We start from the raw sequence: 57671 nt of genomic DNA on the forward strand, positions 1-57671 counted from the left end.
CGATCGGCGAACAGCTTCGCTCGCGCGGTATCGACAAGCCGTGCGTGTCGGTCGTGACGCAGGTAGTTGTCGACGAGGACGATCCGGCGTTCTCCACGCCCACCAAGCCCGTCGGCGCGTTCTACACGAAGGAGGAGGCCGAGGCGCTCCACGCGGAAACCGGCAACACCTACGTCGAGGACGCCGGGCGAGGTTGGCGATGGGTGGTCGCATCGCCAAAGCCGGTCTCGATCGTTGAGGCTCCCGTGATCTCATCGCTCGTCGACGACGGCGCCGTCGTCGTCGCAGCTGGCGGCGGAGGCATCCCCATCGTCGAGGAAAACGGGCACTACCACGGCGTCGCGTCCGTGATCGACAAGGATCGCACCGCCGCGCTCCTCGCCGGGCAACTCGGGGCGGACACCCTACTCATCCTCACCGCGGTCGAGCAGGCCTACGCCGGTTTCAATACGCCCCATCAGGAAGCCATCTCTCACATGACGACGAGCGAGGCTCGAGAGCGCATCGACGCCGGCGAGTTTGCACCCGGTTCGATGCTTCCGAAGATCGAGGCCTGCCTCGAATTCGTCGAGGACAATCCGGGCAAACGCGCGATCATCACGTCCCTTGAAAAAGCGGCCGACGGCCTCAAGGGCCTCACAGGCACGGTCATCCGGAGCGCATAATGAGCAACGTCAAACAAGACCAAGCGCCGCAGGTCGGCGCGCCAAAACGAAAGTTCAAACTGCGGGTTCCGAGCGCATTTACCGTGTTGTTCGTGTTGACGATCATCGCGGCCCTGGCCACCTGGGCCATTCCGGCCGGCCAGTACGCCAAACTGTCATACGACGCGGACAGCTCGAGCCTAGTGCTCACTCCCCCGAAGGGTGACCCTCAGTCGCTCCCGGCCGAGCAAAAATCACTGGAGGATCTAGGCGTTGACCTCGACATCACGCAGTTCACTTCCGGTGCGCTAAACAAGCCGATCTCCGTGCCAGGCTCCTACGAGCGCCTCGAGCAAAACCCCGCCGGATTCACCGACGTTCCAAGCGCGATGGTACGCGGAACCATCGAGGCCGTGGACGTCATGGTCTTCATCTTCGTCCTCGGCGGGCTGATCGGCGTCGTGCGAAAAACGGGAGCCTTCGAGTCCGGCCTCGTGGCACTGACGAAACGGACGAAAGGCCACGAGTTCGCGCTCATCTTCTTCGTCGCAGTGTTCATGTTGGCCGGCGGATCGCTGTGCGGGCTCGAGGAGGAAGCCGTCGCGTTCTACCCGATCCTTGTGCCGATTTTCCTCGCCCTCGGCTACGACTCGATCGTCTCAGTGGGCGCGATCTTCCTGGCGGGTTCGATGGGAACGACTTTCTCTACCGTCAACCCATTCTCCTCCGTCATTGCCTCCAACGCCGCCGGCATCCAATTCACCGAGGGCATTTGGTGGCGTTTCTCCGGCCTGATCGTTGGCGGCGTCGTCGTGGTCTTCTACCTCCACTGGTATTCGAAGAAGGTGAAGGATAATCCGGCCTTCTCCTACACGTGGGAGGATCACGCCGACTTCACCAAGCGGTGGGCGATGAATTCCTCCATGGATGACATCAAGGACTTCAACTGGGAAAAGAAGATCATCTTGGTGCTGTTCGTCTCCGCCTTCGTCATCATGGTCTGGGGCGTCATGGCTGCCGGATGGTGGTTCCCGCAAATGGCCGCCGCATTCCTGGTAATCGCCATCATCATCATGTTGATCGCCGCCTTGGGCAGGGAGAAACTGTCGGAGAGCGCCCTCGTTGACGCCTTCTCCGAGGGCGCTTCCTCACTCGTGGCCGTGTCGCTGATCATCGGCCTCGCCCGCGGCATCAACCTGGTAATGAACGAGGGCCTCATCTCGGACACCATCCTGAACTCGTTGACCACCATGGTGTCCGGCATGTCGGGTCCTCTCTTCATCATCATGCTCATGCTGGTGTTCTTCATCCTCGGCTTCGTGGTCCCGTCGTCGTCGGGCCTGGCGGTGCTCGCCATGCCGATCTTCGCTCCGCTCGCCGACGCCGTCGGCATGCCTCGCTGGATCATCGTCATGGCATACCAGTACGGCCAGTACGCGATGCTCTTCCTCGCCCCGACCGGCCTGGTCATGGCGACGCTGCAGATGCTGAACATGAAGTACTCACATTGGCTACGCTTCGTGTGGCCGATGGTGCTTTTCGTTCTCGGTTTCGGCGGCGTGCTCTGCGCGACGGCGGTCATCGTCTCCAGCTAGGCGATGGACGGGTTCTTCCCAAGCGTGCGGGCAGACGGTGTGTGCGAGCCGTCTGCCCGCGTCCGCCTGCATTGCCTGCCCGCATCCGCCGGGCACGATTGTCGCACGTGCATCCTAGCTTGGGGTGCATTCCTGCTGGTAGAATGTCTTGTCCTTGCTTTCCATCACAGTAGATGAGCCCCGGAATCAAGGGGGATATCGGGTTGATCGTTTTCTTCTACACCATGATCGTGTTCGTGTGTGCACTGTTCATTTCGGCGGTGTCATTCTCGGCTTTTGTCGTCACACGCCAGAAGATGTTTGCGCTCGCAACAGCCGCATTCTTCTGTTATTTCTTCGACGTGACCCTGGTGTTTCGTACCGCCTACGTCCACCCGCATAGCTCTGCGGCCAGCAGCCTCTACTCGATCACATCTCCCGTGGAGTCAGTGCTTTTGGGCGCGGGCGTGTTTGGCTGCCTGTGGGCAATGCAATGCAGGTTCTTGGAACGATCGATGTTGCCTGCAAAGATCGCGGTTGCGCTCTTTGTTCTCGGCTCCGCATTCGCCTACGTCGTCATAGACACCCCACGAGACCGGGAGTTCGTCTTCTTTACCATGCGTTCGCTCGCGATGCTCGCCATGGTTGCATTCGACGCCTGGGTTTTCGTACGTACTTCAGATCCAATGGAACGCAAGCGCCAGCTGACTCACATGCCGCTCGTGCTCTACATGTTTGTCGGGGCGCTGGGCACAATCATATGGAATCTCTACTTCTTGTACCTTCGGCCAGCACTCGAGGTGACGGGCGCGCCGCCCTTCATGCCCGAGCGCAACTTTGTTGAAAACGCGCTTGTCTTGGGGATCGGCTTCTGGTTTGTACGCGTCGCCGTTCGTCGTCTGCAGCTGTTTTACGAAAGCGCCCCGGCTGGGCCCACCCCCGCGCGGGAGAAGTTCCTCGACAACGAGGTCCATCTGTTCGCCACGCGCTTTTCCCTCTCCGAACGCGAGTCGCAGATCCTGACCGAGATCATGCGCGGCAAGAGCTACACCGCCATCGCCTCGCAGCTGTACATCTCGCCGTCGACCGTCAAGGTTCACGTGCACAACATTCTGCAAAAGACCTCCCACAAGGACCGGGACTCGCTCGTTCGTGACTTCTGGCACGGGGTGTAGTCGCGCTGGCCGCCCGACACCGGAACCAGCCGGACGGCCGGGCGGTCAGCCGGTCAGCCGGACGGCCAGGCTCGGCCACCGGACCAACGTGCCCGTCGCCCCGCGGGCGTGCACTTAAGGGCACAGATCCGCCAACCATTTCGCGGGTGAGCAGAGCGTCTTAGACTGGGGGTATTGCTAGACCCCGTCAAAGGAGCAGGTATGAAACTGGCATTTGGATGTGACCCCAACGCTTCCGAGCTGAAGCAGGTCCTTATGGCGAAGGCCACCGAACTCGGCCACGAGGTGACCGACCTCGGATCTGAGGATCCCATTTACGCCAACGTCGCCTTCGACGTCGCCACCGCCGTAGCGGCCGGTGACTACGACCGCGGCGTGCTTGTGTGCGGCACAGGCATCGGCGTGTCGATCGCGGCCAACAAGGTCGAGGGTGCCTACTGCGCGTGCATCCACGACGTCTACCAGGCAGAACGCGCCGTGCTATCGAACAACGCCAACCTCATCGCGATGGGTTCGCAGGTGATCGGCACCAAGCTGGCCGAGAAGCTACTCGAGGAATACCTCAAGTACACCTTCGACCCCAACAGCCGCTCGAAGGACAAGGTCAACCGGATCTGCGAGTTCGAGCGCGGCGAGTAGGAGCCACCAGCGCACCTGACGCCACCGATCACAGCTTGGGGCACTTACCATATCGCGGTAAGTGCCCCAAGTTTCTTTGCGGGCTGCAACGCTGGCGTGGCCGGTTTGCCCTCGTTGGCCCGCCTCATCGGCGGTTTACAGCTAGCAATCTTTCCCGCCAGTTCCCTCGCCCTTCTCCTTCTCTCTCGCCCAAATCACCAGGGCCACGCCCACGGCGAGCACGACGATCCCGTGGACGAGGAGACCACGCGTATCGATGAGGTCCAATATCGCCATCATCGCACCCCCACCAATCAGGATGGATCCTGCCTGTTTGAAAAAAGTAGCGGAACGCACTGCGATCACCCCTTAGTAAGACAAAACCCGCACACTAGAGCTCAGAACATGGCTTGTTAATCACCTTGTACCCAAACGGTGATGTCCACGCTCTCATCTTAATCTCAGCACACTGATTTCCCTTTGGCCCGGTCTTATCCGACAGGTACCAGCCCAAAGCTCCACCAGCCGCACCGCAAAGGGCCCCAGCCGCCGGCCCCCCACCAGCCAGTGTGCACAGGGCGCCCCCAGCCGCAGCCCAACCAACAGATGAGACAAAATTCCAATCGCGAGGAGTCAGGTAGATATAAAGATAGCGCCCGACCCCAACATGGAAAAGAGGTGCCACTGAACCAGAACCATCTTCGGTATCCGAGATAAGAAACAATGGATCAGGACCACTTTCCAATTCGATTAAACTAGGATCCAACCCTTCGGACAAAGACGTCTCCGAGACAAGGATCTCTCTTTCATCTGACGCATCTGCCGCTTGGGCCTGGGCAACGCCCCCCGCTAGAACCATCAGCATAGAGATAGAAATCGCAGTAATCGACCTTCTCATCAGCATATTGAGACCACCTTTCACATATAGCACCTTCGAGCCACTAAGTATGACCCGCACCACAACGGTATCATAAAGTGCGGCGTTTCACACCCGTTTGGGCGCCGCGCCCAGGTAGCCGCCCTAAGCCGCCCTACTCATCCCCGGGTACCACGGCGATCTTGACGCCCAGGCGGTCGTGGAGCGCCTGATAGGCCTCGGCCACCCGCGCGAGAGGGAACGTGTGGGTGACGATCTCGTCCACGTTGATCTTGCCCGCCTCGAGCAGCTTGATCGCACGCCTGACGTCCCGGCGCCGGGCATTCGACCCGCCGGTGACTGCCAGCTCCTTGTAGTGAATGAGGTTGGGCTCCATCTGCGAGCTCGATCCCTTAGGGAAACCCGCAAAGTAGCTGACCCGCCCGCCGTCGGCGGCGAGTTCGAGTGCGTCCTGAGCCAGCTCCTCGGCGCCGATGCACACGATGACGACGTCGGCACCCGCGCCGCCCGTCGCCTGCGCCACCCGCGCGGGCAGTTCGTCCGGCCCCACGCCGATCGCGCCGAGCCGGTCGGCCACCTTGCGTCGCTCCTCACCCCTGTTCGAGACGAACACGTGGCTCGCTCCGCTGGCGAGCGCGAGCTGGGCGTGAATGAGCCCGATGGGCCCGGCGCCAAGCACCGCAACAGTCTCCCCCGCGTTGACCTTGAACTGATCAAGCCCGTTGAGGCAGCACGAGATCGGTTCGGCCAGGCACAGGGCCCGCGGGTCGAGCTCGGCGTCGGTGAGAAAGAGGTTTCCGCGGCGCAACGCTCGCTCGGGCACGATCATGTACTCCTGCAGGCCGCCGTCAATGCCGTACCCGAACAGCTCGAGGTTCAGGCACAGGTGCTCGCGGTCGGCCAGGCAGTTGCGGCAGTATCCGCACGAGACGACGATCGACACCGTCGCCTGCCTGCCCACCTCGAGGCCGGGCATGATGTCGATCGCACCCTCCCCGATGGCGGCAACCCTGCCGGCAAGCTCGTGACCGGGCACGACGCCGGGGCGCACGCCCGTCGTCTTCGCACCGGTGTAGAGGCGGTAGTCGGTGCCGCACAGGGTGTTGGCTTCGATCTTGAGCAGGACTTCGCCTGGCCCGGGGGCGGGCCGATCCTTGGTGACGAGTTCGAGGTCGTGGGGTGCGTTCAGTTGTGCGGCGAGCATATTTCCTCCTTGTGCCGGTGGGGGCGGCGCTGCGCCCCCACCGGGCAAATCTTGTGAAAGGGACTACTTGATGACCTGCGGGACTACCTTCATCAGGATAGCGAAGGAGGTGGCGCCGGGATCCGGCGTTCCCACTGACTTCTCCCCGTGCGTGCGGGCGCGGCCCTTCGTCGCGGCGAAGCGCGCCGTCCCCGCGGCGGCGTCCTCGGCCACCTGCGCGGCCGACTCCCAGGCGTCCACGAGCGCACCACCGGGCGCGTCGAAGGCGGCCGCGAGCGCCTCGGCGAAGGGTTCGGAGGCGTCGACGATTGTCTTGTCTCCCACCTGCGCCCCTCCCATGGTGACGAAGGATCGCACCCCGTCGACGACGGCGGCAAGCAGGCCCGCCTCGTCCGTGGCGGCATCGTCGCTCAGGCCCGCGCCGACCTTGGCAAGCGCCCCGCCCCACAGGGCACCGGCGGTCCCGCCCGCGCCCTCGGACCAGGCGGCGCCCGCCCGCGCGAGCAGGGTGCGGGCCCCGGCCCCGGCGTCGACGGCCTCGCGCGCGGCTTTAGCAGCCGCGCTCGCGCCGAGCACCATGCCCTGCCCGTGGTCGCCGTCGCCTGCCACGGAGTCCATGCGCCCCAGCTCGTGCTCGACCTCGCGCGCCCGCTCCTCGAAGGCCGCCAGCACGCGGGCCACCACCCTGGCCTGCTCGGCCGACTCCGGGGCGCCCGCTTCGATCGCCGCCTGCTCTTCGTCGACGACGACGCGCCGCTCCCCGGCCCGCGCCGCGCCAACGCTACCGACCCGGTAGGCGGGGGTGTCGGCGGGTGCGAGCCAGAGCCGCTCGAGTTCGTCGTCGAGGAACATGAGGGACAGGGAGACGCCGGCCATGTCGAGCGAGGTGACCTGCTCGTCGACCACCGGCCCCACGATCGTCAGCCCGCGCTCCTCGAGCATCCGCTTCACGGCCCCGTAGAAGACGAACATCTCCTCGTACTTCGTGGCGCCCAGGCCGTTGACCAGCACGGCCACGCGCCCGGTGTAGGGGTGGTCGCCCTGCCCGCGCTCGGGTTCCTCCTCAAGCAGCTTGCCGATGATCATGGCCGCGATGTCGTCCGAGCTCATCATCTCGTGTTCGGAGATGCCGGGCTCGCCGTGGATGCCCAGGCCCAGGCCGAAGGTTCCGGGCTCGACCTCGAACAACGGCTCGCTGGCGCCGGGGAAGGTGCAGCCGGTGAACGCTACCCCGAGCGTGCGGGTGCGCGCGTTGGCGCGCGTCGCCACGGCCTCGACGGCGTCGATGTCCATGCCCTCGGCGGCCGCGGCGCCGGTGGTCTTGACCACGAGCAGGTCGCCGGCGATTCCGCGCCGGTCGAGGTGATTGTCGGCAGTGTTGGACGCGATGTCGTCGGAGATGGTGAAGATCCGCACGTCCCTGCCCTCGGCGCGCAACTGCTCGGCGGCGTTGCCGAAATGCAGCACGTCGCCGGCGTAGTTGCCGAACATGATGATGGTGCCCCCGCCGTTGTCGGCGGCGCGGCACACGGAGGTCGCCTGCGACGCCGAGGGTGAGGAGAAGATGTTGCCGCACACGGCGCCGTGCGCCATGCCCTGGCCGACCCAGCCGGCGAACGCGGGGTAGTGGCCCGAACCGCCGCCGACGACGATCGACACCTCACCCTTCGGGGATGCTCCCGTTCGCACGACGCCGCCGTGGACGGGCTGGACGTAGGTCGAGTACGCCGCGGCGAAGCCCGCGACGGCCTCCGCTGGGAACTTTTCCGGATCGTTGACGAGGAACGTCATTGTTCTGTCCTTTCCAAGACGTCTTGGGTAGTGCCCCGCCCGCTTACGGTTGCCCGAACAACTCGGCGAGCTTGGGATAGATCTTCTGCTGGACCTTCGCGATCTGCCCGTAGCGTTCGTGGGCGTCGAGGTCAGGTTCGGTGCGGTCGATGAAGCTGGTCATGGCCTCGGCGGCGGCGGCGACATCGGGGAATGCTCCGATGCCGACCATGGCCATGATGGCCGCGCCCTGGGCGCTGACCTCATTCACGCCGGAGACCACGATCGGCTTGCCGGTGGCGTCGGCGAAGATCTGACGCCACAGCGGGTTGCGCGAGCCGCCGCCGGTGGCGCGCAGCTCGCGGATGGTGCGCCCGGTGGATGCTTCCACCCGGCGGATGTTCTCGGCCAGCTCGATGGCGATTCCCTCCATGAGCGAGCGGTACAGGTGGGCACGGGTGTGGGCCGAGCCGAAGCCGACCATGATCCCGCGCGCGAACGGCTCCCAGTAGGGGGACTGCACGGCGTTCCAATACGGGACGGTAATCAGCCCCTCGGCGCCAAGCGGAACCTTCGCGGCAGCCGCGTCAAGCTCCGGGTCGATCCGCCCCTCAAGGGCCGGGTCACCAAGTTCCTTGCGGAACCAATTGAGCAGCACCGAGCCGGAGTTCTGCACGATCTCCAGCACGTACTGGCCCGGAATCCCGGCCAGCAGCGTGCGGTAGGACGGGTCGAAGGCGAAGGTGGGCGAGTGGATCCCGCACACCACCGACGTGCCAACGTTGACGTAGGCCGTGTCCTGGCAGATCGCGTTCGTGCCGAGCCCGGAGGCCTGCCCGTCCCCGACTCCGGCGACGAGCGCCGCCTCGCCCAGCCCCCATTCGGATGCCAGCTCCGCCCGAATTTTCCCGATCGTCTCGGTGGGCCTGGCGAGCTCGGCCATCTGATCCCGGCGCACGCCCGCGATCTGCAGCAACTGATCGGAGTAGTCCTGGGCTCTGATGTCCATGAGGTTGAGCGTATCCGCCGAACCCGTCGCCGACACCCACCGGCCCACGAGCTTCTTAGCGAGGTAGGCGTGCACGTCGACCACCTTCGCGGCGCGGGCGAGCACGTCAGGCTCGTTTTCCTTCAACCACGCCATCTTGTAGATGGCCGGCGTCGTGTCGGCGGGCTTGCCGGACAGCTCATGGATCTGAGGCGAGCCGTACTTCTTGATCTGCACGCCGGCGCGCGAGTCAAGCCAGAGGATCGCGGGGCGTAGCGCTTCGCCGTCCTCGTCCACGAGCGCGAAGGACTCGCGCTGGTGCGTGATGCAGATGGCACGCACCCGCGCCCTGTCCGTCGCGGACAGGCCCGACACGGCTTCGGTGATCGCCGCGTGCGTCGAGGACCACCACTGGCGCGGGTCGTGCTCGTAGCGGTCCATCCCCGGCGTGAGCAGTTCGATCGGCGCGTGCCCGGCGGCGAGCACCGCGCCCGCCGTATCCACCACCACGGCCTTCGATGCCGAGGTGGAGGAATCGACCGCGATCACAAGGTCACTCATCGCCACTCACCGTCACGACGCCGTCCGCGCCCGCAGCGCCGTCCGCGCCCGCAGCGCCAGCCGCCGCGTCGTCGTCTTGCCCGTAGACGTTCTGGTAGCGCTCGTAGAGCGTGTCGATGTGCTCCTGGGCGATCGGGCGCGGCGTGCCGAGCCCCTCGACGATGGCCACTGTCTTGGCCACCTCCTCCACCATGACCGCGGCCTTGACCGCCGCCGTGGCGTCCTTCCCCACCGTGAACGGGCCGTGGTTGCCCATCAGAACCGCCGGCGAACGCGAGTCGGCCAAGGTCGCCACGATGCCGCGGCCGATCGAGTCGTCGCCGATAATCGCGAACGGCCCCACCGGCACGTCCCCGCCGAACTCGTCGGCCATCATTGTGAGCACGCACGGGATCGGCCGGTGAACCGCGGCGAACGCACACGCGTAGGGCGAGTGCGTGTGGACGACGCCGCCGACCTCGGGCATGTGTCGGTAAACGTAGGCGTGGGCCGCCGTGTCCGACGACGGCGAGAGCGCATCCGCCGTCCCGTCCTCGATCTTCTTCCCGTCGAGCGTGCACACGACCATGTTCTCGGGGGTCAACTCGTCGTATCGCACGCCGGAGGGCTTGATGACGAACAGGTCCGCTCCCGCAACGCGCTGGGAGACGTTGCCCGCCGTCCACACCACCAGGCCGTTGGCCGGCAGCTCGGCGTGAAGGTCGCACACTTCACGCCGAGCTGCCGCCACGGCTTCCTGCACCTGGGTAGAAAGCTCAGATAGCTTCATCATCGCTCCTCAAACGCCCGGGCGCGGATGTCCTTCAGCCGATGCATGATGGGCCTCTCGCCCCGGCCGAAGTAATCGTGAAGCTCGCGGTAGATGCCGTAGAGCTCCTCGTACTTGTTCGACGCCTCCTCGTTGGGCACGTACTTGTGCTCGGTCACGTGGGACATGGCTTTCGCGGCGGCGTAGACGTCGGGGTACACGCCGGCTGCGACGGCCGCGAAGATAGCCGAGCCGAGCGCGCCCGTCTGCTCCGCGTCCGACACGGACACGGGCCGGCGCGTGATGTCGGCCAGCATCTGCATGAAGTGGTGATTCTTCAGCAAACCGCCGGCGGCCACGATCTCCGTGACCGGAACCTCGTGATCTTCAAAGTTGTCAATGATGACGCGGATGCCGAAGATCGTGGCCTCCATGAGCGCCCGGTAGATATCCTCCGGGCGGGTCTGGAGGGTGAGGCCGATGATCGAACCGGACAGGCGCGCGTCCGACAGGATGGAGCGGTTGCCGTTGAACCAGTCCAGCGCGATGAGGCCGTGCTCGCCGATCTCCATCTCGAACGCGCGGTGCATCATGTACTCCAGCACGGAGATGCCCTCGTCGCGGGCGGCCTGCTCGTAGCGTTCTGGCACCGCGTTGTCCTCGAACCAGGCGAAGACGTCGCCCACGGCGGTCTGCCCGCCCTCGATGCCCCACAGGCCGGGGACCGCGCCGCCGGGCACGTTGCCGAACACGCCCGGCACCGGCTTGTAGTCCTCGCTGTTAATGACGTAGCAACCCGAGGTCCCGATGATCGCCGTCATCTGCCCGGGCTTGACGGCATTCGCTCCCGCGACGACCACGTGGGCGTCGATGTTACCCGCCGCCACCGCGATCCCCTCAGGCAACCCGGTCAGCTTGGCGGCCTCGGCGGACAGCCCGCCAACCTTTTCGCCAAGCTGCTTGATCGGCGCGTTCATCTTCTCCTCAAACACCGAGCCGAATCCGGGGGCGAGTGCCTCGCAGAAGGCCCGGCTCGGGTAGTGCCCGTCCGTGAACATGCGCTTGTAGCCCGAATCGGAGGCCGCGAACGACAGCTCGCCGGTCAGCTTCCACGTCACCCAGTCCAGCAGGTTCACGACGACGTCCGCCGCCGCATACACCTGCGGCGCCTTCTCGTACGTCTCCAGGATCTTCGGGAAGAGCATCTCGGAGGACAGGATGCCGCCGTAGCGCTCCAGCCATTCCTCTCCACGCTCCTTGGCCAGCGCGATGATCCGATCGGCCTGGTCCTGCCCGCCGTGGTGCTTCCACAGTTTGACGTAGGCGTGCGGGTTATTCTTAAACTCTTCCTTCTCGCACAGCGGGGTGCCCTGCGCGTCCGTGACGAACACGGTCGCCGAGGTCGCGTCGATACCCACGCCAACGACGTCGTTCGCGTCGATCCCCGCGTCCGCGATTGCGCCCGGAATGGCATCTCGCAACACGTCGATGTAGTCCTGCGGATTTTGCAGTGCGAACTCCGGCGGCAGTTTCTGGCCGTCGCCGGCGTCCAGCGTGCGGTCCATGACCGCGTACTTATACGTGCTCACGGCCGTGCCAACCTGGACCCCGTCCGAGGCACGCACCACGATGGCGCGACCCGAGAGGGTTCCAAAGTCAACACCGACCAGATACTTTTCCGACATGTTTACGCTCCTTTGCGTCTCCTGCGTTTGCCTTGCGTCCGTCTGCGTTTATTCCGCATCCGGGTGCGGGTGGCGCCCCCAGAAGCCCTCGGGGGAGAAGAGCCGCTCCACGACGTCGTCGTAAATCCCCAGGTCCATGAGGATGTCCAGCACCGTGTAGCGCGGGCGGATCATCTGCGCCTTGTAGTGGGTCTCGCGGAAGCGATCCCAGTCGATCTTCAGCATCTCCGGATGGTAGGGCGCGCCGGCGGTCTTCAGCATGTCCCACGCCTGCTGCGCCGGGATGATCTGGGCCTCGCAACGGGCCTTGATCGTGGGCCACTTCTCCTTGAGCAGCGCGATGCGGGCGCGCAGCTCCTCCTCGGAGAGCAGCTTGCCCACCGAATGCTTGACGGCCTCCTCCGCGATCGTGGGGATGAGGGTGGCGCGCACGTTCGCCTCCACCTCCTCCGGGGTCTTGCGTGCGCTAAGGGCGCGCTCGACGTCGAAGTCCTCCTCCGTCAGCTTGAGGAACTCCTCCCAGATCGCAAGCGAGGCCACCGTGCCCACGCCCACCTTGTTGCCGTGGCTGAGCGGCGGCTCCCAATCCAGGCCGTGGCCCTCCATCTCCCACACGTGGGAGAACTGGTGGCCCGCGCCCGACGCCGGGCGGGAGGACTGGTGGGCCTGCATCGCCAGGCCGGACATGAGCTGGCCTTCGCCCAGCTTCGCGATCGCGTCGTGCTCGCAGTCGCGCACCGCCTGCGGGTCGCCCAGGGAATCCATGAGCGGGCCCTGAACCAGGCTCCACACGTAGTCGTCAATCGGCTCGATGCCAAGCTCGTCGGAGAGGATCCAGTCTGCGCCGGCGGGAATCTTCTCGATGAGGTCGCCATAGCCGGTGGCCGTCAGGCGGTAGGGGGCCTCCATCATCGTCTGGATGTCCATCACCAGGCCGGCCGGCGCGGGGCAGGAGCGGGTGATCTTAAAGCCGTCCTTCGAGATCGACGCGCCGAAGGAGCAGAAACCGTCCACCGAGGCCGCCGTACACACGTTGATGTACTCGCGCCCGAGCTCGCCCGAGGCCAGCTTCGCGATGTCGTTGAGGGTGCCCGAACCGATCGACATGACGATCGTGTTCTCGTAGGGACGGATCACCTCACGCAGCTTCGAGACGTTGACATAGTCGCCATACAGGGTCGGGGTGCCAGGGAAAATGTAGGGTTCGTCCGCGAACTCAACCCCGGCGTCGTGAAGCGAAGCCACCACGGTCTCGCCGACGGCGCCGAACGTGTTCTCGTCCGCCACCACCAACACCTTCTGGCCCGGGTAGAGGCGGGCGAACAGCGCGCCGGCCTCCTTGTTGACATCATCACCAAAGATGATGTCCTTCGTTTCGGTGGCAGTCTTCAGTGCCTTGTCAATGAGCTCAGACATTGTCTTTCCCTTCCTTTTTGGCAACAATGACGTTGGTAAGCGTTTGTAAATGTTTCAGTTCCTCATCGGTGACGGCGTCATCGATGATCATGTAGGCAAACTCCGACAGATCCGCGAGGCGGTGAAGCGCCACCCGGCTCAGCTTGGATGCTGTGACAGCGAGGATCGGCGCCTCGGTGCGGGCGAGGACCTCGCGTTTGAACAGGGCGGCGTCAATGAACGGGTGATAGATCGACCCATCCTTGATCGACGCCGCCCCTAGGATCGCCGTCTCGAAGGCGAGCTCGGCCATCTGCCGGTTCGTCGCCGGCCCGAAGAACGCGTCCAGGGTGCGCTCGTAGCGCCCGCCCAGAATCGTCAGCGACTGGTGATCGCCCGCACCAATCTTGCTCGCCGCCGGCAACGCGTTCGTGATGAAAGCCTTCGACTCGGGCACACCCACGTAGTCGAGGGAGAGGTATGCCGTGGACGAATCGTCGACAAAGATCGACGAGTAGCGCGAGGCCACCCGCGCCGCCTCCCGCGCCACGGCCTCCTTGGCCTGCGCTTCCTGATGAAGCCGGAAGACGAACGGCGTCTCCGAAATAGAGGACACCAGCAGGGAGATCGTGCCGCGGTGGCGCGCGATCATCTGGCGCGACTCGAGGGCCGCGAGGTCCCGGTAGAGCGTCATGACGGAGACGCCGAAGCTCTCGGCGAGGTCATCGACGCGCAGCGAGCCGTGGTCGATAATCAGCTCGACAATGCGAGCCTGCCTCTCCTCCTGCGACGCCTTCGCCATGATCGCCCCCGGCCTCAGCGCTGTCCCGCCACGTAGTCAACCACGGAGTGGATGTGATCCTGGTTGACCGCGTACTGCTCGACGTACTTGTCCGCGAAGAACTTGTACTCCTCGTGGCGATTCATGTTCGGTTCGACGCGCTCGCGCTCGTGAACCATGTGGTCCGCGGCGTCCTGCACCGAGTCGTACAGGCCCGCGCCGGCGGCGGCGAGGATGCACGAGCCGAGGGTGACGGCGTCGCCAACCTCCGTCAGCGTGATCGGCACGCCGGTGACGTCCGCGTGCATCTGGGTCCACTCGCGCGACTTGGTCGCACCGCCACAGGCGATGAACTCCTGAACCTCGAAACCGACGTCGCGAAGCTTGCGCAAGGATGCCTCGACGCCGTAGCACACCGCCTCCTGGATGGCCCGGTAGACGTGCTCGCGGGTGTGGGACAGCGACAGGCCGGTGAAGACGCCGCGCGCCTTCGCGTCCGACCACGGGGTGCGGTTGCCCTGGAAGTACTCGTTGATGATGAGGCCGTCGCAGCCGATCGGGATGTCCTTCGAGCGGGTGTTCATCACGTCGTAGGCGCCGATGCCGATCTCGGTGGCCGCCTTCTCAATGTCCTGGCAGAACTGGTCCTTGAACCACTTGAGCACCGATCCCGACGACGTCAGCGACATCTCCACCGTGTACTGTCCAGGCACGACGCCGTCCGTGTAACCGCCGAAGAAGCCCGGACCGGACAGCGGCTCCGTGGTCTGACCGGACATGACGTGGGAGGATCCCGTCACCAGCGACATCTTGCCCGGCTGGAGGGCGTTCAGCCCGATCTGGCCGTGCCAGGCGTCTCCGCCGCCCTGCGCCACCGGGGTGCCCGGGATGAGGCCGAGGGCTTCCGCCGCGCGCTTCGTCAGGCCGCCGATCGGGACGCCGAGATCCACCACCCGCTCCGGGAGCTTGTCGAAGACGTCGCCCGCGCCCGCCTGCTCGTACAGGTCCACCGGCCAGCCTCCGTTATCGCGATCGTAGTAGGCGCGGTGGGCTGCGGTATTGATGTTCTGGGTCCACTGCTCGGTGAGCTGGTAGGTCAGCCAGTCCGGGGCGTCAAGCAGCTTATATGCCCGCTTGTAGACGTCGGGCTCGTTCTCGCGCAGCCAGGCCGCCTTGAACGGGTACCACTCAGCCGTGGGAGGCAGGGTGCCGCCGCCCGTGTAGCGGGTGGCCGGGGAGGTCGAATCCGCCACGCGCGCCGCCTGCTCCGTAGCGCGCACGTCCATCCACATGATCGCGTTGCGGAGGGCCTCGCCGTTCTTATCCATCGGCACCACTGTCATCGTGGTGGCGTCATAGGAGATTCCGGCGATCTCGGGCGGCTCGATGCCGGCTCGGGCCATCACCCGGTGCGTGGAGGCAACCAGCGCCTGCCACCAATCCGCCGGGCTCTGCTCCGCCCAGCCGGGGCGCGGGTGGGTGGTGGTGTAGGGGGTGGCCGCGAAGGCAATCGGCGAGCCGACGGTGTCAAAGATACCGACTCGACACGACTCCGTCCCGAAATCGATGCCCATGAGGTAGGGCCCCAGGGTGTAGCGGTTGACTGCTGCTGTAGACATCTTCTCTTCCTTGCGTTTGTTAAAGTGGGTGCGCCGCTTCGGCGCATGCTATCTGTTGCGCGGGCTCGCCCGCGGGAGTGGGCCGGTTGCGACGTGCCCGGCGCCGGCGTCGTTGCCCGGCGCCGGCGGCGTCGTTAATCCTCGTCCGTGTCAGACCACCCCCACTGGGCGCGAATGTCATCGGGGATGAGGTGATCGATGCGATCCAGGACGAACGTGGGCTGATGGGCCGGATCGAGGGCCTCGGCCTCCTCGGCCGTGCTGTCCCCCGTCAGGAGCAACGCGGAGGCCATCCCCGTGTTGATCGCCATCCCGATGTCGGTGTGGAGGCGGTCGCCCACCATCAGGCAGTTCGCGGGGTCCACGTCCAAATCCCCGAGCGCCGCCTCGAGCATCGCCGGCTCCGGCTTGCCCATGTTTGCCCGGAGCTTCGTTCCCGTACAGGCCTCGATGGCCGCCACGATGGAGGCCGCGTCCGGCTCGCCGCGCCCGCCCGGGAACGGGCAGTAGCGATCCGGGTTCGTGGTGATGAGGAAGGCCCGCTTGTGGAACCAGATCGCATCGAAGGCGATCTGCAGCTTGCGGTACTCAAACGTGCGATCGTAGGAGGCAATCACAATGTCGATCTCCTCCGGGTTCTCGCTCATCTTGATGCCGGCCTCGCGGAGCGCCTTCTTCAGTGGCTCCTCGGAAATGGGGAAGACCGTCGCATCCGGATAGTGCGCCTTGAGCCAGCGGGTGGTGGTCACCACCGTGTTCGCGATCTCGCTCAGCGGTGCCGGAATCCCCAGCCGGCCCAGCTTCTCCACGTAGTCCTGGGGGTCCTTCGTGGGGTTGTTTGACAGGAAGCGCACCGGCTTGCCCAGCTCGCGTAAGCCCTCAATGAGTCGCTTCGCGCCCGGGAGCAGGTGGTCGCCGAGGTAGATGGTGCCGTCCTGGTCGAAGACGTAGGCGTCGTAGAGCTTGGTCGGAGAAGAGTATTCCATGTTATTCCCTATCTCTGGGTGGTCGGGGGTGGCTCCGGCGGCGAGGCCGGTGTGGCGGGCACGGTGCCCGAGTACGGGGCCGGGCGGAGGTCCGCGGTCGGATCCGAGTGCGCGGCCAGTCGGAGGTCCGCGGTCGGATCCGAGTGCGCGGCCAGCGCGAGCGGAGATCCCAGCTCAAGTCAAGAGCCGGGCGCGAACCGACGCTCGGCTCGCGTGAGGCGTGGCTCCCGCCCGGATTCCGGGCGGGAGCGCGGACTACATGGCGGCGACGGCCAGCAGGTGGATGACCGTGGTGCCGATCCAGATGGTGAAGGCCGGGGGATCAATGTGGGTGTCACCGTTCGAGCAGGTGGTGCGGGCGAGGAACTCGCCAAGCAGACCCGCAAGCAAACCGGCGATACCGCCGATGATGCAGGCGATCGCCAGCTGACCGGACGTCCACATAGTCGGATCCGACGTGCCCGCGATGACGGGCATGAAACGCATCGCCGCGATGGAGGCGAGGATCGTCATATGGTGGGTCACCGGCGTCGGTAGCCCACACGTGAGGAAGATCAGCGTCACGGCCGAGATCGCCCAGCCAAGCAACTGCGCATGGTTGGTGATCGCGCCGCCGGAGGTCGCGAAGAACATCTGAACCACTGCCAGCGTACCGAACGCGGCCAGCAGGCCGGACGTCAGGCCGTGGGCGGCGCTCACCGACCACTTCTCCTGATGGGCAACCCAGTGCTTGCCCTCGCCCACCTCTAGCAGGCCGATTCCGTTGACCTTGCCGAACAGGCCCGTCTTACCGAAGATGAAACGGGTGATGATCGCGATGATGATGATGGTCAGCGCCACCGTGTCAGTGGAGCCGATCGTGCCCGTGCCGTACTGCAACACAGGGTCAGTGCTGATGCCCGGCAACAGGAAGACGATGGCCAGGTTCATGATGTAACCGATCATGCCGGTCACACCGCCGACCGCGAGAATATCCCAACGTCCAAGGCCGGCCAGCGGCGTGACGATATCTCTTCCGTTTGTTCCCTTTGGCATCACGCCCTTCCAGGCGGCATAGGCGGCCGCCGTAGCGCCGCCCGCGAAGGCGATGTGCGGGCCGAAGACCGGGCCGAACACCACCGAATCCATGAACGGGCTGGCGTCAATGCCGGCCATGTACACGCCGAGGCCGATGAGGTACATTAAACCGGTGAAGATGAAGGCCGTCTGACCACCAATGGCCGCGCCAAAAGCGCCACCTCCAAAGGCGGCGACCAGCCAGAAGATATCAATTTCCATGTGGACTCCTTTGTCAAGGGCGATATACGTGTGTGAGAACGCCGAGCCAACGCTGGCTGGTGACGATCCGTAGCTAGATTCCTGACCCGCCGCCATCTCACAACCCTTGTGCTACAGCGGCGTTACGGCCGGCCATTGCCGGGCCAGTTCTCTATCTGTTGTCCCACGCTAGCATCGAGGTTGTTGCTTTTCACATGAGTGACGACAATATGCTCAAAGGTGCTGTGCCCGCCTGCCGGGCCGGAGGGCGGGTGGCCCTTCACGGGACGATTTGGGCCGCATCTTCAGATATACGAAGATGCGGCCCAAATCGTCCCGGCTAGGTCCGGGTAGGCCGGCTACTCGGGGAAGACCCAGGCCGAGGTTGCCCGCGACCTGCACATTTCGCGACCCACCGTATCCAAGTTGCTCGCCTACGCCCAGCGCCAGGGCTTTATCCGCATCAGTGTCATCGATCCGCGCGACCAAAGCAAGGACGTCATCGCCAAACTCAAGCAGCGCTATGGTCTGATCGACGTTGTGCTCGTCTCTCCCCCGCTGCCCACCCTGGATTCGCTACGCAATTCTCTTGCGGCAGCCGCGGCCCGCCACCGAGATCTCGGACACCTACGGCTGTTTCGCCTTCCATTCTGGGTTGCTCGCGGCGGGGTGCCCCGCTCCCGATGACGACCACCCGCTCCACGGCGAGTTCCCCTGCGCTCCCATGCAGGAGGCCTGGTTGGAAATCGAGGAGGGCGCGGTCCGCGTGGTTTCTATGCGCGAATACGTGCGCGGTTTTGGGCACCACTATCGCGCTACACCGTCTGTGCGGCTCGAGGCCGGAGCCTCCGACTTCGAGATCTCACTGTCCGTGACGAACCTCAGCGAGTACCAACCCATGCCGCTGCAGTACATGTGCCACATGAACTACGCCTTCGTTGAGGGCGGCACGATGAGCCAGTCTCTGCCCGAGGGGGCGTTCAAGCTGCGCCGCTCCATCCCCGCGCACGTGACACCCACCCGGCGGTGGACCGAGATCAACGAACAGATCCTCGCGGGCAAGATCGATGCCGACTCGCTCGACACCGCCAAGGAGTTCGATCCGGAGATCGTCTACTTCGCCGACGACCTCCCCTCCTACGGCGACGACCTCGAATTCACGCTGAGCAGCACCGAGGGGCACACCTTCTTCGTCGAGTTCTCCTCGAAAGAATTCCCCGTGGCGACAAGGTGGCTTCTCTATAATGCTGATCAACAGGTCGCGGCCTTCGTCTTGCCTGGCACATCACGGCCTGAGGGACGTAACGCGGCCGCGAAGTGCGGCACGCTCATCACGCTCAACGCAGGGGAAACAAAGAAGTTCACGGTGAAGACAGGAGTACGCAACTAATGGACATTGCAGTCATCGGATCCAACATGGTCGACCTCATCTCGTACATCGACCGGATGCCCGGCGAGGGCGAAACGGTCGAGGCGCCCAGCTTCGCCATCGGTTGCGGCGGCAAGGGCGCGAACCAGGCGGTGGCAAGTGCGCGCCTCGGCTCGGAGGTGTTCATGCTGACCCGCGTGGGCAACGACGTCTTCGCCGACAACACGATCGACAACTTCCGCCGCAACGGCATCGACACCGAGTTCGTGCTGCGCACCGACACCACCTCGGGTGTGGCGCCGATCTTCGTGGACCCGCAGTCGCACAACTCGATCATCATCGTCAAGGGCGCCAATGGCCACCTCTCCCCCGCCGACATCGACGCCGCCGCCCACAAGATCTCCGCCTGCCAACTCATCGTGTTGCAGCTGGAGATCCCGCTCGAGACCGTGTACGCCGCCATCCAGTTCGGCAAGGAACACGGCATCCCGGTGCTGCTCAATCCGGCGCCCGCCCAGCCCGACCTCGAGCTGGAGAAGGTCAAGGACTGCACGTACTTCGTGCCGAACGAAAGCGAGCTGTCGCTGCTGACGGGCATGCCGGTGGACACGCTGGCCGACATCGAAAACGCCGCCCACGCCCTGCTCGATTCGGGCATTCGCGACGTCATCGTCACGCTCGGTTCCAAGGGTGCGCTGTGGGTCAACGGCGCCGGGGCGCGGCTTTTCGAGGCGCCCACGGTTGATGCCGTGGACACCACCGGGGCAGGCGATGCCTTCATCGGCTGCTTCTCGCACGAGCTCGTGGCCAACGGGGACGTGGAGTCCGCCATCCAGACGGCGATCCGCTACGCCTCCGACTCCGTCGGGCCGCCCTTCACGGGACGATTTGGGCCGCATCTTCGTATATCTGAAGATGCGGCCCAAATCGTCCCGGCTAGGTCCGGGTAAACCACCTACTCCTGGTCGGCACCGGAGTCCTCCCCCGCCGACATCAGCGAAGTCGCCTGCGCCAGGCCGTCGATCTGCTCGGCCTCAGCGGCGGGCTTGACACCCTGCGGCAGCTGGTAGTCCGAATCCTGCCCGGTGAATGTGAACGCCTTCGGGACGGCATCGTGATCCACATCCACCACGATCGTCTGCCCCTTCGTGAACTCGCCAAAGAGCAGCTTCTCCGAGAGCATGTCCTCGATCCCGCGCTGAATAGCGCGGCGCAACGGGCGGGCGCCAAGCACCGGGTCGTAACCCTGCTCGGCGAGGAGCTCCTTGGCCTCATCGGTCAACACGATCGACATGCCCTGATCCCACAAGCGGGCGCCAAGCTTAGCGATCATGAGGTCCACGATCTGCAGGATCTCATGCTTCTGCAGCTGCGGGAAGACGATGATGTCGTCCACACGGTTGAGGAACTCGGGGCGGAAGTGGTTCTTCAGCTCCTCCGATACGCGACCCTTCATACGCTCGTATGAGGTCTGCGTGTCGGCGTCGAACTGGAAGCCGGTCTGCACACCCTTGGCGATGTCCTTCGTGCCGAGGTTGGTGGTCATGATGATGATCGTGTTCTTGAAGTCCACCACGCGACCCTGCGAATCGCTCAGTCGCCCCTCCTCCAGAATCTGGAGCAGCGAATTGAAGAGGTCCTGGTGGGCCTTCTCCACCTCGTCGAACAGCACCACGGAGAACGGCTTGCGGCGGACCTTCTCGGTCAGCTGGCCGCCCTCCTCGTAACCCACGTATCCCGGAGGCGCGCCGAACAGTCGCGAGACGGTGTGCTTCTCGGAGTATTCGGACATGTCAAGCGTGATGAGCGAGTCCTCGTCCCCAAAGAGGAACTCCGCGAGCGCCTTCGCCAGCTCCGTCTTACCCACGCCGGTGGGGCCGGCGAAGATGAACGAGCCGCCGGGGCGGTTCGGATCCTTCAGCCCAGCGCGGGTGCGGCGGATCGCCTGCGACAGCGCGGTGACGGCTTCATCCTGGCCGATGACGCGCTTGTGCAGCTCTTCCTCCATGCGCAGCAACTTGGCGGACTCGGCCTCGGTGAGCTTGAAGACGGGGATGCCCGTGGCCATCGAGAGCACCTCGGTGATGAGATCCTCGTCCACCACCGACACGACGTCGAGGTCGCCCTCCTTCCAGGCCTTCTCACGCTCGGCTCGCTTGGCGGTGAGCTGCTGCTCCTGGTCGCGTAGCGAGGCGGCCTTCTCGAAGTCCTGGCCGTCGATGGCGGCCTCCTTCGCGCGCTTGACCTCGCCGATCTGCTCGTCTAGCTCACGCAGCTCGGGCGGGGCGGTCATCTTGCGGATGGCCAGCCGGGCGCCGGCTTCGTCGATGAGGTCGATCGCCTTGTCTGGCAGGAAGCGATCGTTGATGTAGCGGTCCGCCAGCGTCGCTGCGGCCTCGAGCGCCTCGTCCGTGATGGTCACGCGATGGTAGGCCTCGTAGCGGTCGCGCAGACCCTCGAGGATTGCGATGGTCTCCTTCACCGACGGTTCCTCGACCTGGATCGGCTGGAAACGACGCTCGAGCGCCGCGTCCTTCTCGATGTACTTGCGGTACTCGTCTAGGGTGGTCGCGCCGATCACCTGCAGCTCGCCGCGCGCCATCATAGGCTTGAGCAACGACGCCGCGTCCAGCGCGCCCTCGGCCGCGCCCGCGCCTACAAGGGTGTGGATCTCGTCAATGAAGAGGATGATGTCGCCGCGGGTGTTGATTTCCTTAAGGATCTTCTTCATCCGCTCCTCGAAGTCGCCACGGTAGCGCGAACCCGCCACCAGCGAACCCATGTCGAGCGAGTAGAGCTGCTTATCCTTGAGGGTCTCCGGCACGTCCCCGGCAGCGATCGCCTGGGACAGGCCCTCGACCACCGCCGTCTTACCCACGCCGGGTTCGCCGATGAGCACGGGGTTGTTCTTCGTACGCCGAGAGAGCACCTGCATGACGCGCTGGGTCTCATTGTGGCGCCCGATCACCGGGTCGAGCTTGTTCTCGCGTGCCGCCTGGGTGAGGTTGCGCCCGTACTGATCGAGGATGGTGGAGCCGGCCTTCTGGCCCTCGCGAGCGCCGCCACCGCCGACACCCACGGCTTCCTTCCCCTGGTAGCCCGACAGCAGCTGCGTGACCTGCTGGCGAACCCGCCCCAGGTCCGCCCCCAGCTTGACCAGCACCTGCGCGGCCACGCCGTCCTGCTCGCGGCACAGGCCGAGCAGCAGGTGCTCGGTGCCGATGTAGGAATGGCCGAGCTGGAGCCCCTCACGCATGGCGTATTCGAGGACCTTCTTGGCGCGCGGGGTGAACGGGATGTGGCCCGACGGCTGCTCCTGGCCCTCGCCAATGATCTCGATGACCTGCTCCTGCACGGCGTCGTACGTGATCCCCAGCGACTCAAGCGCCTTGGCCGCCACGCCCTCGCCCTCCTTGATGAGGCCCAGCAGGATGTGCTCGGTGCCGAGGTAGTTATGCTTGAGGTTGCGCGCGGACTCCTGGGCGAGCACAATGACCCGCCGAGCGCGGTCTGTAAACCGTTCAAACAAGTTGGACTCCTTCAAAATAATCTCGCGAGGTCGTGCATCTCCTCGCGATTCCTCATTCACCTTAACGACGACGCCGCCCCGCTCGTCCGCCGTTTCGCCACAGGCGTGAGACAGCGCGGGACTTTTGCCCTGTGCGAAAGGCGGAGATCTGCGACGTTTTCTCACGACGACGTCGTGCGGCTCGCGCCGGGCATCTTCCGGCACTCCACGCTCGCTGGCGCGCGTTCGCCCCGCCCGTTGGTGCCCGCTTTTCGGCGCCCGCCTGTCAGCGCAGGCCGGTGAGCGCCGGGGTGCCAGTGGCGGGCTACACCTCGACGAGGATGGTGAACGGCCCGTCGTTGACCAGCTCGACGTCCATCATCGCCCCGAACACACCCGTCTCGACGCGCAGCCCGTAGCCGCGTACGGCGTCCACAACCGCGTCGAAGATCGGCTCCGCCGCCTCGCCGCCGGCCGCATGCGACCAGCTAGGCTTGCGCCCCTTGCGCACGTCGGCATACAGCGTGAACTGGGAGACCAGCAGGATGGGGGCGCCGCACTCCTCGGCGCTGACCCGGGCGGCTGGGTCGTCGTCGCCGTCGGGGCCGCGTAGCAGCTTAAGCTGAGCAATCTTGCGGGCGGTCTTGTCGATCTGGGCGGGCCCGTCGTCATGAGTGACGCCCACGAGCACGCACAGTCCCGGGCCGATCTGCCCCACAATTTGGCCATCTACCGTGACGGACGCACGCCTTACGCGTTGGATAACTGCGCGCATTACCAGGTCCCCCTTTGTGTCCCGCGCCCTGAACCCGGCCTCCGGCCCATCTTCGAACGCTCCGGGCCAAGGTAGTACACCAGGGCGATAAGGAACGCGAGGCGGATGAAGCCGGAGAACGGCACGTAAAGATGCAGCAGATACTGGAAGCGAGTGGCGACCTCGGCGAGGGCGCCGACGCCGAGGATGACCAGCCAGAAGTTCTTCGACTGGGAGGCCACCGCGAACTGCCGGGCCGGGCGCGCCGCCGCGTCGATGAACGCCCACACAAACAGGCAGGTGATCGCAAGCGGCAAGACGATATTAAAAAGGATGGTAAAGGCGGAGTCGACGATTCCCATTGTTCCGGGCCTCCCTCAGCGGCACGGACGCATACCCGCGCCCGGACGCTCATTCGGCGACGCCGTCGACTTCCCCTCACGCGCCACAATCGGCACCTGGGCGGCCACAAACGCACCCACCGACAGTTCGCCCTCGGGCGCGTTTCGCTTGAGCAGGGCTAGCGCCACCGGCCCCTCCTGCGAATCGCGAGCCACCGAGGTCAACTGCCCCACGACCTTCTCCCCCGCCATCACCTGCGCGCCCCGGGCGGGCAGCTCACCCTCCGGGCCCTCCAGGTAAAGGTAGGCCAGGCGGCGCGGCGGGCGGCCCAAGTTGACCAGCTTCGCCACCGTCTCTTGGCCGCGGTAGCACCCCTTCTCCAGGTGGACGGCGGTTCGTAGCCAGTCCAGCTCGTGCGGGAGGGCCCGCTCCACCACCTCCGTGTTCTGGCGCGGGCGCCAGTCCGAGATCCTCTTCGCTTCCCACGCCTGCAGGCCGGCGGGTACGAAACCCGCCGCGCCGAACGTCTCGATCACCTGCTGGTCCGGCCGTGCCGCGATCAGCACGCGCGCCGACCCGTACGCCGGGTGATCCGCGTCGGGCACGCCGTAGTTCGCACCGCCGGGCAGCGTACACGGCCAGGGGTCACGCCAGACGACGTCGGCCAGCGCCGCGATTGCCTCCGGCACACCGTCCGGCGCGAAAAAGCCAAACACCCGCACGTCCGGGCGCTCCACCCCTACCCGCATGCGGAACACCATCGAGTCTAGGAACGCGGTAAAGGGCTCCGCTTGGCCGCTGTCGAGGAAAAACCAGGTGCGATCGCCGTCGTCGATCACGCCGGCGGCCGAACAGATGTGGCCGTTCGGGTCAAGCAAGAGCATCTCCGAGCTTTCGCCCGTGGGGAGGTTCAGAAAGTCACGGGTGGTGAGGTTGTGCAACCACGTGGCCCGGTCCAGCCCCGAGACAGTCACGACCTCCACGAAGCTCAAGTCCGTGAAGGCCCGCCCGCGGGCCAACATGTTCTCCTCCGCGAACGGGTTGCCAAAGTGCGCCGGCACTCCGTGCGCCTCGTCGAGCACGGCTCCGGGGAGTTCAACCGAGCGGGCCGCCGGGCTCATTCCTCCTCCACCTTCTTGGCGGGTGCGTCAACGGCGTCGTCGAACTGGCGCGAAAGCCGCCCCGCAAGATAGTTGCGCATCTCGAAGCCGAACGCCTCCATGTCGTAGGCGTAGAAGAAATCCGAGGCCACGTTGCCGCCCAAGAACTTCGCCGCTTTAAAGTCCGCCGCGGCGCCCGAGCGGATCACCGTGTCGGTCACCATCTGAAGCCGCGGGCCGTTGATGAGGCCCACCCACAGCTGGGAGATACCCATCGGGGTGGCGACCGTGGCCTCCAGCTCCACTGAGCCATCCTCGCGCTTGGGGGCATCCGGGGTGACGCGCAGGTAGCCCGTCTGCGCCGACCACAGCACGTCCTTCGTCAGGTGATCGTACGTCCACTGGCCCGGCGCCTCCTTATCCACCTCCGACGCCGGCTCCTTCGCCAGCCAAATCCGCGAATTCAGGCGAACGTACGGGCCGCCATCGACGGCGTCGATCGTCAGCTCGTGCAGGTACGCCGCGGCGTCGACGTTCTCATACTCCAGCACACCGCCGCCGTACCACGTGTCAATCAGCCAGCCCAGCGGGTAGTTCTCCGGGGCCAGATTCTCAGGAAGTCGGAAAGCCATGAGATTAGCCTAGAGCACAACGAGCGTGAAGATGTAGCCGATCATGCCCAGCGCGCAATGCGGCATCACCGCCTTCACATAGCCCTGAACCCAGGTCAGCGGGCGTTCGAATCCGCGCATGCATCGGCGGATGAACGCGAATACAAGCCCCACGCACACGCCGATTGCGCCGCCGACCCACACCGGGCCGCCGAGGAGGAACGCCATCAGCAGACCAACCGCCGTCGCGTTGACCAGGCCAAGGAGGTTGGCGTGATCCGAGTCGAAGCTGTGGACGAGGGTGGCCACCGCGATGATAATCGCCGTCAGCAGGCCCACGAACGTGCCCGGATTAGGCAACGCGCGGCTGGCTACCTGCCAGCCCCCGGCCACGAACACCCACATCGACGCCGAGATCATGACCATCGCCCCGCCCGCCGACGCCGAGATGTGTTCGACGAGGTGGGGGCGGCCGTCGCGTCGCATCATCTCCCCCACGAAGGAGGCGAAGATGGCGAAGGTGGCGGCCAGCATGGTGCCCGTCATCGAGTTCAGGCACGCGGCGAGAAGACCGGCGGCCAGCGTCAACGTCATGACCACGCGGGAAACAGCTCGGTTCGTTAGGCCCATGATCACCGGCCAGCCCGCTATGAGCGGGATTGCCGTCGCCAGGGTCCCGATCGCCGCTGCGAGCGGCCCGAGGGAAACGCCGAGCGCGATGATTGCGGCATAAAACGCGCCGACGGATGCCCAAATAAAGGGCGGGCGCACATCGGCGGAAGGACGGGCCGGAGCCTCCCGATCAAATAACCGATCAGTGAGCGAAGGCGTGCGTCCGGACTCTTGGGTGGAGGACGTCATAGCCAAAAGTGTATCTCCCCAAACTCCGGTATAAGGACTTTACCATGCCAAACGGCTTTGTGGTGCGGTTTTACAACAACCTAGGCGAACGTGCAGGAGCGCCCAGCTGGAGCGGAAAGCGTGCGCGATTCGAGGGGTGACAGGATGGAAAACGTGAGCTAGGCTATGAGTCAGACACCGGATCGCGAAAGCCCCGGGCTCCAAATATTTGCCGCTACGAGCGGCCTTAGCGCCGACAGGCGCTCTCGGGTTCGGTGTCCTAAGCGTAGGGCCGCACCTTCTCGTGCGGCCCTTCCCTTTGCTCTTGCCCGCAAGCCCGGGAACCCGGAACCGCGGGTTAATAGACAAAATGGGTTAATAGACAAAAAATGTGTCTTATCCGGGCGTGTCGTTAGTGTCCTGCCCAGCCTTGGTGGATGGTCAGGCCGTCGTCCCAAGGGGCTTGGGTGTTGATGGCGTTGTCGATGTAGGCTGGCCCGTCGGGCTCAGGTTCGGGTTTGGGCTTGGTGGTGGCGGGGGTGTTGTTGATGAACGTGGCCAGGGGTTGGGGGTCGATGGAGCGGGTGTAGAGGAAGTAGTCCAGGGCGGTCTTCATGTGCTCTTCGGATAGGCCGCGGTGGGCTCGTAGGTAGGTCTTCAGCACGGCGTTCGTCCCGCCTTCTAAGGAGTTCGTGGTTGAGGCCAGGGGGCTTGTCGCGCCTGTGGTGGGGTCGAGGTAGGTAAAGAGCACCCCGGCCTTGACGTAGCCGTCTAAGGCTCTGACCAGGCGCCTGGTGGCGTGGTGGGTATACCACCAGGACTTGTTGTTCTGGGCAAAGCGCGGGATCTGTGAGGGGGCGACAGTGGCCTTGTAGGTGCGTTCGGCCAGCCAGGTGTCGTAGAGGGTGTGGAAGGCTGCGAGGCCTTTTTGCCAGGCGATGGCTTGGTCGGCGGTGGTGATCTTGGTCAGGTCCAAGGCCAGTTTGTATAGGGCCTTGTGCTGGTCGGTCTTGGGGCGGGTGGTGGTCAGGGTGCGGATGTTGCGCTGGATGTGGACTAGGCACCGTTGCAGGCGGCTGGTAGGCCAGCAGGCCTTGATCGCGGCCAGGGCCCCGCGGTCCCCGTCGGTGGTGACCACGGCCGGAGCAGGGATACGCGACAGTAAGGCCGTGTAGGCGGCTTTGGATTCTTTGGCGCATAGCTGGTAGGCGATAACACCGTCAGTGGTAGCCGCCACCAAGACGCACCAGCCGTGAGCGATGTAGGTCCCGTCGATGAAGATCTGGTCATGAACCTCTCCGGTGATGTCCCAGATCGGGCGGGTATCCCAACACCAAGCGTGATCGCGATCCCACGTCCGAGTAGAGCCGGTTAGGCGACGTTTGGGTTCAGTGTCGGTAATGAATTCAACGAATTCGCGGAACTGTTTTTCGCGTTGCTGGCGCCGATGAGTGCTGGTGAAGCTGTGGCCACAAGCCGGGCATCTCCAGCGCTGCCGGCCAGCACTCGTTGAGCCGTTCTTCTTCGTGGCGGTCTGACAAATCGGGCAGCGGCGGGCGTGCGGGTTTGGTCTTCTCACCCCATGCACGTAACCGGGCAGATGTCAACGAAGCAACCACTTTCAGCGTCTCAACCTTAAGAACCCTGACTTTCCCTTATTACACCAACGAAAAACTCGATCATAAAACACATTTTTTGTCTATTGACCCGGAACCGCGGCCTATAGCCCGGAACCGCCCTAGACGCCCGCGCCGGTCAAGGTCAGATAAATGAGGGCGAAGTTCAGCACCACGATCAGCACCGACACCGTCACCATGGCAACCCGCATGACGGGCCCGTCGCGGTAATCGCCCATGACGCCCCTGTCGGCGGTGTACTTGGTGAGCGGAATGATGGCGAAGGGGATCCCAAACGAGAGCGCCACCTGCGAAATGACCAGCGCCCACGACGGATTCGGGTACGCCCACAGCACCACCAGCGCCGGGATGAGTGTGACGAGGCGGCGAACCCACAGCGGAACCCTCACGTGCAACAGCCCGCCCATGATCTCCGAGCCCGCGTACGCCCCTACCGACGTCGAGGCCAGGGACGAGGCGAGCAACCCCACCGCGAACACGACGCCGATTCCCGGCCCGAGCACATCCGCGATGGCGGCGTGCGCACCCTCAATGGAGTCGGTGCCGGCTCGCCCGCCGAGCGCGGACGCGGCGAGCAGCAGCAGACCCAGGTTGACCGCGCCGGCGACGATTAAGGCGGAGACCACGTCGGCGCGCGTGGCTCGGAGAAGGAGTTTGAAGTTGCGCCCTTTCTTGGCGAAGCGATGATTGACCAGCGAGGAATGCAGGTAGATCGCGTGCGGCATCACGGTCGCGCCTAGCATCGACGCGGCGATCAGCACCGAGTTCGTGTCGCTAAAGCGCGGGATCATGCCGGAGAGCACCCCGCCCGCCGACGGCGGATTGATGAACAGCCCGGCAAGGAAGCCGCAGGTGATGATCGCCAGTAGGGCGACCACAATGGCTTCGAACTGGCGTTGGCGCCGTACGTTTTGGAAGATCAGAAGCGACATTGACACCGCCCCGACGATCACTCCGCCCACGATCAGCGGTAGCCCGAATAGCAGCTGGAGGGCGATCGCCCCGCCGATGATCTCGGCAAGGTCGGTCGCCGCCGCGATGATTTCCGCCTGCAGCCAAAACGCGATGCGTTGCCGCGTGGGCAGACGATCTCCAAGGAGCTCCGGGAGCGATTGTCCCGTCACGAGTCCGAGCTTGGCGCTCTGATACTGAACGAGCACCGCAATAGCATTTGCGAGGACGAGCACCCACACCAACATGTAGGAATATGTGGCGCCCGCCGATATGTTCGCCGCCACGTTGCCCGGATCGACATACGCCACGGCGGCCACAAATGCCGGCCCAAGCATGGGTAGGAGCCCCTGACTTCGGCCTGCGCGAACGTTTAGCACCACAACCACTTCCCTGTTACATACCGACTGACACCTACACCCTATTTCGGCGAACCTAAATTGTTCAATGCGGCGAGGTAAACCTCGCATTCCCGATGCACGACGACGGGTGTCACCCACCCCTCCGAAGCCGCCCTATTCCGGCCCTTCACCGCTGCACATATCCGCCAAACAGGACTTACGTCCCTCGACACGATTATCTCGCGCACGACATAATCGTGCTACAGCTCACACACAAGGAAGGGAATTGATCATGCATCAGAGGACTCAGTCTCGGATTGCCGCAACACTCCTAGCCATTGGGCTCACTTTTGGAGCGGCCAGCCCAGCCCTTGCAGGGGACGGCTACCGCGGCTCAACGGTATACGGTTGCCGCGCATACATTCAAGAGGATAAGGCTTGGACCAACTGCAAACCTGCAACGCGCTCCGTTAAGATCGCAACCAAGGCATGGTGTACCGGACAACCCACAACTTACGGCGCATGGACATGGGCTTCTAAGGGCAAGTACGCCTACAACTTGTCTTCGACAGAGTGCTTGTTCAACGTCCACTACGCCCAGACACTGGCGCAGTAGCCTCGTGCCGCGCGGCGTCGAACCTTGGCCGATACCATGATTCGCCTACGTTACCCCTTGCGGGCATATCTCGTGTCGTTCTTCGCCGCCGCCGCGGCCTACCTCCTCATCGCGTTCGCCATGCGCGATCGGATCTTCGAAGCGTACAACACAGTAACTCTGCTACCCTGGATCTACGTTACATTCCTGGGCGGGATCACCGCCGCAGCAAGCGCATTCCTCACAAGATCTCACGCAGAGGCGGACGAAAACGCAATCTCGCTGACGTCACCTCGGTCTCGCATCGCGCTGAATGCCGCCGACTTTATCGTCCAGTACGCAACACTGGCGGTTATGCCGTTCGCCCTGTCATTCACAGCAACCCTTCTGGCTTCCATGCTCGTCTCGAATCGCGGGTACCTCGATCCGAGCTACATTCCTTCCGCCCTGGCGCTCCTTGGGGCGCTTGTATTGATAGGTCAAACCCTGGGGTTACTCATCCCTCATCGCATCCTCTGCGTCCTCGCCGCCTTCATCGCCGGCCAGTTCCTCGGCCTTTACACCAACACGACCCGCATTATCAACAACTGGGACAGCGCAAACCCACAGGTGTGGGCATTCATCGTCCCTATCCTGCTCCTCGCCCTCGCGGCGCGTAGCTCCTTCGAGTCTTTTAGCGCGCACCGCATATGGATGTCCAGAGCGGCGGTCGCCACCTGCCTCGTGGCCTTCTTCGTCGCCTTCTACTTCTTGTCCCCAATAAAGCTCACCACGGAGCGCCAAGATAGCGATTCCGCCCATACGTGTACGCCCGTTGGCGAGGATCTGCTGTGTACGTGGAACGAGAGCGATTACAGGGTGCCGTTCCTCTCCGCCGAGATCGCCCGCGCGCAGCTCCTTCGCAAAGCCGCCAATATCGATCTCGCTCCCATCCTGTATTACGAGCCCGGGCTTAACACCGACCGGCTCACAACCGCACCGCCCGACAGGCGAATCGCTCTGCCTTCACTCGGCGGCACGACGAAATCAGTTATGTCCACTCAAGCCATCACCGGCGATATCCTCGCAGACATCGGCCATCCGCTTTCGGTGTGTGGCACAGCGGACATCACGTTCGACCTCGCCACCAACTTCATTTACGGAAATATCTCAACCACGGACTACCGTTCGACTGATGCCGAACATGACAGCGAGGTCAGGCACATCGCCCAAGAGTGGGTGGGCCTAACCGACGAACAGATTGCGCAAAAGCTGGTCTCGAGGATGCGAAACGACCTGCAATTGTGCGACGCACCGGAGGACAACAATGGATACTGACGCGATTGTTTCGGCAAACCTCAGCCAACGATACGGCAGGCACACCGTCTTGAGTGGGTTATCTTTCCGGGTGCCATCAGGAAAGATCACCGGACTGCTCGGACCTAATGGCGCAGGAAAGACGACGCTTCTGAAGACCATCATCGGACTCTACACGCCGGCCTCAGGATCCGTATCCGTCTTGGGCAATGACATGGGAACCAAGAAAACGCGGCGCCAGGCCCAGGCCAGGCTTAGCTTCCTGCCCCAAGATTTCTCTGCCGACGGCGCCCTGACCGTTGCCGAGTTCGTGGAGTATAACCTGTGGATGCGCACCTATCCGAAGGAGCAGATTCACGACGCGGCGGCCGCCGCCATCGCCGACGTCGGCCTCACCGATTCCACCTCCCAGAAGCTCCGCACGCTATCGGGAGGAATGCGCCAGCGGGCGGGCATCGCGGCCGCCATCGCCGGGACGCCCGGCATCATCGTTCTCGATGAGCCCACCTCGGGGCTCGACCCCGAACAGCGCACCCATTTCCGCAAGCTACTCGCAGGAATCGACTCGACGATCATCTTGTCCACCCACCTCATCGAGGACGTCGAATCGAGCGCGCATCATCTTCTTGTGCTGTCCAAGGGCACGCTCGTCTACGACGGGTCACCAGCCGTGCTGATCGAGGGCAACGACCGTTCCGTGGCAGCCCTCGAAGCTCGCTACATCGACCTCCTGCAGCGTGCATAGCAATGCCGATCGCGCTGTTTGCAAAGACCCGCCGCCTCGGCATGGTGGCGGCGACCAGCTTGCTCCTCATCGTGGTCTTCGAAGGCTTTTACACGCACTCCTATTCGATCCCCTCGTTTGACTACAGGTGGGAGACCCCGCTGTCCTACCTCCTCGGCCCCTTCCTGGGCGCTCTATGCATGGTCACCGTCAATTCGGTGACCCCCGACATGGAGCAACTGGCTGTCGCCCCGATTCGGCTATGGAGAACCGCCGTCACTGTCTCGCTGTGCGCGTTTCAGTGCCTCGCCATCATCGGCCTGAGGCCCGTCGTCAACGCGTTCATACTCGAAAGTCCCATCACCGACGATTCGCTCATCACCCTGCTCTTGTCGACGCTGACGTTCCAGGCGTTGTGCATCATCTCGGCGGCGATGTGGGCAGACGCGCGAGCGTGGGCATTCCCGCTTCTGGGCCTCGTGATGTGCGTGGGCTTCGGCTTTAACTCCGACACCACCCCGCGCCCGTACCACGTTCTCTACGCGCACACGACGGCCAGCGCCATCGTAGCGGGCATCCTGTGGTTCGCCGCGATCGCCGCGCTCGCCTGGTTGCCGCCCGCGAGGAGCGGGCGGTAGCGGCTCGCTCCTCGTGCCCTATTCGTAGGCCTTGGCCGAGTTGACCGCCCCATCCCACACGTCGCCCTCGAGCGTGCCCGGCAGCCCCGCCTTCGCCGGCACGAACACCGGCTCGGTGACGCGGCGCACCCCGCCTGCTGCACCACCTTCGGCCAAACAAGCCCCGGCCACGTCAACTGCGACGTACCCGTCGCGCGCGATGGCGACCTGCTGACGCTCGTAGTCGCGAAGCGCCGCCATCACCCAACCGGACAGGGACAGCACGCCGATCAGGTTCAGAAGCGTCACCACGAACATGGCCAGATCCATGAGCACCCACACAAAAGTCAGGGCTAGGACGGCCCCGACGAAGGAGAACACGACGATCGAAACCTTACCCACAGTCAGCGTCCACTTCGGGGCCCGCAGGAACACGAGGTTGGCCTCGCCGTAAGCGTAGGCGCCGAGGATGGAGGAAAAGCCGAAGAAGAAGATCATGATCGCCACCGGCCACGCCATCCAGGACCCCATCGTGGATGTGATCGCCGTGGTCGTCAGGTGGCCGGCGTCGTCGGCGGTGAGCACCGTAAGGTCGAGCACGCCGGAGGTCATGATGATAAAGCCGGTGGCGGTGCAGATGACGATGGTGTCAAGGAAGACGCCGAAGGACTGGATGAGGCCCTGCTGGACCGGGTGCGCCACGGTGGCGGTGGCGGCGGCGTTGGGGTTGGTGCCCATGCCGGCCTCGTTGGAGAACAGGCCGCGACGCATGCCGTTGACCAGCGCCGCCAGCACTCCGCCGGCCGTGCCGGCGAGCGCCTCGTTAAGCCCGAAGGCCGAGGAAAAGACGTCCACGAAGAACTGCGGCACGCGCCCGATGTTCATCGCGACCACGATGAGCGCCACGAGCACGTAGGCCAGGGCCATCGCCGGGGAGATGATCTCGGTGGAGCGGGCCACCCCGCGCACGCCACCCAGCACCACGAGGGCGGCCAGCACCGCGACGACGGCGCCCGTCACCCAGGCCGGAACCCCCTGCGAGGCGTCGAGGACGCCGGCGATCGAGTTCGCCTGCACCATCGGCATGGCGATGAACATGGAAAACACCATCGCCACGGAGAAGCTCACGGCCAGCGCGCGCGACTTCGCCCCGCGCAGGATGTAGTTGGATGGGCCTCCGCGGAAGGTGCCGTCGTGGTGGCGGGACTTGAAGATCTGGGCGAGCGTGGCTTCCGCGAACGCCGTCGCCATGCCGATGAGCGCCACGAGCCACATCCAGAACAGTGCACCCGGTCCGCCCAGGATGATCGCGAGCGCCACCCCCGTGATGTTGCCGATGCCGATGCGGGTGGCCATTCCCATGGCGAAGGCTTGGAAGGAGGAGATCCCGCCCTGCGAGCCCGCGCGCGAGTGGCCCACGTAGCGCAGCATGTCGCCGAAGCGGCGGAGCTGGAGGGCGCGCCCGCGGAAGGTCAGGTACAGGCCGGTCCCCATGAGCACGGCGATCATGATCCAGGCGTACAGCCAGTCGCTGATCCCGGACAGCAGGGCCGTCGCCGGCCCGGTCAGGTTGTCGATCCACTCCTGTAGTTCCTGCATCATCGTCCTTTGCTCGCTTGCTTCTTCGCGTCTTCACGACGCCGCCCCCGGCTCACGCAGGTCGCCGCGGCGCCGGTGCCCCTCCAGTTTCACACATCGCTGCGGGCGCCGCCCCCAGCGGTCACGGTGTGAAACCCCTCATCGCCTGTCCGATTGGTCGGGCTTGGCGCGGTCATTTTCCGATTTCTTGGAAAAGTTATTAAACCTCACGTAGCCTTGGCATTGAGAGCTGTTTACCTATTCGGAGGCGTACGCCGCATGGCAGGATTCATGTCACGCTTTGCCACTCAGCACAAGGTCCAGGACCTTCTCAACGAGCAGGCAACTTTCCTCGTCCAGTCTGCCCGGGTGTTGGCTGACATGGTCGCCGCGGGCACCACCTCCCGCATTGATCTGAACCGCTCGCTCCATCAGATTGAGAACGACGCCGACGCCTGCAACCACCGGGTTCTGCAGGAGATCGGCTCCCGCTTCATCCTGCCGTACGACCGTGGGGATCTGATCGAGCTTACCGGCCAGATCGACACGTGTGTGGACATGATCGATGAGGCGGGTAACAACCTGGTCCTGTACAAGATCGGCGAGGTCCACGACCAGCTTTATGAGATGGCGGACATCATCATCCAGTGCGCGGAGCACGCGGTGAACGCCGTCGGGAAGTTGAAGAAGATCGAGCCGTCGATCCGCACGGAGTGGTTGGAGATCAACAACTTGGAAAACCGGGCGGACCGGATCTACCGCGAGCTCATCATTGACCTGTTCGAGTCGGAGCGTTCGGGCAAGGAGATCTTGGCCCACAAGATCACGCTTGACTCTTACGAGGCCGCCGTGGATTCCTTCGAGACCCTCGCCAGCCGCATCGAGCTGCTCACTCTGAAGGAGTCGTGAGCCTTGGATCCGCTTCTTGCGTTAGTGATCTTCATCGTCATTTTCGCATTCGTCTTTGACTTCACGAACGGGTTTCACGACGCCGCCAACGCCATCGCGACCTCGGTCGCCACGCGTGCGCTGACCCCGCGGGTGGCGCTCATCATGGCGGCGTGCATGAACTTCATCGGTGCTTTGCTGGGCACCGGTGTCGCTGAGACGATCGGTTCGGGCATCGTGGAGGTCACCCCTTCCGACGGAGTATCCGGTCTTATGGTGGTGATCGCGGGCCTGGTGGGCGCCGTCGTGTGGAACCTGGTCACCTGGTGGTTCGGCTTGCCGTCCTCCAGCTCGCACGCGTTGATCGGCGGCCTGGCCGGTGCCGGCGTCGCCGCCGCGTTCACCGTGCACTGGTCGGTGATCGGCCTGAAGGTGATCGTGCCGATGTTCCTCTCTCCGTTCGTGGGCTTCGGGCTGTCCTATCTGCTCATGTCGCTTATCCGGCGCCTGTTGCGCAACGCCCACTACAAGGCGACGATGAAGCGCTTCCGCGTGGCGCAGACCATCTCGGCGGCGGCGGTGGCGCTCGGCCACGGCTTGCAGGACGCCCAGAAGACGATGGGCGTCGTCGTGATCGCGCTGGTGGCGGGCGGCTACCACGAGGGTAGCGCCGTCCCGCTGTGGGTCAAGCTCGGCGCGGCCACCGCGATCTCGCTCGGCACGTATTCGGGCGGGTGGCGCATCATGAAGACGCTCGGCACCAAGATCGCCGACCTCAACCCGGCCCAGGGCTTCGCCGCGGAGGCCGTCGCAGCCTCTGTTCTTTACACGACGGCGTTTTTCTGGCACGCCCCCATCTCCACCACGCACACGATCACGTCGTCGGTGATGGGCGTGGGCGCGACCACCCGACGGTCCGCTGTGCGGTGGTCGACCGCCGGAAACATTGTGGGGGCCTGGTTTATCACATTCCCCGCGGCCGGCCTCGTCGCCGCGGCGGTGAGCTACCTGCTGCACCTATTTATCTAGCGCCGAGGTTGGCCGCCGGTGGCGCCGCCGGCGACCAGCCGCCTCGCGTCAGCCGAAACGACCCGACACGTAGTCCTCCGTCTCCTTATTGCTCGGGTTGGAGAAGATCTTTTCCGTGTCATCGAATTCGACGAGGTGGCCGGGCTTGCCCGTCCCCTCGATGTTGAAGAAACCGGTCTTTTGCGAGACGCGGGCCGCCTGCTGCATGTTGTGCGTGACGATCACGATCGTGTAGTTCGAGCGTCGCTCCTGCATGAGGTCCTCGATGGCGAGCGTGGAGATCGGGTCGAGTGCCGAGCAGGGCTCGTCCATGAGCAACACCTCGGGGCGAACCGCGATCGCGCGGGCGATGCAGAGGCGCTGCTGCTGGCCGCCGGAGAGGGAGGAGCCGGGACGGTCGAGGCGATCCTTGACCTCTTCCCACAGGTTCGCGCCGCGCAGGGACTCCTCCACGATGCGCTCGCCCTCGGCCTTGGGCAGCTTCTTATTGTTGAGGCGCATGCCCGCGAGCACGTTGTCGGCGATGGACATCGTGGGGAACGGGTTGGGGCGCTGGAAGACCATGCCCACGTGCTGACGAACCTGAACCGGGTCGACGCCGGGGCCGTAGATGTTCTGCTTGTCTATCTCCACGAGGCCCTTGACGTGGGCGCCCTGGATGACTTCGTGCATGCGGTTGAGCGAACGCAGGAAGGTGGACTTGCCGCAGCCCGACGGGCCGATGAGGGCGGTGATGGAGCGGGGCTCAATATCGACGTTGACGTTCTCCACGGCGAGGAAGTCGCCGTAGTAGATATTGAGGTCGCGTACCTTGATGCCTTCAGACATGAAAATCCTTTCTTGACCAGCGGCTACTTTTCGCCTTTGGGGGCGAACCGCTTGGCGATCCAGCGTGCCAACAGGTTGAGGAGAAGAACGACGAGAATGAGCAGGAGTGCTCCGGCCCACGCTTCAGCCGAGTTGCCAGAGACGTACTGGTTGTAAACGTACACCGGCAGGGTGTACATCTGGTTCTGGAAAATATTGTAGTTGTAAAAGTCGGTGGTTCCGGCGGTGATCATGAGCGGCGCGGACTCGCCGATGATGCGGGCGATGGCGATGAAAATGCCGGAGATGATGCCGGACACGGCGGTGCGTAGCACGACGCGGATGATGGTGGCGGCCTTCGTCACGCCCAGCGCGTAGGAGGCTTCGCGCAGCTCGTTCGGCACGAGCCGCAGCATTTCCTCGGTGTTGCGCACGACGATCGGGGTCATGAGCACCACCAGTGCGATCGCGCCGGCGAAACCGTTCTTGAACTGGGCTTGCCCGAACAGTGCCTGGTTGATCATGGGGATCATCGCGGCAGCGAACAGGCCGGCCACGATGGAGGGGATGCCGGTCATGATGTCGACCATGAAGGTGATGACCCGCTTGAGCTTACCCTTGCCGTATTCAACCAGATAGACCGCGGTCAGCACGCCAAGCGGGACCGAGATCAGCGCGGCCACGCCCGTGATGAGGAGGGTGCCGACGACGGCGTGCCCGGCACCCGTCACCGAGTCCGGCATAGACTGGCCGAAGGTGGTGGCGGTGAAGAAGCCGGAGGCGGACATGCGCGACCAGCCCTGCACCAGCACCGTCCACAGCAGCGACAGGAGCGGGATGACGGCGGCCACGAAGGCGCCGACGATCATCGACGTCATGAGGCGGTCGGTGCCGTAGCGCCGGCCCTCGACCCCGAAGCCTGCAGCGACGACGATCAGGGTGTAGGCGGCCAGGAAGATGACGACGCCGACGACGCCGGCGTGGAAGATGCGCGCGCCAAGGACGCCCAGGACCGCGGAGGCGGCGAGGGCCGCTGCCGTGAACCACGCGGGCAGTTGTTTCTGGGGGGTGGCTACCATGACACTCATGCATTCGCTCCTGAGAACTCGGCGTAGCGGGCAACGATCGCGCGGGCGATGAAGTTGACCACGAACGTGATGACGAACAGGATCAGGCCAAGCGCGATGAGGAAGTCAGATTCGATGCCGGAGGCTTCGGGGAAGCGCAGGGCAATCTGTGAGGCGATTGTGGAGTGCTGGCCGGGGCTCATGAGCTTGAAGTTAATCATCATTCCCGGCGAGAGCACCATGAGCAGCGCCATCGTCTCGCCGAGTGCGCGGCCGAGACCCAGCATGGAGGCCGAGACGATGCCCGAACGTCCGTGCGGGAGCACCACCATCTTGATCATCTCCCAGCGGGTGGCTCCCAGCGCGAGGGAGGCCTCCTCCTGCAGGCGCGGGGTCTGGACGAAGACCTCGCGGGAGAGGGAGGTGATGATCGGCAGGATCATGATCGCGAGGATGACCGCGCCCATGAGGATGTTGCGTGCTGGCGGCACGAAGGCCGCGGCGGTACCGTCGGGGAACCATTCGTAGTGCTCAGCCAGCCAGGACAACCCGGGCAGGCCACCCTCCCAGGCCCCGTCAGGGCCCGCCTTGCCGCTCAGGAAGGTGAAGATCGGGGTCAGGATGTCCGAGATCCAGGTAAAGACAGGGCGCATCAGCGGTTCGAGCGTCCACATGCCCCACAGGCCGAAAACCACGGAGGGTATCGCGGCCAGGAGGTCAATGACGTAACCGAAGATCGCGGCCAGCTTGCGCGGGGCGTAGTGGGAGATGAACAGCGCGATCCCCACCGCGAAGGGCACCGCGATAAACAGTGCGATGATTGCCGCCAACAGCGTGCCAAAGACGGTCGTCCCGGCGAACTGCCAGAAGTTCTGGCCGCGGGCAAAGCCCACTTCCTCGACGATCTCCTCGCTCGGCGTGATGAGCACGTTGCCCGAGGACAACAGGAGAAAGATAAAGACGGCGGCCAGCAGGGCGAGGATGCTGATTCCGGAAAGGTTGGAGATCTCGCGGAAGATCCGATCGCCATAACGAGCCCGGCCCGACGGTGGAGTTAGCGCTCCTGTCGGGGCCGGAGCGACGTCCTTGGCCGTCTGATCAGCCGGCTCACCGGCCGACTCTATAGTTTGTAACACCACAGCTCCGATCCTGATGTGGGCCAGCCCCGAGGGGCTGGCCCACACCGGTCAACTCTTAGTTGGTCTTGATCTGGTCGACCGCGGCCATAACCTGCTTGCGCAGGGTATCCGAGATCGGGGCGTTACCGCCGTTAGCTTCCGCGGCGATCTTCTGCCCGTCCTGGGAGGCCATGTAGGTGAAGTACTCCTTGACGACGCTCGCGGTATCGGCGTTGTCGTAGTGGGTGCAGGCCACCAGGTAGGAGACCAGGACGACCGGGTAGGCGCCCTTGACGGAGCCGTCGCGCTTGAGGTCGACCGTCAGGATGCGGTCGGTGGCGTCGGGGGCCGGGGCGGAGTTGTCGACGATGGCGGCAGCGGCCTCGGGCGAGTACGCGAGGAAGTCGCCGGCGACCTCGACGGCGACGGTCCCGAGATCACCGATCTGGGAGGCGTCTGCGTAGGTGATGGCGCCAGGGGTGGAGCTGACGAGGTTGACCACACCGGAGGTCTTCTCGGCGGACTGGGTGCCCGTGATCGGCCACGTGTCCTCGGGCTTGTAGTCCCACTCGCCGGAGGACTCGACCAGGTACTGCTGGAAGTTCTTGGAGGTGCCGGAGTCGTCGGCGCGGTTGACCGGGATGATCGGCATGTCGGGCAGCTTGACGCCGTCGTTCAGCTTCGCGATCGCCGGATCGTTCCAGTTGGTGATCTCCTGCTTGAAGATCTTGGCGATGACGTCAGCCGACATGTTGACCGAGTCGATGCCATCCAGGTTGAAGGCGATGGCGATCGGGGAAATGTAGAGCGGAACCTCGATCGGGCTCTCGCCGCCACAACGCTCGGTGGCGGCCGCGACCTCGTCCTCCTTCAGCGCCGAGTCGGTGCCGGCGTAGTCGACCTTACCGGCGAGGAACTGCTCGCGGCCGGTGCCCGAGCCGGTGGCGTCGTAGTTGACGACGGCGCCCGTGGCGGCGGTGAAGTTGTCGCGCCAAGCCTGCTGGGCGTTGACCTGCGACGACGCACCCGAACCGTTGATGGTGCCGGAGAGCGAGCCGGACGACTGGGTGCCCGACGTGGAGGCGGCTCCGGGCCCCGTGCTCTCCCCGTTGCCGGCGCCGCTCGAGCAGGCGGCGAGAACGAGCGAAAGTGAAAGGGCAAGGCCGGCAGCTGCGCGGTGACGTGCAATCTTCACAGTATCCATCCTTTAATGTAGAACTTGAGGGAGAACTCCCTGAGTTCAACGCTAAGAGGGCTACCTTTCCGCGCAGCACACGCCCGGTGAACGTGAGGTGAACTGCCTGTAGATTACTTCACACCCGCCGGCGCCCGGCCTGGTGGACTCAACGCTCCGCACGCCGCTCACATCGCGGGCCGGATCTTTTCGAACGCGACGACGACGCACTCGCCCTTCTTCTTCGCCACGTGCACCACCATGATCTCCCCCGTCCTCAGCCACGGGTCCTTCCCCGGCAGCTGGCGGCGCAGCCGAGGCGGGGTGACGTCGCCCAGGACCTCCAGCGCGGTGGGCAGGGTGGGCCTGTGCACGCACACCACCGCCGGCTCTCCCGCACACAGAACCCGGCCCAGGGCCGCAGCCGTCTTCTTCGGCTTCCTCGCGTGGGATGCCTCGGTCAACTCCTCGCGCTCGTCAACGCCCACGCCGGTTGCCTTCGCGTACGGGGCCACGGTGTCCACGCACCGCTTCCACGGCGAGCTCACCACCTTCTCCACCCCGTACGCTGCCAGTAGCGCCACCAGGCGTTTGGCCCGCGCCTGCCCCGTCTTCGTCAGCGGCCGAGTCTGCTCCGGACCCTTGTGAACCGAACGCTTAGTCGCCCGCGCATGACGCGCGATGAGCACCGGCGTCGTGCACGCCAGCCCGCGATTGTCCAGATCCGTGAGGTGGTCGAGCATCTTGCGATCGCCCTTCCGGGTGAGAAGCTTGTGGGCCGCCTTGACGGTGACCCAGCGCACGTCGTCAATCTCCTTCTTCGACGCCGGATGCGCCTTGCGCCGGGCCGCGAGCGCCGGATGCCCCTTCCGGGCGACCGTCGCCGCCCAGTAGCGCACCTCCTTGCTCTTGCCACCACCGACCGTGTAATGCTGCCAGCCGAGCGGGGCGCCGAGCACGACGTCGTGACCGGTCTCCTCCTTCATCTCCCGGATGCAGCACTCGTGTAGCGTCTCCTCGCCCTTGACCTTTCCCTTCGGGAAAGACCAGTCCTTCCACGTGGGACGGTGGACGATGAGAACCTCCAGCCTGTGGGAGCGCCGGCGCCAAATGACGGCGCCGGCGGCCCTGATATCAACCGACACGCGCGACCCCTAGCGGTGGTCCACCACTGTCGCGCGGGCGCGAGCCATCAGCTCCTCCTGGGTGTCAACCAGCAGGTTACCCTCGGCGTCGCGGGTGGTGTGCACCCAGCCGTCGGCCGTCATGCGCCACGAACGCACCTCGTCCGACGTCGCCCTGCGAACCATCTCAATGAGGAACTCTTTCTGATCCGGCTCCACGATCCTGATCAGCGCCTCAATACGGCGATCAAGGTTGCGGTGCATGAGGTCGGCCGAGCCGATCCAGACCTCCGGATCGTCGTCGTTGCAAAACGCGTACACGCGCGAGTGCTCGAGGTAACGACCCAAGATGGAGCGGACGTTGATGTTCTCCGACATGCCCGGGATGCCCGCCCGCAGGCAGCAAATCCCGCGCACCTGGATGTCGATCGGCACGCCCGCCTGCGAGGCGCGGTAGAGGGCGTCGATCAGCCGCTCGTCCACCAGCGAGTTCGCCTTGAAGCAGATCCACGCGTTCTTGCCCGCCTCCTTGTTCGCCACCTCGCGCTCGATACGGTCGATGAGGCCCGAGCGGATACCCGTGGGCGCCACCAACAGGCGATGAAACTTCACCTTCGGGGCGTAGCCGGACAGCTGGTTGAACAGGCGCGTGGCGTCCTGGCCGACGTCGCGGTCGCACGTGAACAGGCCCAGGTCCTCATACCCGCGGGCCGTTTTCGGGTTGTAATTACCCGTGCCCACGTGGACGTAGCGGCGCAGCCCGTCCTCTTCTTGGCGCACGACGAGCGAGAGCTTGCAGTGCGTCTTCAGGCCCACGATTCCGTAGACCACGTGCACACCCGCCTGCTCCAGTTTGCGCGCCCACTCGATGTTGTTCTCCTCGTCAAAGCGGGCCTTGATCTCCACCACCGCGAGCACCTGCTTACCCGAGTTCGCCGCCCGGATAAGGGCGTCCACGATCGGGGAGTCGCCCGAGGTGCGGTAGAGGGTCTGCTTGATCGCCAGCACCTTCGGGTCATCCGCGGCCTGGCGGATGAAGTGCTGGACCGACGTCGAGAAGGACTCGTAAGGGTGATGAACCAGGATCTCGCGGCGGCGGATCGCGGCGAAGATGTCCGCGGCGCGGGAGGACTCCACGTCCGAGATTCCGCGGGCCGTGACCGGCACGAACTTCTTGAACTTCAGCTGCGGGCGGTCCAGGTCGTGGATGACGTTGAGGCCCGTCAGGTCCAGCGGGGCCGGCAGGTGGAGCACGTTCTCTTCGCGCACGCCCAGTTCGCGGGTGAGCATCTGCAAAACGCGCTTCGAGATGTCGTTTTCAACCTCGAGGCGCACGGCCGGGCCGAAACGACGGCGCAGGAGTTCCTTCTCGAGCGCCTTGAGGAGGTTTTCGGCGTCGTCCTCCTCCACCTCAAGATCCTCGTTACGGGTGACGCGGAACGTGGAGTAGTCCACCACCTCCATGCCCGGGAACAGCGCCTCCAGGTGGACGCCGATCACTTCCTCCAGCGGGATGTAGGAAGTCTTGCCCTGCTCGTCCGCCGGCACGTCCTCCGGGCGGTAGGGGCGCCCCTCGGAGTCCACCGCGATGAAGCGCGGCAGCAGCTGGGGGACCTTCACTCGGGCGAAGAGCTCCTTGTCCGTCTTCGGGTTGCGTACCAGCACCGCCAGGTTCAGCGACAGGCCCGAGATGTAGGGGAATGGGTGGGCCGGGTCCACCGCCAGCGGGGTCAGCACCGGGAAGATCTGCTTGCGGAAGAACTTCGAGAGGCGATCCTTCTCGGTCTGGCCCAGGTCCGACCAATGCTGGATCACGATCCCGACCTCGGCCAGCTTCGGCTGAACGTCCTCAGCAAAAACGCGGGCGTGGCGCTCCTGAAGCTCCTTGGTGCGGGCCGTGATCCCCTCCAGCACCTGACGCGGGGTCAAGCCGGATGCCTTCGTCACCGCCATCCCCGTGGCGATGCGGCGCATGAGGCCGGCCACGCGGACCATGTAAAACTCGTCGAGGTTCGAGGCGAAGATCGCCAAGAACCACGCCCGCTCCAGCACCGGCAGCGTCTGGTCCTCCGCCTGCTCCAGCACGCGCTCATTGAACGCCAGCCAGGACAGTTCTCGGTCGAGGAAGCGCCCCTCGGGCAGAACGCCAAGGTGGGCGGGGTTTGGTTCGGCGTCAGGCTGATTCCGGCGTTCCTCGGCGACCTCGGCCTCGCGCACGAGCCGCTCGGCCTCCTCCACAAGCGCCGCGGTGGACACGGACGCGCCCAGCCGCATCTCTTGGACGCGGGCACGCAGGTTTGCCATCTCCTGCGAGGAGAGCTCACCGGCCTCCTCGTCCTCGTCAAGGAAGTCCTGGATCGCACCCTCGGCGACATCGCCGAAATCAAGGTGGTCACTAGGTGTGGATTCCACGAGAGCGGAATCGTCGTCAAAGTATTCGTCGCTCATATCCGAATCGTCTCAGATCTAGTGTGGGAGGATCAACACCCCCGCTTGGCAGGGGTCGGGGCCCGCCGGTTGCGCTGACCCCAACTACATCTTAGACGAGGATGGGCGCCCGCGCGGGGCGGCGGGTTCGTCGCTACGCGTTCGCCCGTTAGTCGAGTGCGCCGCGAAGCAGGCGCTCGCCGGCGAGGCGGAATTCCTCGGCGGTGCGGAGCATGGCGGTGTCGCGGCGGGTGACCTCGGTGGCGAGCGGGTGATCGTCGGAGGCGATCCAGGTGGGCTGGACGCGGCCGAGGAAGTCCGTCAGGCGCGCGGATGCCCGCAGGACCGCCGCGAAGTCGCCGGTGAAGTTCCCCTTGAACACCTCGTCCCACAGGGCACGAACCTCGCGCGGCGTGGCCACCTGCTCCAGCTTCTCAGGCTCTTCTTCCCCCACCGCGAGGCGGGCCGCGCCGTAGCGTTCCTCAGCCTCCTGCGGGAAGCGGCGGACCCACTCCGCGAGCAGGAATCCGCGCCACAGCACGCCCGGTAGCGATTCCTCGGGCGAACTCACCCACGACTCCGCGATCGTGTCCACGCCCTCGTCGGCGATCAGCGCGAGCACCCGGTCGCGCACCTCCGGGTCCTCCCCGTGAACGCGCCCCAGCGGCACGATCGCCTGCGCCGAGGTGTGGGCAAGCTCGGAAGTAGCGGCCGTGTCCGCGCCCCCTTCAATCATCTCCACCTGCTCGGGTTTGAGCTGTGCGGGCCTACGTGGTGTTGACATGACGACCTCCTTGCGTTGTCCTTCTATTGTCCCCCAGATCAGGGCTGATGTGGGAAGAAAGAGGAAAGTCATGCCGGTGGCAAGCAGGCGTGATCGCGTTCGGGACTATTCTGCGGGCGCTGTGGGCGACGTGCCTGCGGGCGCTGTGGGCGACGTGCCTGCGGGCGCTGTGGGCGACGTGCATTAACGGCTTTCCCAATTAAGGTGCAGTTTAGGTGGAATTCGCTGACCTTGAGTAGTGCGGGAGCGACCGGCACAACTCAGGAATCTGGGGCCAACCAGGCCCGTATAGCCACCGGCAGTCGGTATATTCAAGAGAAGTGTCGGGCACCGACACAACTCAGGAATCTGGAGCCAACCAGGCCCATATAGGCACCGGCAGTCGGTATATTCAAGAGAAGTGTCGGGCGGTAGGCCAAATCCTCAAGTGAAGTGTCGGGGCCTTCCCGATGCTGCGGTAGTACGCATCCATCATGGAAAGATCCCGACCCTTTTCACTAACCCCACACCCTCACACCCCCCGATGCGCCTTTAACTGGGAAGATAACTGGGAAGAGCCACATTAACGGGGACACGATCGCCGCACTATACGTGCATGTAGGATTTGACCCTGCCCGGTGGTATTTCCTCCCGCCGGAAGGCAAGACGATTGCGGAACTCATCCCCGAGCGTCGAGTCTGTCAGGGTGAGTACCCCAAATAAGAGGGGAGTGTGGTAGGCCCCGTGGGACTCGAACCCACAACCTACGGATTAAAAGTCCGCTGCTCTGACCAATTGAGCTAGAGGCCCGCGCTGGCGCGCTGTTGGTTGAGCGCCTACGGCGCCGCCACCCAACGCGCAAAGTCTACCCCGCTCAGCGCCCGCGGAAAAATCGTCACGGCGCGCCAGGGGCAGACGGCAGACGCGCGCCGGGGCAGTCAAAGCCACCGCATCCGCATCGGCGTTAACGGCCGGCCCGCCCCGCGGCTGCGCCGCGGCGCCGGCGCGGGGTCCAGGTCACCAGCATGACGGCCACGGTAATCAGCACGAGTCCCCCGAGTTCACCCAGCGTAGGGATCTGGCGCAACACGATCATGCCGACGATCAGGGAGGTCGCCGGGTAGAGCGCCCCGAGCAGGGCGAACGTGCCAGCGGGGATCTTCGTCAGGACGAACAGCTCCAGCGCATAGGGCACTACCGAGGAAAACACACCCACGGCGACCATGAGGGCGAGCAGCTTCGGGTTCGTGGCAATGACCGCAAAATCGGGGATCGCCAACCACACGAACGCGAGCGCCCCGATGCTCATGCCCACCGCGAGGGAGTCGGTGCCCCGCCCGGCGCGCGCCACCTTCGACCCGATCCACATGTAGACGGCCCAGGCTCCGCCCGCCGCGATCGCCAGGATCACGCCGGCGAGCACACCCGGCGCCGAGACATCCACCCCGACCCACGAGATCGCGAACACCCCGCAAAGCGCGAGCACAATCCCGGTCCAGATCCGCCAGCCGCGGCCGGTCACCGCCGCGAGGATCACCGGACCGAGGTACTCGAGCGCCACGGCCGTGCCGAGGGGGATCCGCGCGATCGCCTCGTAGAACACCACGTTCATCGTCACCAGCGCCAGCCCGTAAACGGCCGCCAGCCCAAGCCGACGCCGCCCGAGCTCACTACGGAGGTCGAGCCTCGGGCGTCGCCACATCAGCATCACGACGGCGGCCACCGCCACGCGTCCCCACGCCACGGCACCCACCGCCGCCACCGCAAAGAGTGTCACCGCAATCGAGGCGCCGAGGTATTGGATGAGGCCCGCCGCGATGAGGATGCCGGGGGCGGCCGAGCGCATGGAAGTGTCGGTGAAGTTCAGGCTCCCGGTCAGCCGCCTCGCGTCCCGGTCGCCCCACCGCCCCTCTGACTTAGCCATAGAAAATCGCCGCCACGATAACAAGCATAGGCATAGATGCGAGCGCGCTGGCAACGCCGGCGTCGCGGACCAAGGCCACCCCCGCCTCGTAGCGGTGTGCGATCGCGAAGAGGTTGTTGGCGGTGGGGAAGACGGACACGACCATCGCGGCCAGCAGCTGTGTGCCCTGCAGGCCCAGCGCCATGGCGATCACAAACGTGATGATCGGCGACAGCAGGACGCGGAACCCGACCGACGCCACCACCGGCACCGCTTCCTTACCCCGGCGCAGTTTCGCCGAGGCAAGCGAGACGCCCATCGCGATCATCATGACGGGCACCGTGGCATCGGCCAGGGCGTCGATCGGGACGGTGACCGCGCGTGGCAGGTGCCAGCCCGACAGGTTGATGGCCAGCCCGGTCAGCACGGACAGTAGCGGCGGCTGCATGAGCGCGTGCCCGGCACGCACCATGAAGCCCGCCCCGGCCGAGCCGGTCTGTTTGTCGAGCATGAAGAACGCGAAGGGTACCAGCACGAGCACCTGGAACATGATCACCCCCGCCGCCGCGGTCGCCTGGCCCACCGTTGCCAGCAGGTAGGCGATGCCCACGTTGCCCGCGTTGGTGTAGGCGCCGGCCATCGCCCCGACCGTCCGTTCCGGCCCCGACAGCCCAAACTTCCCGCCTATCGCGTAGTAGAGGCCGAGCAGGATCAGTGCGGTCAGGATGTTGGCGATCAGGCCGCGCGAGAAGACGTCGGCGAGGTGGGCGGTGTCGACCGTGCGCATGAGCAGCGCCGGCATGGTCACGAAGAACACGATCCTGGATAGCCCCCGGTCCGCGTCCGGCCGGACCACGCGGCACTTCGCGAGCGCGACGCCGATCGCCGTGTAGACCAGGAGGGTCCAGATGCTCAATAACACGTCATTCACTCGCCTCAGCCTACTCGTGGCGGCCGCGCCGCGCCCGGGCGGCTCCTCCTCTGAGCTGTGGGGTGGTCTTGCGTGTTTGGCGAGTGTTACGGGCGAATGTCCGGTTGCGTATCGGTCCGTGTACAGCCGGTCACGCCGACGACGACGGCCGCGTGATCCGAGACCGGCATCGGCACGGTGCGGTCCTGGAGCACGCAGAGGCCGCGGCCGAGCACGTGGTCGATCTGGATGCGGGGGTCCCAGCTGGGCGTGCCGTTGCCGCGGTGGAGGATCTCGAAGGTGGGCGGGCCGGGCGTGGCCGCCGCGTGGCCAATGAGCTCTTCTTCCACGTGGTTGATCCGCAGGTTGAGGTCGCCGATGAGGAGGGCGGGAACGCCGGGCGCGAAGTGGTCGAATCCGCCCAACGCCACCGCGAGCTGTTCGCGGGCGGTTTGCCTCACCGTTGACAGGTGTGTCACGCCCACCGCGATCGGGCCATCCGGGGTGTCGAGAAGCGCATACAGGCATGCCCGCTGATCTGGCCATTTGATGCGCCACGTGCTTTCCCGCCCGCGCCGGGAGGCGCGGGCGGCCGGCAGGACGTCGATCAGCTCGCGCCACCGCGCCGGCCTCCCGTCGCGAATGAGCGAGGTTGCCCGGCCGGGCAGGCGCAGTATGCGGGCGCGAAGCACAGGCCATCGGCTGACTAGCCCCATGCCGTAGCGGCGGCGGGTGGGTGCGAACAGCGCATTCGCGCCGCTGGCCTGCGCGATCAGTCGAAGCTGGTCAACCCGGCCCGAACGCCACTTCCCACGGTCGACCTCCTGCAGGCCGGCCACGTCGGCGTCCAGGCGCGCGATCTGCGCGGCTACGAACCGTGCCGAGCCGAGCCCGGCCCGTTTCCCCGCGCCCGGGGATGCCGTGGGCTGGCCGGCCGGCACCGGAGTCGCGTATTGAATGTTGAAGGTGAGGACTTCCACCCTAGGCGTCGGGTTCAAAACGAAGCGCCACGGAGTTCATGCAGTAGCGCCGCCCAGTGGGGGTCTGCGGCGCATCGGGGAAGACGTGGCCGAGGTGCGAGCCGCAGTTGGCGCACTGAACCTCGGTGCGGACCATCCCGTGAGAGCGGTCCTCCACGTAGATGACAGCGTCCTTCTCATCCGGGTCGTAGAAGGAGGGCCAACCACAGTGGGAGTCGAACTTGGTGGTCGAGCGGAATAGCGTGGCGTCGCACGCGCGGCAGTGATACATGCCGGGGCGATCCTCGTTGAGTAGCTCGCCCGTGCCGGAACGCTCGGTGCCCGCAAGCCGGAGCACGTTGAACTCCATGGGGGTGAGGATGTCACGCCATTCGTCGTCAGTCTTGTTCACGCGGAAAGTCATTGATCGTCCTTTGTTTGCGTCTCCGTGACAGGTAGTTTTTGAGTTTGGGTGTTTAGCTTACGCTCTTCGTAGGCCTTCTCGCCGGGGCCCGAAAATGCCTTAGCCCGTTCCTCCGCCTCGGGCGATCCGGTGAAGATGGCAGACCTCGTGCCCGTCGTCGGCGTTTCGTCCGTGGGGGTGGCATCATCGAGCTCGGCGTCCAGCTCGGCTTCGCGCTGGGCGAGCGGCACGCGCATGAGCTTCGCCACGTCCGTGGCCGACAGGATCTCCGTCTCTTGCGTGTCCGGCTGGGCGGCGCCATCCGGCTCGAAAGTCGGAGGCTGGCCCTCCCCGCGTTCATGCACCAGCTCGAACGTCGCCTCGTTGCGGGCCGCCAAGTCTCCCGGCTCGCCCATGTAGTGGCGTTCGTGCGGGACCGACTGCGGGGCCTCGTCCTGGATCCAGCGCACCATTTCCTCGCGCACGTAGTTGCGCAGGTCGGTCAGCGTGGGCGAGTTCTTTGCCGAGACCAGGCAGCGCAGGGTGATCCGGTCCTGGGAGGCATCCGACACCATGAGCACACCGGTGCGACCATCCCACAGGGCCGTGTTGCGCAGGATCTGCTCGAAACGCATGCGCGCCGCGTCGATCGGCACGGCCCAATCCACCGTGATCAGCACGTCGCCCATCATCTCCGGCGCCCGGCGCGTCCAGTTCTCAAAGGACTCTGTGGTCATGATCGTGGACGGGACGATGATCCGGCGCCCATCCCACACCGCCAACACCACGTATGTGAGCGTGATTTCCTCCACCGTGGTGTAGTTGCCCTGGTACACGACGACGTCGTCTACCCGGATCGAGTCTGTGAAGGCCAGCTGTAGGCCGGCGAACACGTTGCCCAGGGTGGTTTGCGCCGCGAGGCCGGCAACCACCGAGATGATTCCCGCCGAGGCGAAGATCGACGCGCCCGCCGCCCGCGCTCCTGGGAATGTCAGCAGTGCCACCGCCACGCCAAGGATCCACAGGCTGACCTTGATCACTCGCCGCAAGATCTGCGTCTGCGTCTTCACCCTGGCCGCGCGGTCCTGCGAACGCTGCGCCATGGAATCGTTAATTGCCCGCGTGACGCCGTCCACCAGGCCGGACAGCACCCACGTCACCGCGCCGATAATCGCCAGGACGAATCCGTGCGCCACCCAGTCCAGCCAGTCGGGCGGGGTTGCCGGCATCACCGTCAGCCTGTAGTGGAAGCCGAGCCACCCGCCGACTACCGCCAGCAGGACCTCCATCCGCCTGCTCACCGCGTGATAGACCCCGTCCATGTGGACGCTGCGCCGGGTCAGTATCCGCAGGCCGGCGATGAGGAGCAGGCCCGCCAGGATGCCAACGAGCATGCCCGCGCCGATGGTCAGGATCATCTTTACAACGTCGAAGGTCACCTCAACGGCGGCCTCCACGGTGTCATCTCCCTGGTTGGTAGCCATCACGATCGGCAGCGCGGCAATTACGTTCATGATCCAAGGCTAAGCCACGCCCGGAACAAATCCTTAGCCCGTTTCGCTGACAACTCACCCGGGCCCGCCACGCCCCCGTGCGCACGACGCCGACCGGCCCACACCGGCCCACGCAGGATCCGGCTGTGGCGGGCAGAACGGCGTCGTTATGGGCTTTCATGGTAAAGTGGCACATAACACGTCTGCCCAAGTTGGCAAGATTGCGAAATCCGCATAAGCTTATCGACGTTCCCGGTAACACGGAACGAGCCCCTATCGTCTAGTGGCCTAGGACGCTGGCCTTTCACGCCGGTAGCACGGGTTCGAATCCCGTTGGGGGTACGGCTTCACCAGAAGCAGGAAGAAATTCCAATCTGGCCCTGTAGCGCAGTTGGTTAGCGCGCCGCCCTGTCACGGCGGAGGTCGCGGGTTCAAGTCCCGTCAGGGTCGCAAGGAACTGCCCGGCACCCCGGGCTTTTTCTTAAGGCTCTGTAGCTCAGTTGGTAGAGCGTTCGACTGAAAATCGAAAGGTCACCGGATCGACGCCGGTCGGAGCCACCGCGAGGCCCCCGAAAGGGGGCCTTCTCGCTACCCGGCCCGCACAGCAGCCTTCGCCACCCGGCCCCCGCGCGGGAACATCCGCGCCCGTCTCCTACGCCGGCTCCGTCCGACATGCGCATTCTAGAGCCAATCCATTGTCGTAAAACGGTTGCACCCTCCGCCTACCCCGCATACGCTGGACGGTGCGATTGTCTGACAACTGGCTTTCCCCGTGCCCGCACCGACGCGGTCCACGCAATCGCAATGATGCGAAAGGAAAATGATGAGGAAAACCCGAGCCTGGCGGAGACGATTCGCTCTCGCCACAGCTGCGGTCGGAGCGCTCGCTCTGACACCGCTCACCCCCTTGGCCGCTGCCGCCGACGACGCCGGCGCCCCCGCCAACACCCACGTCTCCTATTATTCCTTCGATGAATCCGCCACGAAGGATCAGTGGGGTAGCCGCGATGGCACCCCCACGGGCGACCTGCCGCTCGTCGAGGGCAAGGTCGGCAAGGCGGTAGAAATCAAGGACGGCGCCAAGATCACCTACCCGGCGCTCGACCTCCCCCACGACTGGTCCATCGGCTTTTGGGTGAAGGCGCCCACGGCCACAGGTCGTGCGTCGATCATCCAGTCCGCTGACGGCGTCCGCGCGGTCTCCCAGCGCCTCGCCGCGAATCGGGAGGACAAGATCGGCTTCCACGTGCTGCCGGGGGCGGGCGGGGTGCTGACCTACAATTACACCCTCGCCAACAACACGTGGACGCACATCACCGCCACCAATTCCTCCACGGAAGGCATCGCGCTCTACGTCAACGGCGAGCTCCTCGAGCTGAAGAACTGGGGCATCAACAACCCCGTGGCCGTCCCCTCCGACATCCTGGGCGGCACCGGCTTCACCGGCGTCGTCGACGAGCTGAAGATCTACAACCGCGCGCTCACCGCTACGGAGGTGCGCGCCGAGATCGACGGCCTCGAACCGCAGGCACTCCCCACGCTCAAGGCGACGTTCGAGATCACCAACGCGGACGAGGCCCCATTCCAGGTCGGCGACGTGATCCAGTACAACCTCAACGTCACGAACGACACGGGCAAGACCCGCTCCTTTGAGGCCACCGACTCCAACCTTGATAACTGGTCGGGCTGTAAGTGGAACACCTTCGAGGCGGGCGCGACCAAGTCCTGCCCGTTCCCGAAGCACACCGTGACCGAAGCCGACGTCGCCAGCGGCTCATTCACGCCGTCGATCACGTTCCAGGCCTACGCCAACACGGGATACACGGGCGCCACCACTGCCTTCGCCCCGTTCGAGGGGAGCCCGACGCAGGTCCTTCCCAAGCTGGCACGGATCTCCTCCTTCACGTTCACGGCCGGCACCGGCAAGGACAACTACCAGGTGGGCGATGAGCTGACGGCCACGCTCGTCGTGGACAACGTCACCGACGCCCCCATCACGATCGCCGCCTCCGACGCCTGCACGGCCGATGTGCCCGCGGGCAAGAGCCACACCTGCGAGCTGCCCCACAAGGTGACCCGGGACGACCTCGAGCGCGGCGAGGCCCACGCCGACGTCGTCGTGAACGCGACCCAAGGTGACCGGACGAGCGTCGAGACCGCGCGCGCGACGACGCCGACGCCGACCGTCCGCCCGGCCGCAACCGGCTTCACCGCGCCTAACGCCGATCCGCGACTGGAGGCGAATCTGACCGACCTGCAGATCCTGGAGTCGAACACGAGCGCCTACAACATCCGCATCCCCGCGATCGCGGTGGCCTCCAACGGCGACATCCTCGCCTCCTACGACCTGCGCCCCACCAACGGCGTCTGGCGCGGCGGCGACTCGCCCAACGAGAACTCGATCATGCAGCGCCGCTCCACCGACGGCGGGAAGACCTGGGGCCCGGCGACAGCCATCGCCGAAGGCAAGGTCGCCCCGGAAGGTCAGCGTTACGGCTGGTCGGACCCGTCCTACGTCGTCGACTACACGACGGGCGAGATCTTCAACTTCCACGTCGGCTCGTTGGACGCGGGTCTGCCGAACGGCCCGGGCTACCGCGTGGATGAGAACGGTAATGTGGATGAGACGTATCGCAAGACGATGAATTTCGCGCTCACGTCTTCCACCGATAACGGTTACACGTGGTCCTCGCGCATCATCACGAACGAGGTGCTCGGGGCACGCGCGGCGCAGCTGGACGGCTGTTTCGCGACGTCGGGCGCTGGCATCCAGAAGATGCACGAGCCGCACAAGGGCCGCCTGCTGCAGCAGGCCGCGTGCCGCTTCAAGGGCGCGGGCTTCCGCGCGATCACGATCTACTCCGACGACCACGGCAAGACGTGGCACGGCGGCGAGTTCGCGTCGGCCACGGAGGGCCTGCGGGAAGGTCAGAGCTGGCAGTACGACGAGAACAAGGTCGTGGAGCTCTCCGACGGCCGCCTCATGCTGAACTCCCGCGTGTCAGCGGGGACGGGCAAGGGTTATCGCATCGTGGCGACCTCCGACGACGGCGGCGTGACCTGGAAGGACGTCCACGTGGACAGGGCACTCGTGGACGCCACGAACAACGCCCAGATCATCCGCGCCTTCCCGACGGCCGCGCAGGGCACGTTGCGCTCGAAGGTGCTGCTGTTCTCCAACACGGAGTCCGGCCGCGCCAACGGCACTGTCAAGATGAGTTACGACGACGGCGCCACCTGGGCGATCTCCCGCCAGATTCGTGAGGGCGGGACCGGCTACACGACGATGGCGGTCCAGCCCGACGGCTCGATCGGCCTGCTCATGGAGCCAGACACGTTCAACAAGATCGGCTACGTCAACTTCACGCTCAAGTATTTGACGAAGAAGCTTCCCTTCGAGCTGTCGCTGAATCCGATCGCGAACGTCAAGGGCGAGGACGGCACGCCGATCGCGCCCATCGCGCTGCGAGCCACCGGCAATGACCCGGCACTGGCGGATAGCTACACCGTGGAGGGGTTGCCCGACGGTCTGAGCGTCAATCAGGAGACCGGCACCATCGAGGGCACACCCAAGGCGGGCAACACCGAGGAGCAGACCTTCACGGTCACGGCCACGATGAGCGAGGCCGACGACGGCACGGGCATTGCGCGCACGTCCTCGAAGACCTTTACGATCACGCTGTCCCCGAAGCCAGTGGCGCCGGAGCCCGAGCCTGAGCCGGGGCAGTGTCAGGTGATGGATCGTCCGGTGTCGCCGGCGCGCGGGAGTGGCGTGTTGGGTGATGCTACGGGTGATCGTTTTGCTGACTTGTGGTCGGTAGATGAGTCTGGGGCTATCCATTTCTACGTCAACGATGGCACGGGTGGGTTCTACCATAAGGGCATCGTGGGCTGCGCCGAGCGGCCGATCACACACATCAGCGCGATCCGGGACCTTGACGGCGACCTGCGCGCCGACCTCCTGGTGCGCTACGACAACGGGGACCTGTACTACTTCCACTCGCGAGGTGATGGGTTCTTGACTAAGGGCGTTCAGGCGGGCCATGGCTGGAATGGTATGGACAATATTGTCTATGCCGGCAAGCTTGGTGCCTCGAGCGCGGATTATGTGGTGGCCCGTGAGGTGGCTAGTGGTGACTTGTACCGTTACCAGGTCGGTGATGGTGGCTTGTTTGGGGGGACGAAGATTGGTCATGGCTGGTCGGCGATGACCACGATTTTGGCCCCGGGCCAGTTCGTGGGCAGCTCTTACAGTGACCTGGTGGCGATTGCGGCTGATGGTTCGATGTATGCCTATGCGGGTAGTGCTGATGGTGGGGTCTATGGTGTGGGCCAGATTGGTCATGGCTGGGATTCCTTCGTCCAGGCCACCATCCCCGGTGACGTGGATGGCGATGGTCGCCTTGATCTGATCGGTATCCGCGAGGATGGGAAGATGTTTGCCTACAAGAACCAGACCAATGGCTGGTGGGGTGTTGCCCGCCAGGTCGGTCATGGCTGGCAGGCGATGGTTGCGATCAGTTAGCGCCCTAGTGGCAGGGCCCACGAATGGGCCCTGCCCGCCATGCTAGGTACGTGTGGGCCCGGAGTTTTCCGGGCCCACACCCACACTCACCACCCGGCAGTGGGCCGGCGAACAACGAGCACGGCGGGCCGGCGGATAAGGAGCCCGGCGAGCCGCCGGCACCGGGCCGGCGGCCGATATCTGCGCCTGCCCCGGCCAAGGCCCGCACCCCCGTACAATAGGCCTCATGAACCGCGACATCACCCCCATCATTTTCGGCTGGGACCTCGCCGATTACGCGATGGCCCGCCTCATTCATGAGAACACGGGGACTTCGCCGCGTCTCTACAGCCAGATTCACCGGGGATTCATTGACGACTCGAAGATCCTCGACCTGGTGATCACCGAGCCGCGCGCGATCACGAACCGCGACAAGTTCGCCCAGCTCCTGCTCGCCCTAGGCGAGGAATTCCCCACCGAGCGCGTCGTGCCGCTCGTGAACACGGACGAGGACGTGCAACTGCTGAGCGGGCTTCGCCACCAGCTTCCGACGTCGTGGATCTTCCCCTACGCGCCCGCAGAGGCGATCGCGATCGCCGACTCAAAGACGCGCCTGTCTCAGGTGGCCGCCAGCCTCGGCCTTGCCACGCCGCGCCAGACCCGCATCAGCACAGACTCCCCCAACTCCGCCTCCGACGCTCTCGATCAGCTCACCTTCCCCATCGTCCTTAAACCCGACGAGCGTTCCCAGCTCACCGTCTTCTTCACCCGCGGTCTTGCCAAGGTTCTGCCGTGCGACACGCTCGCCGAGGCCAACGCACACATCCGCCAGTGGCACGACGCCGGCGTCAGCACCTCCCTCACCGCTCAGGAGCTTATCCCGGGCGACGACACGACGCAGTGGGTGGTCAACGGCTACATCGACCGCCGCGGCGAGGTGACAGCGGTTGGCTCGGGGCGGGTGCTACTTGGCAACCACGAACCGAGCCTGCTTGGCAACGCCGGCATTATCCACGTGGTGCCCAACGACCAGCTCATGACCGACGGCGCCCGGCTCGCCACCGCCGTCGGCCTGCGTGGCTTCTTCTCCCTCGACGTCAAGATTGACCCGCGCACCGCCACCGCCTACTGGCTTGACCTCAACCCGCGCATCGGCCGTAATCACTACTACCTCAAGGCCGGAGGCGTGGATGTGTGGCAGGCGTTTGTGGAGGATTACGACGACGCCCCGCGCCACATCCAGCGGATGACCGGTGAGGCCCTGTACCACGTCCTGCCGCTGCGGATGCTCAAGGACTACCTGCCCCCGGAACTGTACGCGCAGGTCAAGCCGCTGAAGCGCACGGCGGTTGACCCGCTGAACTACCCCGCCGACCGCCACCCCCGCCGCACCCTGTTTCGGATCATCAACGCGCAGAACATGGCCCGCAAGACGCGGGCTCACTACCCCAAGCCGACGCACACCGGCTTCTAGCCCCCGCACCGAAGCGCCTACGCCACCTGCCTGTTCCATCGCGTGCCCTCACGTAGACTGGTGGGCAGAAGAAACGAGGGATAATGCGATTTGTTAGACTTCACGATGCCAGCTACGAGCGTTTCGCCGCGGACGCGGAGCGGATGTCCTTCACCCAGTTGCCCGGCTATGTGGCCACCCGCCGCGGGGAGGGACAACGGGTGGAGGTGGTCGGCGTCGTCGACGGTAACCCAGAGCGGCTTCTCGCGGCGGCCGCGGTGGTCATGCAGCCGTGGCGGAAGTTCTTCTTCAAGGCGAACCTGATATTCGGCCCCACCTTCGCGGACTACTCCCCCGAAGCGGAGGAGGCATTCTACCGTGGCCTGGTCGGCTGGCTGAAGCGCACGCCGCGCGTCGTCGCCCTGCGCGTGGTCCCGATGGTGGTTCGAGCCCATTACGACGACGTCGAACGCGGCCCGGAGACCGAGCGAGCCAAGCGGGTCGACGCCTTGCTCGCCGAGCTAGGCGCGACCCACCTGGACAAGGACTTCAACGATTCGCCCGACATCCAGACGAGGTTCGTCTACGTCAAGGACATTGAGGGGATGGACTTGGCGCAGGTGACGAAGTCGGCGGGCCAGCAGGTGCGCACCGCCTTCAACCGCTGGGGTACAAACGGCGTGGAGGTCCGCTTCAATTCCCCCGAGGACATCGGCGTGCTGGGCGACATTCTCACCCACACCGCGGAGCGCACGGGCACCACCCCGCCCACCCGCTCCGAACTCAACTACTACAAGGACTTGGCACTCAAGCTAGGCCCGGAGGAGGCCTTCTTCCCCGTGGCCGTGCTCCGGCCCGCCGCCTACCTGGCCGAGATCGCGGCCGAACGCGAGCAGGTGGAGGCCAAGGTGGCTGACTTCGCCGAGCGGGAGGCCGCGCTCGCGGCCGAGGGCAAGGTGCTGGGAAAGAAGCAGCGCAACCAGCTTAAGGAGCTCCGCTCCCGCCTCGAGGTGCTTGAGCGCCGCCAGGCGGAGACGCAGGCCGTGCGCGCCGAGCACGGTGAGGAGATCGTGCTCGCCGCCTCCTTCTTCATCCACTCCCCCCACGAGCTGACCTACCTGGTTTCGGGCGCATACGCCCAGTTCAACGACTACTACGGCATCTACTTCATCCACCGCGCCATGTTCGAGTGGGCCACCCGCCACGACGTTCGGTGGTACAACTTCTTCGGCATGACCGGCGACTTCTCCGACGCGGCCTCAGACGCCGGCGTCGTGCACTTCAAGCGCCAGTTCAAGGGCGACGCGGAAGAGTACGTGGGAACCTACGACATCCCGATTCGCCCGCTGTGCGCCAAACTCACGAATGCGGTGGACGAATGAAATTCACAACCATCCCGCAGGACATCTACGAGGACTTCATCGGCCGCCAACCGCGCGTCATGTTCACCCAGATTCCCGCCTACAAGCGCACGCGCGAGGTTTCCGGGGCGAAGGTGGAGGTG

Annotated in this window: 48 protein-coding genes and 4 tRNA genes (2 of these 52 cut by a window edge); 18 read left to right on the forward strand and 34 right to left on the reverse strand. The window is 65.0% G+C overall.

Annotated features, from left to right (window positions below; all coding sequences use genetic code 11):
- The 4 genes from arcC to J2S45_RS09560 all read left to right on the forward strand — a co-directional run.
- Nucleotides 1-665: the 3' portion of a carbamate kinase gene (arcC, locus tag J2S45_RS09545; RefSeq protein WP_307635243.1), read on the forward strand. 271 nt of this gene lie to the left of the window's left edge; the window shows 665 of its 936 coding nt (coding positions 272-936); its start codon lies off the left edge, out of view; the stop codon is at nt 663-665.
- The gene (locus J2S45_RS09550; RefSeq protein WP_307635244.1) at nt 665-2239 is read left to right on the forward strand and encodes a YfcC family protein; all 1575 of its coding nucleotides are present in this window, start codon (nt 665-667) and stop codon (nt 2237-2239) included. The genes arcC and J2S45_RS09550 overlap by 1 nt, the downstream gene beginning before the upstream one ends.
- A 173-nt stretch (nt 2240-2412) precedes the next feature.
- On the forward strand, nt 2413-3393 hold the full coding sequence (locus J2S45_RS09555) for a helix-turn-helix domain-containing protein (RefSeq protein WP_307635245.1): 981 nt from the start codon (nt 2413-2415) through the stop codon (nt 3391-3393).
- 201 nt (nt 3394-3594) lie between these two features.
- Entirely contained in the window at nt 3595-4032 is a 438-nt protein-coding gene (locus J2S45_RS09560; RefSeq protein ID WP_307635246.1) for an RpiB/LacA/LacB family sugar-phosphate isomerase, read from the forward strand.
- A gap of 141 nt (nt 4033-4173) precedes the next feature.
- Here the strand turns inward: J2S45_RS09560 and J2S45_RS09565 are convergent, their stop codons facing one another.
- The 12 genes from J2S45_RS09565 to J2S45_RS09620 all read right to left on the reverse strand — a co-directional run bounded on the left by J2S45_RS09565 (nt 4174) and on the right by J2S45_RS09620 (nt 17903).
- Nucleotides 4174-4311, reverse strand: a complete 138-nt coding sequence (locus J2S45_RS09565; protein WP_307635247.1) for a hypothetical protein — start codon at nt 4309-4311, stop codon at nt 4174-4176.
- 91 nt (nt 4312-4402) lie between these two features.
- The gene (locus J2S45_RS09570; RefSeq protein WP_307635248.1) at nt 4403-4933 is read right to left on the reverse strand and encodes a hypothetical protein; all 531 of its coding nucleotides are present in this window, start codon (nt 4931-4933) and stop codon (nt 4403-4405) included.
- A 109-nt stretch (nt 4934-5042) separates the two neighbouring features.
- Complete coding sequence (locus J2S45_RS09575) at nt 5043-6092, reverse strand: alcohol dehydrogenase catalytic domain-containing protein (protein ID WP_307635249.1); 1050 nt, start codon at nt 6090-6092, stop codon at nt 5043-5045.
- A 63-nt stretch (nt 6093-6155) separates the two neighbouring features.
- A complete protein-coding gene (locus J2S45_RS09580; protein ID WP_307635250.1) occupies nt 6156-7883 on the reverse strand; it encodes a dihydroxyacetone kinase family protein in 1728 nt (575 codons plus the stop codon).
- Between the two features lie 43 nt (nt 7884-7926).
- A complete protein-coding gene (locus J2S45_RS09585) occupies nt 7927-9411 on the reverse strand; it encodes a xylulokinase (RefSeq protein ID WP_307635251.1) in 1485 nt (494 codons plus the stop codon).
- Nucleotides 9404-10180, reverse strand: coding sequence for an L-ribulose-5-phosphate 4-epimerase (locus J2S45_RS09590; RefSeq protein ID WP_296929552.1), 777 nt, complete (start codon nt 10178-10180; stop codon nt 9404-9406). The genes J2S45_RS09585 and J2S45_RS09590 overlap by 8 nt, the downstream gene beginning before the upstream one ends.
- Nucleotides 10180-11844, reverse strand: coding sequence for a ribulokinase (locus J2S45_RS09595; protein WP_307635252.1), 1665 nt, complete (start codon nt 11842-11844; stop codon nt 10180-10182). Before J2S45_RS09595 ends, J2S45_RS09590 begins: the two co-directional genes overlap by 1 nt.
- Before the next feature lie 48 nt (nt 11845-11892).
- On the reverse strand, nt 11893-13260 hold the full coding sequence (locus J2S45_RS09600; protein WP_307635253.1) for a sn-glycerol-1-phosphate dehydrogenase: 1368 nt from the start codon (nt 13258-13260) through the stop codon (nt 11893-11895).
- Nucleotides 13253-14041: a DeoR/GlpR family DNA-binding transcription regulator gene (locus J2S45_RS09605; protein ID WP_307635254.1), complete on the reverse strand. Its 789-nt coding sequence runs from the start codon at nt 14039-14041 to the stop codon at nt 13253-13255. The genes J2S45_RS09600 and J2S45_RS09605 overlap by 8 nt, the downstream gene beginning before the upstream one ends.
- 14 nt (nt 14042-14055) lie before the next feature.
- Nucleotides 14056-15639 carry an FGGY-family carbohydrate kinase gene (locus J2S45_RS09610; RefSeq protein ID WP_307635255.1) on the reverse strand — a complete coding sequence of 528 codons (1584 nt, stop codon included), beginning with the start codon at nt 15637-15639 and terminating at the stop codon, nt 14056-14058.
- A gap of 134 nt (nt 15640-15773) precedes the next feature.
- Nucleotides 15774-16625 (reverse strand): HAD-IIA family hydrolase, encoded by an 852-nt coding sequence (locus tag J2S45_RS09615; protein WP_307635256.1) that lies wholly within the window; start codon nt 16623-16625, stop codon nt 15774-15776.
- A 255-nt stretch (nt 16626-16880) separates the two neighbouring features.
- A complete protein-coding gene (locus J2S45_RS09620) occupies nt 16881-17903 on the reverse strand; it encodes a hypothetical protein (RefSeq protein ID WP_296931645.1) in 1023 nt (340 codons plus the stop codon).
- A 568-nt stretch (nt 17904-18471) separates the two neighbouring features.
- Between J2S45_RS09620 and J2S45_RS09625 the strand changes: the two genes are divergently transcribed.
- Complete coding sequence (locus J2S45_RS09625; protein WP_307635257.1) at nt 18472-19272, forward strand: DUF4432 family protein; 801 nt, start codon at nt 18472-18474, stop codon at nt 19270-19272.
- On the forward strand, nt 19272-20201 hold the full coding sequence (rbsK, locus tag J2S45_RS09630) for a ribokinase (protein WP_307635258.1): 930 nt from the start codon (nt 19272-19274) through the stop codon (nt 20199-20201). Before J2S45_RS09625 ends, rbsK begins: the two co-directional genes overlap by 1 nt.
- 5 nt (nt 20202-20206) lie before the next feature.
- On the opposite strand, the gene J2S45_RS09635 is transcribed toward rbsK, so the two are convergent.
- From J2S45_RS09635 to J2S45_RS09670, 8 genes are all read right to left on the reverse strand, one after another.
- Complete coding sequence (locus tag J2S45_RS09635) at nt 20207-22780, reverse strand: ATP-dependent Clp protease ATP-binding subunit (protein WP_296929183.1); 2574 nt, start codon at nt 22778-22780, stop codon at nt 20207-20209.
- A 304-nt stretch (nt 22781-23084) separates the two neighbouring features.
- Entirely contained in the window at nt 23085-23534 is a 450-nt protein-coding gene (dtd, locus tag J2S45_RS09640; protein WP_296929181.1) for a D-aminoacyl-tRNA deacylase, read from the reverse strand.
- Nucleotides 23534-23875: a DUF2516 family protein gene (locus J2S45_RS09645; RefSeq protein WP_296929179.1), complete on the reverse strand. Its 342-nt coding sequence runs from the start codon at nt 23873-23875 to the stop codon at nt 23534-23536. Before J2S45_RS09645 ends, dtd begins: the two co-directional genes overlap by 1 nt.
- Before the next feature lie 15 nt (nt 23876-23890).
- Nucleotides 23891-24976, reverse strand: a complete 1086-nt coding sequence (gene ygfZ / locus J2S45_RS09650) for a CAF17-like 4Fe-4S cluster assembly/insertion protein YgfZ (protein ID WP_307635259.1) — start codon at nt 24974-24976, stop codon at nt 23891-23893.
- Complete coding sequence (locus J2S45_RS09655) at nt 24973-25587, reverse strand: FABP family protein (RefSeq protein ID WP_270975746.1); 615 nt, start codon at nt 25585-25587, stop codon at nt 24973-24975. Before J2S45_RS09655 ends, ygfZ begins: the two co-directional genes overlap by 4 nt.
- Nucleotides 25588-25596: 9 nt before the next feature.
- The gene (locus tag J2S45_RS09660) at nt 25597-26427 is read right to left on the reverse strand and encodes a hypothetical protein (protein ID WP_307635260.1); all 831 of its coding nucleotides are present in this window, start codon (nt 26425-26427) and stop codon (nt 25597-25599) included.
- A gap of 391 nt (nt 26428-26818) precedes the next feature.
- On the reverse strand, nt 26819-27985 hold the full coding sequence (locus tag J2S45_RS09665) for an IS1249 family transposase (protein WP_307634965.1): 1167 nt from the start codon (nt 27983-27985) through the stop codon (nt 26819-26821).
- A gap of 159 nt (nt 27986-28144) precedes the next feature.
- Nucleotides 28145-29374, reverse strand: a complete 1230-nt coding sequence (locus tag J2S45_RS09670; protein ID WP_307635447.1) for an Nramp family divalent metal transporter — start codon at nt 29372-29374, stop codon at nt 28145-28147.
- 613 nt (nt 29375-29987) lie between these two features.
- Here J2S45_RS09670 and J2S45_RS09675 point away from each other — a divergent pair.
- The 3 genes from J2S45_RS09675 to J2S45_RS09685 are packed head-to-tail and all read left to right on the forward strand — an operon-like array spanning nt 29988 to nt 32588.
- Nucleotides 29988-31247 (forward strand): hypothetical protein, encoded by a 1260-nt coding sequence (locus tag J2S45_RS09675; protein WP_307635261.1) that lies wholly within the window; start codon nt 29988-29990, stop codon nt 31245-31247.
- Nucleotides 31237-31971 (forward strand): ABC transporter ATP-binding protein, encoded by a 735-nt coding sequence (locus tag J2S45_RS09680; protein WP_296930872.1) that lies wholly within the window; start codon nt 31237-31239, stop codon nt 31969-31971. The genes J2S45_RS09675 and J2S45_RS09680 overlap by 11 nt, the downstream gene beginning before the upstream one ends.
- A gap of 2 nt (nt 31972-31973) precedes the next feature.
- On the forward strand, nt 31974-32588 hold the full coding sequence (locus J2S45_RS09685; protein ID WP_307635262.1) for a hypothetical protein: 615 nt from the start codon (nt 31974-31976) through the stop codon (nt 32586-32588).
- An 18-nt stretch (nt 32589-32606) separates the two neighbouring features.
- Here J2S45_RS09685 and J2S45_RS09690 read toward each other — a convergent pair whose 3' ends face one another.
- Nucleotides 32607-34169, reverse strand: a complete 1563-nt coding sequence (locus tag J2S45_RS09690) for an alanine/glycine:cation symporter family protein (RefSeq protein ID WP_307635263.1) — start codon at nt 34167-34169, stop codon at nt 32607-32609.
- 267 nt (nt 34170-34436) lie between these two features.
- Between J2S45_RS09690 and J2S45_RS09695 the strand changes: the two genes are divergently transcribed.
- Nucleotides 34437-35054 (forward strand): DUF47 domain-containing protein, encoded by a 618-nt coding sequence (locus J2S45_RS09695; RefSeq protein WP_270975753.1) that lies wholly within the window; start codon nt 34437-34439, stop codon nt 35052-35054.
- A 3-nt stretch (nt 35055-35057) separates the two neighbouring features.
- Nucleotides 35058-36062: an inorganic phosphate transporter gene (locus J2S45_RS09700; RefSeq protein ID WP_307635264.1), complete on the forward strand. Its 1005-nt coding sequence runs from the start codon at nt 35058-35060 to the stop codon at nt 36060-36062.
- 48 nt (nt 36063-36110) lie between these two features.
- On the opposite strand, the gene pstB is transcribed toward J2S45_RS09700, so the two are convergent.
- The 13 genes from pstB to J2S45_RS09765 all read right to left on the reverse strand — a co-directional run bounded on the left by pstB (nt 36111) and on the right by J2S45_RS09765 (nt 50231).
- A complete protein-coding gene (gene pstB / locus J2S45_RS09705; protein WP_307635265.1) occupies nt 36111-36890 on the reverse strand; it encodes a phosphate ABC transporter ATP-binding protein PstB in 780 nt (259 codons plus the stop codon).
- A gap of 23 nt (nt 36891-36913) precedes the next feature.
- Nucleotides 36914-37957, reverse strand: coding sequence for a phosphate ABC transporter permease PstA (gene pstA, locus J2S45_RS09710; RefSeq protein ID WP_307635266.1), 1044 nt, complete (start codon nt 37955-37957; stop codon nt 36914-36916).
- Nucleotides 37954-39072: a phosphate ABC transporter permease subunit PstC gene (pstC, locus tag J2S45_RS09715; protein WP_307635267.1), complete on the reverse strand. Its 1119-nt coding sequence runs from the start codon at nt 39070-39072 to the stop codon at nt 37954-37956. The genes pstA and pstC overlap by 4 nt, the downstream gene beginning before the upstream one ends.
- Nucleotides 39073-39130: 58 nt before the next feature.
- Nucleotides 39131-40258 carry a phosphate ABC transporter substrate-binding protein PstS gene (pstS, locus tag J2S45_RS09720; RefSeq protein WP_307635268.1) on the reverse strand — a complete coding sequence of 376 codons (1128 nt, stop codon included), beginning with the start codon at nt 40256-40258 and terminating at the stop codon, nt 39131-39133.
- Between the two features lie 158 nt (nt 40259-40416).
- A complete protein-coding gene (locus J2S45_RS09725; RefSeq protein WP_296932015.1) occupies nt 40417-41373 on the reverse strand; it encodes an NUDIX hydrolase in 957 nt (318 codons plus the stop codon).
- 9 nt (nt 41374-41382) lie between these two features.
- Nucleotides 41383-43800, reverse strand: coding sequence for an RNA degradosome polyphosphate kinase (locus J2S45_RS09730; RefSeq protein WP_296932018.1), 2418 nt, complete (start codon nt 43798-43800; stop codon nt 41383-41385).
- Nucleotides 43801-43948: 148 nt separating this feature from the next.
- Nucleotides 43949-44563 (reverse strand): hypothetical protein, encoded by a 615-nt coding sequence (locus tag J2S45_RS09735; protein ID WP_270975761.1) that lies wholly within the window; start codon nt 44561-44563, stop codon nt 43949-43951.
- Between the two features lie 712 nt (nt 44564-45275).
- Nucleotides 45276-45352: transfer RNA gene (locus J2S45_RS09740), tRNA-Lys, on the reverse strand.
- A 154-nt stretch (nt 45353-45506) separates the two neighbouring features.
- A complete protein-coding gene (locus J2S45_RS09745; RefSeq protein ID WP_270975762.1) occupies nt 45507-46466 on the reverse strand; it encodes an EamA family transporter in 960 nt (319 codons plus the stop codon).
- Entirely contained in the window at nt 46459-47376 is a 918-nt protein-coding gene (locus tag J2S45_RS09750) for an AEC family transporter (protein ID WP_307635269.1), read from the reverse strand. The genes J2S45_RS09745 and J2S45_RS09750 overlap by 8 nt, the downstream gene beginning before the upstream one ends.
- An 86-nt stretch (nt 47377-47462) precedes the next feature.
- Entirely contained in the window at nt 47463-48335 is an 873-nt protein-coding gene (locus J2S45_RS09755) for an endonuclease/exonuclease/phosphatase family protein (protein ID WP_307635270.1), read from the reverse strand.
- A 1-nt stretch (nt 48336) separates the two neighbouring features.
- A complete protein-coding gene (gene msrB, locus J2S45_RS09760) occupies nt 48337-48738 on the reverse strand; it encodes a peptide-methionine (R)-S-oxide reductase MsrB (RefSeq protein WP_307635271.1) in 402 nt (133 codons plus the stop codon).
- Nucleotides 48735-50231: a mechanosensitive ion channel family protein gene (locus J2S45_RS09765; protein WP_307635272.1), complete on the reverse strand. Its 1497-nt coding sequence runs from the start codon at nt 50229-50231 to the stop codon at nt 48735-48737. The genes msrB and J2S45_RS09765 overlap by 4 nt, the downstream gene beginning before the upstream one ends.
- Before the next feature lie 248 nt (nt 50232-50479).
- Between J2S45_RS09765 and J2S45_RS09770 the strand changes: the two genes are divergently transcribed.
- From J2S45_RS09770 to J2S45_RS09800, 7 genes are all read left to right on the forward strand, one after another.
- Nucleotides 50480-50552 (forward strand) — tRNA-Glu (locus J2S45_RS09770).
- A gap of 34 nt (nt 50553-50586) precedes the next feature.
- Nucleotides 50587-50660: transfer RNA gene (locus tag J2S45_RS09775), tRNA-Asp, on the forward strand.
- Nucleotides 50661-50695: 35 nt separating this feature from the next.
- Nucleotides 50696-50768: transfer RNA gene (locus J2S45_RS09780), tRNA-Phe, on the forward strand.
- Nucleotides 50769-51030: 262 nt separating this feature from the next.
- Complete coding sequence (locus J2S45_RS09785; RefSeq protein ID WP_307635273.1) at nt 51031-54735, forward strand: exo-alpha-sialidase; 3705 nt, start codon at nt 51031-51033, stop codon at nt 54733-54735.
- A gap of 226 nt (nt 54736-54961) precedes the next feature.
- Nucleotides 54962-56188, forward strand: a complete 1227-nt coding sequence (locus tag J2S45_RS09790; RefSeq protein WP_296930864.1) for a carboxylate--amine ligase — start codon at nt 54962-54964, stop codon at nt 56186-56188.
- Nucleotides 56189-56271: 83 nt separating this feature from the next.
- Nucleotides 56272-57549: a peptidoglycan bridge formation glycyltransferase FemA/FemB family protein gene (locus J2S45_RS09795; protein WP_307635274.1), complete on the forward strand. Its 1278-nt coding sequence runs from the start codon at nt 56272-56274 to the stop codon at nt 57547-57549.
- On the forward strand, nt 57546-57671 hold the 5' end (the start) of the coding sequence (locus J2S45_RS09800; protein WP_296930859.1) for a peptidoglycan bridge formation glycyltransferase FemA/FemB family protein. It continues 1152 nt past the right edge of the window; 126 of the gene's 1278 nt are visible here — the first part of the coding sequence; it begins with the start codon at nt 57546-57548; its stop codon lies off the right edge, out of view. Before J2S45_RS09795 ends, J2S45_RS09800 begins: the two co-directional genes overlap by 4 nt.

The organism is Trueperella abortisuis (genome assembly GCF_030811095.1).
Lineage (GTDB): Bacteria > Actinomycetota > Actinomycetes > Actinomycetales > Actinomycetaceae > Trueperella > Trueperella abortisuis.

What these genes read in the sequence shown, in the direction of transcription:
- J2S45_RS09785 (WP_307635273.1), top strand. Translation starts at nt 51,031, where the DNA reads ATGATGAGGAAAACCCGAGCCTGGCGGAGACGATTCGCTCTCGCCACA.
- J2S45_RS09575 (WP_307635249.1), bottom strand. Translation starts at nt 6,092, where the DNA reads ATGCTCGCCGCACAACTGAACGCACCCCACGACCTCGAACTCGTCACC.
- J2S45_RS09550 (WP_307635244.1), top strand. Translation starts at nt 665, where the DNA reads ATGAGCAACGTCAAACAAGACCAAGCGCCGCAGGTCGGCGCGCCAAAA.
- J2S45_RS09735 (WP_270975761.1), bottom strand. Translation starts at nt 44,563, where the DNA reads ATGTCAACACCACGTAGGCCCGCACAGCTCAAACCCGAGCAGGTGGAG.
- J2S45_RS09645 (WP_296929179.1), bottom strand. Translation starts at nt 23,875, where the DNA reads ATGGGAATCGTCGACTCCGCCTTTACCATCCTTTTTAATATCGTCTTG.
- J2S45_RS09730 (WP_296932018.1), bottom strand. Translation starts at nt 43,800, where the DNA reads ATGAGCGACGAATACTTTGACGACGATTCCGCTCTCGTGGAATCCACA.
- J2S45_RS09675 (WP_307635261.1), top strand. Translation starts at nt 29,988, where the DNA reads ATGATTCGCCTACGTTACCCCTTGCGGGCATATCTCGTGTCGTTCTTC.
- J2S45_RS09660 (WP_307635260.1), bottom strand. Translation starts at nt 26,427, where the DNA reads ATGACGTCCTCCACCCAAGAGTCCGGACGCACGCCTTCGCTCACTGAT.
- J2S45_RS09595 (WP_307635252.1), bottom strand. Translation starts at nt 11,844, where the DNA reads ATGTCGGAAAAGTATCTGGTCGGTGTTGACTTTGGAACCCTCTCGGGT.
- J2S45_RS09565 (WP_307635247.1), bottom strand. Translation starts at nt 4,311, where the DNA reads ATGATGGCGATATTGGACCTCATCGATACGCGTGGTCTCCTCGTCCAC.
- dtd (WP_296929181.1), bottom strand. Translation starts at nt 23,534, where the DNA reads ATGCGCGCAGTTATCCAACGCGTAAGGCGTGCGTCCGTCACGGTAGAT.
- J2S45_RS09620 (WP_296931645.1), bottom strand. Translation starts at nt 17,903, where the DNA reads ATGGAAATTGATATCTTCTGGCTGGTCGCCGCCTTTGGAGGTGGCGCT.
- ygfZ (WP_307635259.1), bottom strand. Translation starts at nt 24,976, where the DNA reads ATGAGCCCGGCGGCCCGCTCGGTTGAACTCCCCGGAGCCGTGCTCGAC.
- rbsK (WP_307635258.1), top strand. Translation starts at nt 19,272, where the DNA reads ATGGACATTGCAGTCATCGGATCCAACATGGTCGACCTCATCTCGTAC.
- J2S45_RS09605 (WP_307635254.1), bottom strand. Translation starts at nt 14,041, where the DNA reads ATGGCGAAGGCGTCGCAGGAGGAGAGGCAGGCTCGCATTGTCGAGCTG.
- J2S45_RS09655 (WP_270975746.1), bottom strand. Translation starts at nt 25,587, where the DNA reads ATGGCTTTCCGACTTCCTGAGAATCTGGCCCCGGAGAACTACCCGCTG.
- msrB (WP_307635271.1), bottom strand. Translation starts at nt 48,738, where the DNA reads ATGACTTTCCGCGTGAACAAGACTGACGACGAATGGCGTGACATCCTC.
- J2S45_RS09685 (WP_307635262.1), top strand. Translation starts at nt 31,974, where the DNA reads ATGCCGATCGCGCTGTTTGCAAAGACCCGCCGCCTCGGCATGGTGGCG.
- J2S45_RS09695 (WP_270975753.1), top strand. Translation starts at nt 34,437, where the DNA reads ATGTCACGCTTTGCCACTCAGCACAAGGTCCAGGACCTTCTCAACGAG.
- J2S45_RS09745 (WP_270975762.1), bottom strand. Translation starts at nt 46,466, where the DNA reads ATGGCTAAGTCAGAGGGGCGGTGGGGCGACCGGGACGCGAGGCGGCTG.
- J2S45_RS09590 (WP_296929552.1), bottom strand. Translation starts at nt 10,180, where the DNA reads ATGAAGCTATCTGAGCTTTCTACCCAGGTGCAGGAAGCCGTGGCGGCA.
- J2S45_RS09795 (WP_307635274.1), top strand. Translation starts at nt 56,272, where the DNA reads ATGCGATTTGTTAGACTTCACGATGCCAGCTACGAGCGTTTCGCCGCG.
- J2S45_RS09615 (WP_307635256.1), bottom strand. Translation starts at nt 16,625, where the DNA reads ATGGAATACTCTTCTCCGACCAAGCTCTACGACGCCTACGTCTTCGAC.
- J2S45_RS09580 (WP_307635250.1), bottom strand. Translation starts at nt 7,883, where the DNA reads ATGACGTTCCTCGTCAACGATCCGGAAAAGTTCCCAGCGGAGGCCGTC.
- J2S45_RS09585 (WP_307635251.1), bottom strand. Translation starts at nt 9,411, where the DNA reads ATGAGTGACCTTGTGATCGCGGTCGATTCCTCCACCTCGGCATCGAAG.
- J2S45_RS09680 (WP_296930872.1), top strand. Translation starts at nt 31,237, where the DNA reads ATGGATACTGACGCGATTGTTTCGGCAAACCTCAGCCAACGATACGGC.
- J2S45_RS09690 (WP_307635263.1), bottom strand. Translation starts at nt 34,169, where the DNA reads ATGATGCAGGAACTACAGGAGTGGATCGACAACCTGACCGGGCCGGCG.
- pstB (WP_307635265.1), bottom strand. Translation starts at nt 36,890, where the DNA reads ATGTCTGAAGGCATCAAGGTACGCGACCTCAATATCTACTACGGCGAC.
- J2S45_RS09555 (WP_307635245.1), top strand. Translation starts at nt 2,413, where the DNA reads ATGAGCCCCGGAATCAAGGGGGATATCGGGTTGATCGTTTTCTTCTAC.
- pstS (WP_307635268.1), bottom strand. Translation starts at nt 40,258, where the DNA reads ATGGATACTGTGAAGATTGCACGTCACCGCGCAGCTGCCGGCCTTGCC.
- pstA (WP_307635266.1), bottom strand. Translation starts at nt 37,957, where the DNA reads ATGAGTGTCATGGTAGCCACCCCCCAGAAACAACTGCCCGCGTGGTTC.
- J2S45_RS09765 (WP_307635272.1), bottom strand. Translation starts at nt 50,231, where the DNA reads ATGAACGTAATTGCCGCGCTGCCGATCGTGATGGCTACCAACCAGGGA.
- J2S45_RS09790 (WP_296930864.1), top strand. Translation starts at nt 54,962, where the DNA reads ATGAACCGCGACATCACCCCCATCATTTTCGGCTGGGACCTCGCCGAT.
- J2S45_RS09560 (WP_307635246.1), top strand. Translation starts at nt 3,595, where the DNA reads ATGAAACTGGCATTTGGATGTGACCCCAACGCTTCCGAGCTGAAGCAG.
- J2S45_RS09610 (WP_307635255.1), bottom strand. Translation starts at nt 15,639, where the DNA reads ATGTCTACAGCAGCAGTCAACCGCTACACCCTGGGGCCCTACCTCATG.
- J2S45_RS09600 (WP_307635253.1), bottom strand. Translation starts at nt 13,260, where the DNA reads ATGTCTGAGCTCATTGACAAGGCACTGAAGACTGCCACCGAAACGAAG.